The sequence below is a fragment of the Paenibacillus sp. FSL W7-1088 genome (assembly GCF_037969855.1).
Classification (GTDB): Bacteria; Bacillota; Bacilli; order Paenibacillales; family Paenibacillaceae; genus Paenibacillus.
The window spans coordinates 922741-980411 of record NZ_CP150216.1; the positions used below are offsets into that span (position 1 = coordinate 922741).

The 57671-nt window shown below is 46.4% G+C and carries 50 protein-coding genes (2 of these 50 only partly in view); 39 read left to right on the forward strand and 11 right to left on the reverse strand.

Going from position 1 to position 57671, the window contains the following annotated elements; translation table 11 throughout:
• On the forward strand, nucleotides 1-489 hold the end of the coding sequence (locus MKY42_RS04235) for a cobalamin-independent methionine synthase II family protein (RefSeq protein ID WP_339848846.1). It extends 678 nt beyond the left edge of the window; only the last 489 of its 1167 coding nucleotides appear in the window; the start codon falls outside the window, past its left edge; its stop codon occupies nucleotides 487-489.
• Nucleotides 490-683: 194 nt separating this feature from the next.
• Here the strand turns inward: MKY42_RS04235 and MKY42_RS04240 are convergent, their stop codons facing one another.
• Nucleotides 684-1256 carry a GNAT family protein gene (locus MKY42_RS04240; protein WP_339848849.1) on the reverse strand — a complete coding sequence of 191 codons (573 nt, stop codon included), beginning with the start codon at nucleotides 1254-1256 and terminating at the stop codon, nucleotides 684-686.
• Between the two features lie 75 nt (nucleotides 1257-1331).
• Complete coding sequence (locus tag MKY42_RS04245) at nucleotides 1332-2060, reverse strand: TVP38/TMEM64 family protein (protein WP_339848852.1); 729 nt, start codon at nucleotides 2058-2060, stop codon at nucleotides 1332-1334.
• Nucleotides 2061-2219: 159 nt separating this feature from the next.
• Between MKY42_RS04245 and MKY42_RS04250 the strand changes: the two genes are divergently transcribed.
• The 5 genes from MKY42_RS04250 (at nucleotide 2220) to MKY42_RS04270 (ending at nucleotide 6748) form a co-directional block, all read left to right on the forward strand.
• The gene (locus tag MKY42_RS04250; RefSeq protein WP_090904840.1) at nucleotides 2220-2912 is read left to right on the forward strand and encodes a response regulator transcription factor; all 693 of its coding nucleotides are present in this window, start codon (nucleotides 2220-2222) and stop codon (nucleotides 2910-2912) included.
• Entirely contained in the window at nucleotides 2905-4248 is a 1344-nt protein-coding gene (locus MKY42_RS04255) for a HAMP domain-containing sensor histidine kinase (RefSeq protein ID WP_339848856.1), read from the forward strand. Before MKY42_RS04250 ends, MKY42_RS04255 begins: the two co-directional genes overlap by 8 nt.
• Before the next feature lie 172 nt (nucleotides 4249-4420).
• Nucleotides 4421-4981 carry a DUF4256 domain-containing protein gene (locus MKY42_RS04260; RefSeq protein WP_339852705.1) on the forward strand — a complete coding sequence of 187 codons (561 nt, stop codon included), beginning with the start codon at nucleotides 4421-4423 and terminating at the stop codon, nucleotides 4979-4981.
• Between the two features lie 225 nt (nucleotides 4982-5206).
• Complete coding sequence (locus MKY42_RS04265) at nucleotides 5207-6121, forward strand: AraC family transcriptional regulator (protein WP_090904838.1); 915 nt, start codon at nucleotides 5207-5209, stop codon at nucleotides 6119-6121.
• A gap of 12 nt (nucleotides 6122-6133) precedes the next feature.
• Nucleotides 6134-6748 (forward strand): GNAT family protein, encoded by a 615-nt coding sequence (locus MKY42_RS04270; protein WP_090904837.1) that lies wholly within the window; start codon nucleotides 6134-6136, stop codon nucleotides 6746-6748.
• 84 nt (nucleotides 6749-6832) lie between these two features.
• On the opposite strand, the gene MKY42_RS04275 is transcribed toward MKY42_RS04270, so the two are convergent.
• Nucleotides 6833-8359 carry a carboxylesterase family protein gene (locus tag MKY42_RS04275; RefSeq protein WP_256222523.1) on the reverse strand — a complete coding sequence of 509 codons (1527 nt, stop codon included), beginning with the start codon at nucleotides 8357-8359 and terminating at the stop codon, nucleotides 6833-6835.
• 208 nt (nucleotides 8360-8567) lie between these two features.
• Here MKY42_RS04275 and MKY42_RS04280 point away from each other — a divergent pair, with 208 nt between their 5' ends.
• The gene (locus tag MKY42_RS04280) at nucleotides 8568-9419 is read left to right on the forward strand and encodes an AraC family transcriptional regulator (RefSeq protein WP_179261600.1); all 852 of its coding nucleotides are present in this window, start codon (nucleotides 8568-8570) and stop codon (nucleotides 9417-9419) included.
• A 164-nt stretch (nucleotides 9420-9583) separates the two neighbouring features.
• Here MKY42_RS04280 and MKY42_RS04285 read toward each other — a convergent pair whose 3' ends face one another.
• Nucleotides 9584-10747 carry a glycoside hydrolase family 27 protein gene (locus MKY42_RS04285; RefSeq protein WP_339848861.1) on the reverse strand — a complete coding sequence of 388 codons (1164 nt, stop codon included), beginning with the start codon at nucleotides 10745-10747 and terminating at the stop codon, nucleotides 9584-9586.
• Nucleotides 10748-11069: 322 nt separating this feature from the next.
• Between MKY42_RS04285 and MKY42_RS04290 the strand changes: the two genes are divergently transcribed.
• Both MKY42_RS04290 and MKY42_RS04295 read left to right on the forward strand, forming a co-directional pair.
• Complete coding sequence (locus MKY42_RS04290) at nucleotides 11070-11879, forward strand: AAA family ATPase (protein ID WP_339848864.1); 810 nt, start codon at nucleotides 11070-11072, stop codon at nucleotides 11877-11879.
• A 36-nt stretch (nucleotides 11880-11915) separates the two neighbouring features.
• Nucleotides 11916-12623, forward strand: a complete 708-nt coding sequence (locus tag MKY42_RS04295) for a DNA alkylation repair protein (protein WP_339848867.1) — start codon at nucleotides 11916-11918, stop codon at nucleotides 12621-12623.
• Nucleotides 12624-13163: 540 nt separating this feature from the next.
• Here MKY42_RS04295 and MKY42_RS04300 read toward each other — a convergent pair.
• Nucleotides 13164-13739 (reverse strand): TetR/AcrR family transcriptional regulator, encoded by a 576-nt coding sequence (locus MKY42_RS04300; RefSeq protein ID WP_090904830.1) that lies wholly within the window; start codon nucleotides 13737-13739, stop codon nucleotides 13164-13166.
• Between the two features lie 200 nt (nucleotides 13740-13939).
• Between MKY42_RS04300 and lpdA the strand changes: the two genes are divergently transcribed.
• The 4 genes from lpdA to MKY42_RS04320 all read left to right on the forward strand — a co-directional run bounded on the left by lpdA (nucleotide 13940) and on the right by MKY42_RS04320 (nucleotide 18507).
• Nucleotides 13940-15325: a dihydrolipoyl dehydrogenase gene (gene lpdA, locus MKY42_RS04305; protein WP_339848869.1), complete on the forward strand. Its 1386-nt coding sequence runs from the start codon at nucleotides 13940-13942 to the stop codon at nucleotides 15323-15325.
• 49 nt (nucleotides 15326-15374) lie between these two features.
• The gene (locus tag MKY42_RS04310; protein WP_339848872.1) at nucleotides 15375-16007 is read left to right on the forward strand and encodes an HlyD family efflux transporter periplasmic adaptor subunit; all 633 of its coding nucleotides are present in this window, start codon (nucleotides 15375-15377) and stop codon (nucleotides 16005-16007) included.
• Entirely contained in the window at nucleotides 15991-17163 is a 1173-nt protein-coding gene (locus MKY42_RS04315) for an ABC transporter permease (protein ID WP_339848876.1), read from the forward strand. Before MKY42_RS04310 ends, MKY42_RS04315 begins: the two co-directional genes overlap by 17 nt.
• 171 nt (nucleotides 17164-17334) lie before the next feature.
• On the forward strand, nucleotides 17335-18507 hold the full coding sequence (locus tag MKY42_RS04320) for a DUF4317 domain-containing protein (RefSeq protein ID WP_090904826.1): 1173 nt from the start codon (nucleotides 17335-17337) through the stop codon (nucleotides 18505-18507).
• Between the two features lie 130 nt (nucleotides 18508-18637).
• Here MKY42_RS04320 and MKY42_RS04325 read toward each other — a convergent pair whose 3' ends face one another.
• A complete protein-coding gene (locus tag MKY42_RS04325) occupies nucleotides 18638-19582 on the reverse strand; it encodes an AraC family transcriptional regulator (RefSeq protein WP_090904825.1) in 945 nt (314 codons plus the stop codon).
• 172 nt (nucleotides 19583-19754) lie between these two features.
• Here MKY42_RS04325 and MKY42_RS04330 point away from each other — a divergent pair, with 172 nt between their 5' ends.
• Both MKY42_RS04330 and gnpA read left to right on the forward strand, forming a co-directional pair.
• A complete protein-coding gene (locus tag MKY42_RS04330) occupies nucleotides 19755-20774 on the forward strand; it encodes a glycoside hydrolase family 88 protein (protein ID WP_339848882.1) in 1020 nt (339 codons plus the stop codon).
• Between the two features lie 13 nt (nucleotides 20775-20787).
• Entirely contained in the window at nucleotides 20788-22962 is a 2175-nt protein-coding gene (gene gnpA, locus MKY42_RS04335; protein ID WP_339848886.1) for a 1,3-beta-galactosyl-N-acetylhexosamine phosphorylase, read from the forward strand.
• A gap of 158 nt (nucleotides 22963-23120) precedes the next feature.
• On the opposite strand, the gene MKY42_RS04340 is transcribed toward gnpA, so the two are convergent.
• Nucleotides 23121-24461, reverse strand: a complete 1341-nt coding sequence (locus MKY42_RS04340; RefSeq protein WP_179261583.1) for a lytic polysaccharide monooxygenase — start codon at nucleotides 24459-24461, stop codon at nucleotides 23121-23123.
• A 574-nt stretch (nucleotides 24462-25035) separates the two neighbouring features.
• Here MKY42_RS04340 and MKY42_RS04345 point away from each other — a divergent pair.
• Nucleotides 25036-26028: a phosphotransferase gene (locus MKY42_RS04345; RefSeq protein ID WP_339848892.1), complete on the forward strand. Its 993-nt coding sequence runs from the start codon at nucleotides 25036-25038 to the stop codon at nucleotides 26026-26028.
• 95 nt (nucleotides 26029-26123) lie between these two features.
• Here MKY42_RS04345 and MKY42_RS04350 read toward each other — a convergent pair whose 3' ends face one another.
• The gene (locus MKY42_RS04350; protein ID WP_339848895.1) at nucleotides 26124-27113 is read right to left on the reverse strand and encodes a DUF4003 family protein; all 990 of its coding nucleotides are present in this window, start codon (nucleotides 27111-27113) and stop codon (nucleotides 26124-26126) included.
• 35 nt (nucleotides 27114-27148) lie between these two features.
• Entirely contained in the window at nucleotides 27149-27514 is a 366-nt protein-coding gene (locus MKY42_RS04355) for a DUF6713 family protein (RefSeq protein WP_090904819.1), read from the reverse strand.
• 189 nt (nucleotides 27515-27703) lie between these two features.
• Between MKY42_RS04355 and MKY42_RS04360 the strand changes: the two genes are divergently transcribed.
• The 20 genes from MKY42_RS04360 to MKY42_RS04455 all read left to right on the forward strand — a co-directional run bounded on the left by MKY42_RS04360 (nucleotide 27704) and on the right by MKY42_RS04455 (nucleotide 52631).
• Nucleotides 27704-29656: a serine hydrolase domain-containing protein gene (locus tag MKY42_RS04360; RefSeq protein WP_339848899.1), complete on the forward strand. Its 1953-nt coding sequence runs from the start codon at nucleotides 27704-27706 to the stop codon at nucleotides 29654-29656.
• Nucleotides 29657-29710: 54 nt separating this feature from the next.
• Nucleotides 29711-30385 (forward strand): response regulator transcription factor, encoded by a 675-nt coding sequence (locus MKY42_RS04365; RefSeq protein ID WP_179261577.1) that lies wholly within the window; start codon nucleotides 29711-29713, stop codon nucleotides 30383-30385.
• The gene (locus MKY42_RS04370) at nucleotides 30382-31734 is read left to right on the forward strand and encodes a HAMP domain-containing sensor histidine kinase (RefSeq protein ID WP_090904816.1); all 1353 of its coding nucleotides are present in this window, start codon (nucleotides 30382-30384) and stop codon (nucleotides 31732-31734) included. The genes MKY42_RS04365 and MKY42_RS04370 overlap by 4 nt, the downstream gene beginning before the upstream one ends.
• Nucleotides 31735-31902: 168 nt before the next feature.
• Entirely contained in the window at nucleotides 31903-32754 is an 852-nt protein-coding gene (locus MKY42_RS04375; protein ID WP_110001703.1) for an AraC family transcriptional regulator, read from the forward strand.
• A 174-nt stretch (nucleotides 32755-32928) separates the two neighbouring features.
• The gene (locus MKY42_RS04380) at nucleotides 32929-33795 is read left to right on the forward strand and encodes a hypothetical protein (RefSeq protein ID WP_339848906.1); all 867 of its coding nucleotides are present in this window, start codon (nucleotides 32929-32931) and stop codon (nucleotides 33793-33795) included.
• 45 nt (nucleotides 33796-33840) lie between these two features.
• Complete coding sequence (locus MKY42_RS04385; protein WP_339848909.1) at nucleotides 33841-35208, forward strand: ABC transporter substrate-binding protein; 1368 nt, start codon at nucleotides 33841-33843, stop codon at nucleotides 35206-35208.
• Nucleotides 35209-35337: 129 nt separating this feature from the next.
• Entirely contained in the window at nucleotides 35338-36228 is an 891-nt protein-coding gene (locus tag MKY42_RS04390) for a sugar ABC transporter permease (RefSeq protein WP_339848912.1), read from the forward strand.
• Nucleotides 36229-36356: 128 nt separating this feature from the next.
• Nucleotides 36357-37166 (forward strand): carbohydrate ABC transporter permease, encoded by an 810-nt coding sequence (locus MKY42_RS04395; RefSeq protein ID WP_256222522.1) that lies wholly within the window; start codon nucleotides 36357-36359, stop codon nucleotides 37164-37166.
• 14 nt (nucleotides 37167-37180) lie between these two features.
• Nucleotides 37181-38035 (forward strand): metallophosphoesterase, encoded by an 855-nt coding sequence (locus MKY42_RS04400; protein ID WP_339848915.1) that lies wholly within the window; start codon nucleotides 37181-37183, stop codon nucleotides 38033-38035.
• Complete coding sequence (locus tag MKY42_RS04405) at nucleotides 38032-39240, forward strand: Gfo/Idh/MocA family oxidoreductase (RefSeq protein ID WP_090904809.1); 1209 nt, start codon at nucleotides 38032-38034, stop codon at nucleotides 39238-39240. The genes MKY42_RS04400 and MKY42_RS04405 overlap by 4 nt, the downstream gene beginning before the upstream one ends.
• Nucleotides 39237-39758, forward strand: a complete 522-nt coding sequence (locus tag MKY42_RS04410) for a GNAT family N-acetyltransferase (protein WP_339848918.1) — start codon at nucleotides 39237-39239, stop codon at nucleotides 39756-39758. The genes MKY42_RS04405 and MKY42_RS04410 overlap by 4 nt, the downstream gene beginning before the upstream one ends.
• 276 nt (nucleotides 39759-40034) lie before the next feature.
• Nucleotides 40035-41837 carry a sensor histidine kinase gene (locus tag MKY42_RS04415; protein WP_339848921.1) on the forward strand — a complete coding sequence of 601 codons (1803 nt, stop codon included), beginning with the start codon at nucleotides 40035-40037 and terminating at the stop codon, nucleotides 41835-41837.
• A gap of 11 nt (nucleotides 41838-41848) precedes the next feature.
• On the forward strand, nucleotides 41849-43453 hold the full coding sequence (locus MKY42_RS04420; protein WP_090904806.1) for a response regulator: 1605 nt from the start codon (nucleotides 41849-41851) through the stop codon (nucleotides 43451-43453).
• Nucleotides 43454-43610: 157 nt separating this feature from the next.
• Nucleotides 43611-45284 carry an extracellular solute-binding protein gene (locus MKY42_RS04425; protein WP_257031574.1) on the forward strand — a complete coding sequence of 558 codons (1674 nt, stop codon included), beginning with the start codon at nucleotides 43611-43613 and terminating at the stop codon, nucleotides 45282-45284.
• 137 nt (nucleotides 45285-45421) lie between these two features.
• A complete protein-coding gene (locus MKY42_RS04430) occupies nucleotides 45422-46396 on the forward strand; it encodes an ABC transporter permease subunit (protein ID WP_218152291.1) in 975 nt (324 codons plus the stop codon).
• 15 nt (nucleotides 46397-46411) lie between these two features.
• On the forward strand, nucleotides 46412-47311 hold the full coding sequence (locus tag MKY42_RS04435) for a carbohydrate ABC transporter permease (RefSeq protein ID WP_339848929.1): 900 nt from the start codon (nucleotides 46412-46414) through the stop codon (nucleotides 47309-47311).
• 124 nt (nucleotides 47312-47435) lie between these two features.
• A complete protein-coding gene (locus MKY42_RS04440; protein ID WP_179261567.1) occupies nucleotides 47436-47765 on the forward strand; it encodes a metalloregulator ArsR/SmtB family transcription factor in 330 nt (109 codons plus the stop codon).
• A gap of 168 nt (nucleotides 47766-47933) precedes the next feature.
• Nucleotides 47934-49685 (forward strand): sulfate permease, encoded by a 1752-nt coding sequence (sulP, locus tag MKY42_RS04445; RefSeq protein WP_339852710.1) that lies wholly within the window; start codon nucleotides 47934-47936, stop codon nucleotides 49683-49685.
• A 127-nt stretch (nucleotides 49686-49812) separates the two neighbouring features.
• Nucleotides 49813-51192 (forward strand): amino acid permease, encoded by a 1380-nt coding sequence (locus tag MKY42_RS04450; RefSeq protein ID WP_179261565.1) that lies wholly within the window; start codon nucleotides 49813-49815, stop codon nucleotides 51190-51192.
• Nucleotides 51193-51728: 536 nt separating this feature from the next.
• Complete coding sequence (locus tag MKY42_RS04455; protein WP_024631293.1) at nucleotides 51729-52631, forward strand: SDR family oxidoreductase; 903 nt, start codon at nucleotides 51729-51731, stop codon at nucleotides 52629-52631.
• 123 nt (nucleotides 52632-52754) lie between these two features.
• Here the strand turns inward: MKY42_RS04455 and MKY42_RS04460 are convergent, their stop codons facing one another.
• Nucleotides 52755-55268: a transglutaminase domain-containing protein gene (locus tag MKY42_RS04460; RefSeq protein WP_339848943.1), complete on the reverse strand. Its 2514-nt coding sequence runs from the start codon at nucleotides 55266-55268 to the stop codon at nucleotides 52755-52757.
• A 320-nt stretch (nucleotides 55269-55588) separates the two neighbouring features.
• Here MKY42_RS04460 and MKY42_RS04465 point away from each other — a divergent pair, with 320 nt between their 5' ends.
• Nucleotides 55589-56008 (forward strand): ester cyclase, encoded by a 420-nt coding sequence (locus tag MKY42_RS04465; RefSeq protein ID WP_090904798.1) that lies wholly within the window; start codon nucleotides 55589-55591, stop codon nucleotides 56006-56008.
• Between the two features lie 69 nt (nucleotides 56009-56077).
• On the forward strand, nucleotides 56078-56515 hold the full coding sequence (locus MKY42_RS04470; RefSeq protein WP_090904797.1) for a phospholipase domain-containing protein: 438 nt from the start codon (nucleotides 56078-56080) through the stop codon (nucleotides 56513-56515).
• A gap of 44 nt (nucleotides 56516-56559) precedes the next feature.
• Here the strand turns inward: MKY42_RS04470 and MKY42_RS04475 are convergent, their stop codons facing one another.
• Nucleotides 56560-57318: a GNAT family N-acetyltransferase gene (locus MKY42_RS04475; protein WP_339848948.1), complete on the reverse strand. Its 759-nt coding sequence runs from the start codon at nucleotides 57316-57318 to the stop codon at nucleotides 56560-56562.
• A 162-nt stretch (nucleotides 57319-57480) separates the two neighbouring features.
• Here MKY42_RS04475 and MKY42_RS04480 point away from each other — a divergent pair, with 162 nt between their 5' ends.
• A protein-coding gene (locus MKY42_RS04480; RefSeq protein WP_339848950.1) for a SprT family zinc-dependent metalloprotease crosses the window boundary here: on the forward strand, nucleotides 57481-57671 show its beginning. The gene runs 472 nt beyond the window's last position; the window shows 191 of its 663 coding nt (coding positions 1-191); it begins with the start codon at nucleotides 57481-57483; its stop codon lies beyond the right edge, outside the window.

The following is a 57671-nucleotide window of genomic DNA, read 5'->3' on the forward strand; positions in this document are numbered from 1 at the left end:
GTACAGGGTCTCGCCACCGAATTCATTGATATTAATAATACAGTGATTGACTTTGGTCATAGCCTGGGCTTGAAAATGTGGACACACAACTGCCGCGGCAACTATGATTCCCGCAACATGGGCGGCGGATCTTACGCGAAAATCGCTAACCTGTTCCTGAAGCAATTGAAATATGATCGTTTCTTCCTGGAATGGGACGATGATCGTGCGGGTTCTATCGAAGCCTTGGAGGTTTTCAAAGACAGACCGGAAACGGAAATCGTATTAGGGCTGTTGTCATCGAAGACCAATACACTTGATGATGAAGAGCGCGTAATCCGTTTGCTTGACGAAGCCTCCAAAATTATCGATAAGGATCGTCTGCTGCTTTCGCACCAATGCGGCTTTGCATCCTGCGATGGCGGTAACGAACTAAGCGAAGCTGAGCAATGGGCCAAAATCGTTCAAGGTCAGAAAATTGCCAAGCAATACTGGGGCAGCACCGTCTAGAATTCAGGTTGAATGTGTTGTGACCGTATAAACGCATTGCCTATTCAAGAGTGTTCTGTACGATAATAAAACGGCGACTTTTCCTCTGGAATCCGTCCAGGGAGAAGCCGCCGTATTTGTTTGGTGTTGGAACGTACGTATGGATATGTTCTCATTGCTATAATTTTTTTGAACTAATGATGAGGCTTGATTCATTATTTCTGCTGTTCACGCTGTGCCAGCCATTCCTTTTTTAACAAAGCATATTGATACGTATTCTCGTATTTCGGTGTGCCGTCCTCATTTTTGACAAATGAAATGAACTCCAAACAAAGACCTTCCCGGCGCATGCCCAGCTTCTCACACAGCTTCTGGGAACGGAAGTTGTCATCCTCGACATAGGCGTACAGTCTTCTTATTCCCTGTTCCATAAAGAGATGCTCGATGAAAGCACTGGCGCTTTCACTCGCGTACCCTTTCCCTTCAAATCTTCCATTAAAATTCCAACCAATACTATACGTATCGGAATTCGAATCCTTATCCGAATCCCGATCTTCCCTCATGCCAAACAGCTCACCGATCAGTTCGTTACTGTCTTTCAGGCAGACCGCGATGTAGGAATCGTCACTGCTTCTTTTTGCAACCTCAGCCGCCGCGTCTTCCAACGTTGAAATCCGATGATCCATAAAGCAGTTCACTCTTGGATTTGCTGTGTATTCCAACAGTCCTGCTGCGTCCGTTGCGTTGAAATTTCGCAGGATTAATCGATTGGTTTCAAGGGTTTGCATGAGATATACCTCCGGTTTTCATATCAATAGATTGGCTTTGTTCATGTTGAATCTCTTTTTATTCTACCAGGTTCACTATTCTTTACTATAGGAGGGGATAGCCTTGGGTCTAGCTTTGGTTCTGTCAGACCGGGAGAACAATCCCACCAATTTCTCCCTATACATATAGCCGATTACGAACCCGATCACTGCGATAACAGAAATAATAATGGCAAGCGTGTATTGTTGCATATGAATTGTGGACCCTACAGCGGCAGATGCGATGATCCACGGCAGACGACCGACGATAAGGATCGTGAAGAATCTAACCGAACGAATCGATGTAAGAGCGGCGACAAATACAAGCATGTCTTTGGGCAAGCCGGGAATCACGAAAAAGATAAATAAAAAAGCAGAAAACTTCTTCTCATCATGAATGAAGGACATCCACTTATTATTTTTCTTTTGCAGCAGCCGTGAAATATAAGCGCGACCGATAAAACGCGTGAAATAAAAGGCGATCGCTGAGCCTAATATCAAACCTACAGTGGTATACAATGAACCAATGGCTGTACCGTAAATATATCCGCCTGCGACTTGTACAACTTCTCCTGGAATAGGTGCAACCACGATCTGAAGAATCTGGAATAAAATAAACATAACCGGGCCCCAATGACCTGTTGAATGAATATACGCTCTGAAGTTGTCCATGGACGACATGGTTTTAATAATGGCAGGAGAATAATAGACCAGTAGACCAATGGACATTATGATTAACAGACCCAACAATATGTTAATCATTACTTTTTTTGAAGGTTGTGGCATAGCTGACGACCCCTTTGTGTAATGACCTCTACATATTTAAAGTATAAATCGAAATTATTAAGAGATACCTACATAACTTCTGAAGAATTCTGAAGTCGATTGGATTTGCTGGTAGTCGCTAATAGCGCATATTATACTGAAATTAGACGGAGGGATCAGATGAGCAAGAAAATCCTAATTGCTGATGATAACAGTGAAATTCGTGAAATTGTAAGGATTTTGTTGGAGAGCGAGAATTATGAAGTGATTGAAGCGATAGATGGTCAAGATGCGATTGATAAAGTGAACGAAGAGACGGATCTCATTATTTTGGATATGATGATGCCCAATAAATCGGGACTGAAGGCGTGTCTGGAGATTCGTGAAAAAACAAGTGCACCGATCCTGTTTCTTACGGCGAAAACGCAGGATTCGGACAAACAATTGGCCTTTTCCTCAGGCAGTGATGACTTTTTGTCCAAACCCTTCTCCTATACAGAACTCGTTTCGAGGGTGAAGGCTTTACTGCGGAGGTATTATGTTTATCGGGGCAAGGAGAAGACAGAAGAAGCGGACCAAATTATCATTAAGGATCTTAAGGTCCATCAGGATGCAAAAAACGTATTTATTGGCGAGAAGGAAATCTCGTTGACGGATATTGAATATCAGATTCTACTGTTGCTGGCTAAGAAACGACGAAAGGTATTTTCCGCGGAAAATATCTATGAGAGTGTATGGAAACAACCCTACTTTTATACGTGTAATAACACGGTGATGGTTCATATTCGTAATTTGAGAAGTAAGCTGGAAGATGATCCGCAGAACCCTAAATATGTGAAGACCGTTTGGGGGAAGGGGTACAAAATTGAATAGATTGCTCATCGGTAAAAAACTGAAGCTCAAACTGGTTCTTGCCATAGTTATTTCTTTGATGTTCTCCATCTGTGTGTTCATTGTGTTACAAGTTGTTGGCGAGACTGTATTGGATAGTTATTTAAGCAAATCCACTTTTGTAGAGAATCGGCAGCGAGATGCACTGAATCGATTCGAAACATTCGTGAGTAACCAGAACGTGTCAACCCGTGATCATGAGCAATTGTCTGCTTGGATAAGTCATGAGCGCTACTTAAATCTGTATATTTTTGCAAAAGACCAATTGATATTTTCCTCCAACACGGAGATTGATCCTGCCATTAATGAAGAGCTGTTAACTCAATTCGTGCCATCGAAAATACCGGTTACCACCATTCATTTCGCTGATCAGGATGCCCAAATCTATCTGGTTGGTTTCTATGAATATCAATACTACAACCTCATTCTGATTCTTGGTGTGTTCTTCGCGCTCATTATATTCATTATTTCCTTCCTGCTGATGATTAACAAAAAGACCTCGTATATTGGTTTGCTGGAACGTGAGATCAAAATACTGGAAGGTGGAAATCTGGATTACAGCATCACGGTGTCGGGGAAGGATGAACTGTCTTCGCTTGCCTTAAGTATTGATGAGATGAGAAAATCATTTGTGGAGCGACTCAGCAGCGAGGAGAGAGTGAGAATGGCCAACCGCGAGTTGATCACAGCGATATCTCATGACTTGCGTACTCCGCTTACGATTCTGCTGGGATATATGGACATCATAGAGCTTAACAAGTTTAAGACACAGGATGATCTGTTGCAGTATATCCATAACAGCCGAGAGAAAGCATATCAGATCAAAGCGCTGTCGGACAAACTGTTTGAGTATTTCACGGTATCCTCTGCTGCGGAAGAAGAGGAAGTGGAATTTGAAATGTATGAGGGCAGAGCGCTTATAGATCAACTCATTGATGAGCAGTTGGTGGTCTTGGATCATGTCGATGTCCAGGTTCAGCCGGATGCTGATCATCCTAAATTTTTGCTGGAGATCAATCTGGTGGCTATACGGCGTGTATTTGACAATATATTTTCCAATATTAAGAAATACGCGGATACCTCATATCCTGTTCTTATCAAGGTAGCTTTGCAGCAACAAACGGTCTTGATTGAAGTAGTGAATAAGATTAAACCTGTAGATAAAAAGAAAGACAGCAACGAGATCGGACTGATGAGTTGTCAGAAAATCATAGAGCAGCATAGCGGCACGCTGAGGATATCCCAGGAAGGAGGTACCTTTTCACTGCAAATCGTGCTGCCCGTCATCCAAACAGAGAAGACTCACGTTAAGACGTAATGAAAATGAACCAACCACCGTTGGACAAGGAACGAGTGTTCATGAAGCTGGACTCGAAGGGATACTCTGACAGGATGAAGCGGATAGCGCTTCTGTGACATCTGACTTTGTAACATTCCACCATGCATGCAACAACCTATTGAAGGGAGAAATATAGATGACAACAAGCCCAATGGATGAGAGGGAGTTATCGCCAGAACAACACGAGGGACTGCTCACCACCTTGAAAGCCCGTTTTGAAAAAAACATGAACCGTCATCCAGGTATGGAATGGGCCAGCCTGGAAGCCAAATTTGAGGCTCAACCTGAAAAACTGTGGTCACTCCATGAAATGGAGAGGACTGGCGGCGAACCGGATGTTGTGCATTATGACAGCAAGGCAGACGAATATACTTTTGTGGATTGTTCAGCGGAAAGTCCCAAGGGACGGAGAAGTATCTGTTATGACCGTGAAGCGCTGGAGTCAAGGAAAGAGCATAAACCACAGAATAGTGCGGTTGGAATGGCAGAGGACATGGGCATTGAGCTTTTAACAGAAGAGCAGTACCGGGAGCTGCAGAAGCTGGGAAACTATGATTTGAAATCGTCGAGTTGGGTGACAACACCCGCTAATATTAGAAAACGGGGCGGGGCCATTTTTTGCGATCGTCGCTATGATACGGTGTTTGTCTACCACAATGGAGCAGAATCTTACTATGGTGCAAGAGGATTTCGCGGATCGTTAAAGGTCTAAATTATTAAGCCCACTAAACCTAAATAATATCACCTATGTTTTAAGCTCAAGTGGTATGGCGACTTGAGCTTTTTTGTTTTGGGCATGGATACGTATACGAATAAAGCAGTAGTACTCTATAGAAATTTTATACAATCGAAGTACCTGTAAGGTATCCTGTTCGGATATACTGAGTGTATAATTTTGGTAGTTCATAATACATAGACTAATTGAGGGGTTCAACACATGAATAGTGAATATAAAGATAGAATGGATAGAGTGATCCAATATATTAGGCAAAATAGTCATCAAAAGCTCAACCTCGATATGTTGGCTGACGTTTCAGGTTTTTCAAAATATCATTTCACAAGAATATTCACATCGTTGGAAGGTGTGTCTCCAATAGCATTTGTAAATCGAGAGCGTTTACAGAAGTCTGTATATCTTTTGGGTGAAAACAATAGAACCATATTAGAGATATCTAATTATTGCGGCTTTGAATCGGTATCCGCCTTCAATGCTCTCTTTAAGAAGCACTATGGTAAGACCCCAAGTGAAGTTCGAAATAACATCAGAAAACATAGCAATTATCCCTTACATTTTAGCAAGAAGCAAGAAGAGTTATCTCCGTTGGATGATTACAATGGAAATGGAAGAAATCATCTTTTAAGGAGGGCTTGGGGGAAAATGATAACCATCAAGGAACTTCCAGATTATGAAGTGGCGTATGTCAGACATGTGGGGAGTTATTTGCATACTCATGTGGCATGGGAGAAGTTGGGGCGCTGGGCAAGCGAGCAAGGAATTACTCCGACTGATCATTATTATATTGGGGTGTCTTTGGATGATGGAAATTTCGTCGAAGAATGGGCTTGCCGATACGATGCTTGTGTAACATTGCCCCCTGGATTTGAGAAGTTTCAACATCAGGGGCAAGTAGAATTTAGAACGCTATCTGGTGGAATGTACGCTGTATATCCATTCTACGACACCATTGATCAATTCGTTCTCGCCTATGAAAATGTATTTGGCTTATGGTTGCCGAATAGTGAGTATGATGCCGATGACAGACCAAGCCTTGAGTACTGCATGAATGATCCGGCGAAGGATGAGCAAGGGAAATGCAAAATCGATTTATGTATTCCGATCAAGAAGATATAGGGATGTGACAGAATGAATTTGGATGCAGTTTATGATCAACTTCCGATCCTAAAATCAGATGAACTGGTGTTGAAAAAGATTGAAGATCAGCATGTTAACGAAGTTTATGAAATCTATGATAATGTCAATGTGTTTGAATACTGCGGTATCATACCCAAACACAATAAAGAGACTGTGAAGAAGATGATTGGGCATTTCGAGAGAGATTATCATAAGAGATCAAGGGTGAAGTGGGGGATATTTGCCAGTAATGAACCCGATCGGTTGCTTGGCATTATTGAAGCCGTCGATTTCAACCTGAAAGTGAATATGGTGACGATTGGTTACTTTTTAGCAGAATCTCAATGGGGGAAGGGAATTGCGACCCAAGCGGTAGGGATGTTGCTCGAATTTTTGTTTATGAAGGTTAACGTTAATAGGATTCAGGCAGAAGTGATGCCTGCAAATGAACATTCGAAAAAGGTGTTATTAAAAAACGGTTTCATCCATGAGGGAACGCTTAGACAAGCTACCTTATGGTCAGGTAAAGGAATTGTCGACTTGGAAATTTACGGTATGCTAAGAAAAGACTATGCAATCACATCATCAATACTCAATGGTGGGGAAGACGCGCAAACAGGCGAATGAAAAAATGGCTCAACCATCACACTGTAAAAAGAGCCATGCGTCAGCATGGCCCATACATATATTATGAAAGGACAGGCTCATTTCTTAAACAGCATGTACATTCTGCTTCTTGAAATATTGATCCATTAGAAACGCGAGCATCGGTTCAGGATCTGCCTTCTGTAATTGAGACTGATCCCCGAATTCCATGAGATACGGCTGAGCAGTGGTGCAAGGAATCCAATGAGGCATCAGATTTCCGGTGGTATCTGGGCCGTTCGGGTCACCGGTAGCAATAAAATTGGACAAATAATTGCACATCTGGCGGGCCAGATCATAATGTTTACCCACGAAAGGGCGCCAGCATTTGGCGAGTGTTTCGAAGAAAAACCACAGATCGACAGAGTGGAAGGTACCAGGCTGGTCCCAGCCGGGAATCTCGGCGTCGAAGTTGTAATAGTAGAGCGGCGTTTCAGATGGATGACCGCTATTCGCACGGATGGCGAGCAAGATGGCATGCTGGATCATGCGGACAGAAGCTTGTTGCAGGGCATGCTCGAATTGACCGGTATCGGCCTCGCATAGCTGCAAAAAGACAGGAGCATCCTCGCCGAAAAGCTCTACAGCCATCTGCTTCAGTTCATCCAGATTGTCTGCAGCGGGACGGGTCCAAAATTCGGAAGAGGTATGCCCCAGCATCACGGGGATCGGCTCGCGTTCCTGCTGAATAAAGCGGGTAAATGGATCACCTGCGCAGAATTGATCGTCGATGACGGTTCCCCAAAAGCCTTTGTATTCCAGGGCTTTGTCACGCAGATATTCGGCATCCAGTTGTCTGGCCTCAGCCAGAGAGGATACGCCAAGGAAGCGGAAAAATTCAACGCCTTCCTGCTCTGCATCCCGCAGTGTGGTGCGGACCGCAGGCACGCGGACCTTCGGGTACAGCTCGGTAGCGATGCCGCTCATGATGACGGCTCGCTGGAACAAGCCTTTATTTTGTGGAGAGGTCATCTGGCTGAGCACACTGCCTCCGCCTGCCGACTGCCCACCAATCGTGATCTGGTCAGGATCACCGCCAAAGGCGGCAATGTTGCGTTTGACCCACTGGGTACCTGCTTGCTGATCGAGATGTCCGAAGTTGGCCGGTGCATGTGGAGATTCGGCACTGATCTCGGGGTGACACAGGAAGCCGAAGGCATTCAGGCGATAGTTAATTGTGACGACGACAATGCCTCTGCGGGCAATTCGCTCGCCATCAAATTCCATTTCGGCAGTGTTCCCGACCTGAAGGCCTCCCCCAAAATACCAGACAAAGACAGGCAGTTTCTCATCTGTTCGTTTGGCGGGTGTCCAGACGTTCAGATACAGACAATCCTCGTCCATAGGCAGATCCGGATCAACGGCCCATTCGCGGGTATAGATGTTGTTATCGTCTATGACCGTTTTGGCTTGCATGGAGGTGGGGGCAAAGTCAAAAGCTTTCAGAGTGCCATTCCAGTTGGTCTGCGGCTGTGGAGCGCGCCAGCGATTCTCACCTACAGGAGGTGCGGCAAAAGGGATTCCCTTAAAGCTGGTAATACGCGGGTCCGCTGCGGGCAGTCCTTGCACTTGTCCGTGTTCTACCGTTACCATTCTAAGCAACACAACATTCTCCTCTCTGGATTTAGCGTATATCAATCATGCCGATCAAAGACGTGTGGATGCGCTTACAATTATGTGGGGCGCATTGCCCTCTATTTCCATAATAAGCAACTTGCAGCGATGTTTCCAGTACCAAACGATAGTAAATAGGTACACCGAACGCCAGAACAGGGCGTCTTCAGAAATGGGGGAATCAAGGTTGAATCCGATTTGGCAAGAGAGCAGCAGAGCAAGTCATTTGTATTTTATCAGCGGCGGTCACAAGCCAGCTAACCTTCACCAATGGGGGCCAGGAGTACGTGACGTGTATGCGCTGCACTATATTATTCGCGGCCAAGGGACGCTTGAGACGGGCGGCGACGTTTTTCGGCTGGGTGCGGGGGAAAGCTTCATCATTTTCCCGCAAAAAGAGATCTACTATTACCCGGACGCGTACGATCCGTGGGAGTATGTCTGGGTGGAGTTCAGCGGAGCTGACGCCGGGCGTTTGCTGGAACTGACACAGCTTTCAGAGGTACAACCCGTGCTGACGAAGGCGCCGGAGACGCTGCAGCCCTTTTTTCATCTGGCGTGGAACGCGGGCGTATCGCACTGCGAAATGCTGCGGGCGGATGCTCGTTTACGTCTGCTGCTCTCCTATTACATGGAATATTATCCGAAGGAGCCGCAGGTGGACACCAAGGATTATGTCTGGCTGGCCAGAAAGTACATTGAGCAGAATTATTGGAAGCCAGCCTTGACCGTCACGGAAATCGTAAAGGCAGTCAATCTGGAGCGCAGCTATTTGTTTCGACGGTTTAAGGGAGCTACCGGCAAGTCTGTGTTGGAGTATATTACATCGTGCCGAATCCGGCGTGCCTGTGAACTGCTGAAGACGTCGGGCTTGCCCATTCAATCGGTGGCTTACTCGGTAGGCTACAATGATCCGTTATATTTCTCCAAAGTATTCAAGAAAGCAACATCACTTACGCCATCAGCGTACTTGATGCTGCATGCGGAACCAACAGAGCTTCAGCGGAACAGAGCGCAGTTGCCGGATTCCCGAAAATAACGAATCAGCCTCTCAATAGGCTCTCGCCCGCAATTCAGCTTCTTGCCAAGGCAGTCGATGCACGAAAATTGCTGGGCAGAGCGGGATACCAGCTTCAGGTAGATAGCCACATCGTCCGCCGCAAGAGGAACCTGACAGGACTGGCACAGGCGGTTGCTGACCATCTACTTCACCAGCTTGGCCCAGACAATGAGGCAATCATGTGCTGCAACAACGGGAGCGAAGCGTTCGCGGAACACGCCCAGTTCCTTATGCTCCCAGCAGTCGTACATTGACAAGGCATAACCGGCAGCGTAAGGCAGACCCATATCCCAAAATTGCAAAGACAATTCCCGCTGGCTATCACTCAGATTGAAGAAACCGATGGCCAGATCGCCGTCTGTCAGCACTTTCACGAGCATAAATACATCGTCTGTGTGAAACCATTGTGGCTCCGGTTTAATACGGTAAGCTCCGCGTGCCTCCATATCCTGATTGATGGCGATCAGGTCGGGGTTCAGCAGAATATCCTTCGTGACTTGGTTAGCCTTACGCACGTCACATCCAATCATCAATGGTGAACCCATCATGGACCAAAGCGAGAAGTGAGTTTTATACTCAATGTCGTTGCATCCGCCGATACTGCCAATATAATCATTGTTGCTTCCACCGTACATACCCACAATCAGCATATCCATGTCGTTATGGCAGAAAGAGCCGGTGTAGCTTTGCTTCCCGAGTTGGGACAGGGCAAGCTCTTTTACTGAATCCCAATTGTCGCGGATATCGCCGGTAGAGCGGTACATATGAGCCCCCGATTCCCGAATCCAATCGTATACATCGTCGGCTCCCCAGTTGCAGGCGGAGAACAGGATATCGCGTCCGCAGTTTTTGAGCGCGAGGCTCATCCGCTTGTACAGCAGCTCGCCTGAGATATGGCGCGGCTTGAAGCAGTAATCATACTTCAAATAATCAACGCCCCATTCGGCAAAAAGGGCAGCATCCTGGAATTCATGCTCAAAGCTGCCTGGATACCCGGCACAAGTATGCGTGCCAACGCATGAATACATACCGAACTTCAGTCCTTTGCCATGAATATAGTCGGCGAGCGCTCTCATTCCGCTTGGGAATTTCTCGGGATCTGCTACGAGATTGCCGCTTGCGTCCCGTTCTTTCAGGCTCCAGCAATCATCGATTACGATGTACTCGTAGCCGGCGGCCAGATAACCTTCCGATACGAACACATCAGCGACATCCCGAATTAATTGTTCGTTAATATCCCACGTAAAGGTATTCCACGAATTCCAGCCCAGGGCGGGGGCAAATCCTAACATTTGGTTGCTGCTCATATTTCGCATCCTTCCTCTTCTCAGTATCGTTAGTAGAACTAAACTGAATTTAAACGATGAACACCCTTTCCAGCCATAGCTAGACGTTGCTTGGACATGGACATATGATGCTCTACTGGTGGAAGCAGCTTTCCCGATCAGACAAGTGGCAGATATTTAGAATGTTGTCGGAATAAGCATAAGAAAGGAGAAATGTCCGCCTGCGAAGAAGTTATATTCTTTTAGGTGTCTTGTGCGAATTCTTTCTGAGCTATCCATTTGTTGGCCCAGGATGTGTACGGTCATCCGTCCTCTAACAGAATGAGGGATAAGGAGTGAGCAGATGATTTATTTAAGCAATTTCAAACTGTCTTCGGAAATTTCCAGCAATCCCAATATATATCCTGATCATGTATTCAAGCATATGTCAGGGGAAGCCCTTTTTTTTGATCGAGTTACGGTGCTCTATGGCAGCAACGGTTCTGGCAAATCCACCTTGCTGAACGTAATCGCCAACAAGTTGGGAATCTCGGGTTCTGAACGAATGACAACTTATGGACATAACGCCTATGTGCAGCGTTTTCTGGATATGAGCCATTATGAGCTTGGGCGTGATGAACAGGAGCGTGTCATCCGGCAACTGCCGGAAGGGAGCCTATACATCAAGTCAGAGGACATTTTGTATGAAATTAAGAAAATTCAGCAAGCAAATGCGCTCCGCGAAGGACTGTTGTATGAACAGATTCAGCAAGGAATGAGCAAAGCCGAGACAGAAGAGTTAGAGTATTCCTATGCTTTTAAGAAAAAACTGGATAACATTCAGTTTTCTCAGGAAAAATACTCTAATGGGGAAACTTCCATGCAGTTTTTCGAAGAGTACCTGCTTCCGGGCCAATTATATTTATTGGATGAACCAGAAACGTCGCTTTCTCCTGCTAACCAAATCAGGCTGGCAGAGCAAATCAATGAGTTGGCGCGTTATTTTGATAGTCAATTTATTATTTCGACGCACTCGCCCTTTGTTTTGGGGACGCTTCATGCTAAAATTTACAATCTTGACGGAACGATTTTGCAAACGGCAGAATGGTTCGAACTGGACAATGTGCGATTTTTCCACCAGTTTTTCGACAAACATAAGCGTCTGTTTGATTAGGCATAAAAATTTAATAGGGTTAAGGGGTGTTGAGAATTGAATCTGGATGAAGTAATGCAGGAGCTGGAGGCACTGGGCAAAGAACGAACAAAGAAAATATATATGTCCAATGGCGCACATGAACCGCTTTTTGGGGTGGCAACCGGAGCGATGAAACCCATGGCGAAGAAAATTAAAAAGGATCAACCTTTGGCTGAGCAGCTTTACGCTACAGGGAACTATGATGCCATGTACTTTGCTGGCGTGATTGCCGATCCCCAAGCGATGACGGAAGCTGATTTTGACCGTTGGATCGACGCCGCTTATTTTTACATGATCTCTGATTTTATCGTTGCCGTCACGTTGGCAGAGACGGATATTGCTCAAGAAGTTTCGGATAAGTGGATCGCGAGCGGAGATGAACTGAAAATGTCAGCAGGATGGAGCTGCTACTGTTGGTTGCTTGGTAGCCGACCGGATAGCGAATTCTCCGAAAATAAAATGATGGAGATGCTCGAACGGGTGAAAAAGACGATTCACGAATCTCCGGAACGAACGAAATATTCGATGAACAACTTCCTGTACACCATCGCGACATCCTATCAACCGCTGCACGATCAGGCATTGGAGACAGCTAAGGCCGTGGGACCAGTTGAAGTCGACAAGGACAAACCTAAGAGCAAGTTCCTGCAAGCTTCCGAAAATATTCAAAAGGCAGTGGAAAAAGGGCGAACGGGGTTCAAGCGTAAATATGTAAGATGCTGATGCTTTCGTCTATCGTCAGTTTTGGCATAGGGAACGTCCGAATCTGTGAATTGAAATCCACAATCACCATGTTATAATAAGGACAGAAACAGCTTATAATGCAAAGAGAGCCGTGCGCTAACACGACTCTCTGATGCAATAGCCGCTTTTAAGGGCGGTGGGCTTAACAAGCAGGGTACCGACTAAATAGACCGCATCCCTTAGCCAGAGGGCGGTCTATTTGTCTTTATTGGACAGCAGCGCTACAAGCAGCAAACCGAAGGTAAGCATTAGCATAATTGCTTCAAATACTGTCACAAGGCATCACCTCCCTCCCGGGAGATTAGCCGACCGCCCATATAAGCCTTTCCATTGCTCTGTGAGTATACAATATTTTTCTTGGAGCTAATAGATGACAATAATTCGTTTTTATAAAAGTCTTGGCGTGATCATTACCCAGTACAGTGAATGTGAAAATAGCGTTACGGTGGCTAGTATGAAGAATTATTTAGTTGAAAACAAATAAGAGAAAACACGCCATTTATAGGCGTGTTTTTATGTTTACCCCTGCATACTTCTAAGCATTTCTTTGGCTTGCAGCCTGCCCGCCGCGAGGAAGCTGTCGCTTAGTTCAGGATCACTAACAGACCGCGCAAGAACAAGCGAGCCAACCATGGTACTGAACAGTGCACGACCTTTGGACACATCCATATCTGCCAGATTGGAGATAAAAGCAATCATCCGCTCCAGTTCATGAGTGAACACCTGCCGAACCTCTTCGGAGGAGCGGGAGATTTCGCCAGAAAGTGCAGGAAAAATGCAGCTCATTTCTGTTTTGTCGCGGTGATAGGGACTGAGATAATAATCGATGACTGTATTGATTTTGGGATTCTGCTCTTCCTGATCAGCGACTTTCTGAAGAAGTGCGATGGTATCACTGATGGCATATTCACAGGCTTCGGCCACCAACTGTTCCTTGTTGTCAAAGTGTGAGTAGAACCCTCCATGAGTCAATCCGGCTCCCTTCATAATGAACGGTACACTGACGTCCTGAATACCATTGGTTCGAAAAGCCCGAGCCGCACTCTCAACAATTTTACCTCGTACTTTTATTTTATGGCCTTTGGGATAGGGCATTATCATTCACTCCATAATTTTATGATTCTGCTTTTTAAAATATTATAGTCATCATAATAAAGCCTGTCAATTTGGCGACTGAATATCTGTTGCTTTACAAAAGGGTTAATTACGGTTGTTGACGGCCTTAAAATATGATGGTTATAATATATTATGATCATCATATTTTAAATTGACTTCAAAACGGGAGGTATCAGGATATGAGTAAACTTGAGTCTGTAGATACGTTAGTTATTGGATCAGGTCCGGGAGGATATGTGGCGGCGCTTCGTTCTTCGCAACTGGGAATGAAGACGGCAATCGTCGAACGTCACCAGCTCGGCGGGGTCTGCACGCATGTGGGTTGCATACCATCCAAAGCATTAATTGCGGAATCACATCGGCATGATTTGTTCAGACGGTTCAATCAAGCTGACGCGGCAGCGACTTTTAAGATTGCACAGGATTTCAAGCAGGGGGTTGTGAATAAACAGGCAGGTGGCGTCCACTATTTGTTAAAGACTGCGAATGTGACCATTCTCGAAGGAGAGGCCAGTCTGGTGGATGAGCACACAGCGATGATCCAGCAAGCTGGACAGGAGCAAAGCATTTCTTTTAAAAACCTCATACTGGCAACGGGGTCTCGTCCGATTGAGCTGCCAGCATTTCCAGTTGGAGGTCGTATCTTGTCTTCCACAGAAGCACTGTCTTTGGGGGAGGTTCCGAGGAGTCTGATTGTGATCGGCGGAGGTTATATTGGGGTGGAGCTTGGACAGATGTATGCGAAGTTCGGAACCAAGGTAACGATTCTGGAGGGAGGCGCACAAGTATTGCCCGGATTCGAGGCGGAACTTGCAGCCCCGGTAGTTAAACAATTAAAGGCGGACGGCATCCACATCGTAACCGGAGCGATTGCCGAAAAGGTGGAGCACAATGCGGATTCCATTACACTGCATTATTCAAAAAATCAGGAGCAGCAACAAGTTACAGCAGAATATGTATTGGTCACAATCGGCAGGAAACCCAATACAGACGGCCAGTTAGGACTGGAACGCATAGGTTTGCCCGTAACGAACAAAGGACTGGTTGAGACGGATGAACAGTGCAGAACGGTTATCCCTCACATTTATGCCATTGGAGATATAACAGCAGGTCCGGCACTCGCTCACAAAGCATCTTACGAAGCGAAAGTAGCAGCAGAGGCCATTGCGGGTCTCACCTCCAAAGTGGATTACAAGGTGATTCCGCTTGTTGTCTTTTCTAATCCAGAGCTATCCAGTGTTGGAGTAAGTGAGACGGAAGCCAAAGCACAGGCCATTCCGGTGGTTATCGGAAAATCTTCTTTTGGGATCAACGGAAGAGCATTGGCGTTAAGGGAAACCGAAGGTTTTGTGAAAATAGTGGTTGACCCGACTTCAGGAATTGTCATTGGCGCGCAAATCGTTGGCGTGGAGGCATCCACACTGATATCGGAGCTCGCACTTGCAATTGAAATGGGCGCAACCGTAGAGGATCTGGCCATGACGATTCACCCTCATCCCACTTTGGGAGAAGTGATCATGGAGGCAGCCGAGAACGCGGTCACCAAAATGAAAAAGCAAAAATAGTCAGCAAATTTAACCATACACGAGGATTGGGAACGGGAGAGATAAAAGAATGAAGATAAAAGCAGGTTTGTATATCGGAATTGCGATGGTGCTCATTGTTGGAGGTTCACTTCTGGCTGTTAAAGGGAAGGATGCTGTAAGTCAGGCTGAGAGCAGGAAACAAGGCATACTTGAGGCAGAACAAACGACTTTATTTTATCAGAATAGTCCTGGGGCAATTGTAGAGGCAGGTGCTTCTGCAGGTGACTCCGTGAAAGAGGGAGAGGTGCTTTTCAAAGTGAAATCAGCTGGGGAAGGAGAAGTGGATGTACTCGCGCCGTATGATGGTTTGGTTGACCGAGTTACTGTAAAGCAGGGAGATCAAGTGCAAGCAGGAGTGCCGCTGGCGGTTCTGCAAAAGAATAATTACTATACGGACCTCTACATCCAGGAAAGTGAAGTTCAAAAGCTTGAAGTGAATCAAAGCATTGATGTTCATTTTCCGTATTTGGATCAGCCAACACAGTTGAGTGGGGTTGTTACTTCCATCTCATCTGCCCCACAATTCGCGAGCTTGCGCATGTCACGGGAAAAAGGGCAAGCTGATCTAAGTATGTTTCTGGTCCGAATATCGATGGATTCGAATGCTGATCTGCTTCCCGGGATGACGGCAGAGGTGAAACTTGATGAAATCACTGATTGACGAGTGGAAGTATGTCGTAGGAAGTAAGTATATACGGCTAATTTTTATTGGGCCAATGATTGCAGCCTTATTTTTCGGCTTAATGTTCTCGCAGAATCAACTCAGTAAATCACCAGTTGTGGTCATTGATGAGGATCATAGCGAATATTCACGGCAGTTGATCTCCAAAATAAATGCCTCACCATATATGAGCGTCAAAAGTGTGTATGCGAGCCGAATGAGTCCGGAAACATTGCTTGCCAATGAGCAGGCTGTTGCGGTCATTATGCTCCCCAATCATTTGGGAATGCGTCAACAACAAGGGAAATCGACGAATATCGGCATCTTGATGGATAACACCATGCCCTCGGGGCTAACCGGAATCCGGACCGCAATTCAGGAGATCATCCAGACAGAAAATATGACCCTTTCCATAACACGTCTGATCCAGAAAGGGATGGATGCCGAAACAGCTAAAGGAATCGTGTCACCGTTATCCCTTCAGCAGCGTATGCTGTTTAATCCAACCTCCAGTTATGTCGGTTTTATGGTGCTAGGATTTGTGAATATCGTCGTATTGATGATTACGACAAGCGCAGCGGGCTCGATTGCACCTCGGCTTCGTCAGGAAGGAAAACTGTTTGCAAACGGAAAGTCACCTTTCCAGCTATGGATTCGGTCTGTACCTTACGCAGTGTTAAGTTCACTTTCGCTGCTCTTATCCTATGGATTGTTAAAGCAGGTGGGAGGAATGCGATTTGAAGCGGAGCCTTATCTTTTTATTATCCCACTGGTTATTTATTCCTTCGCCTTGTCACTCATGGGTATGTTGATTGGATACACAGCCAAAGACATATCCAAAGTCAGCCTACGAACCAGCTTTGTATTGTATCCCTCCTTTCTGGCTACGGGAATTCAACTAACGCCGCTGGCATTTCCAGTACTATTCCAAATTTTCGCATGGGCTTTACCGATGAACTGGCTTAACCGCCTGATTCGCGGGATGGCTTTTCGGGACGGAGCGATTACAGCCTACAGTCAGGAGTTGGGGGCATTGCTTATTATTATTGGCGTTGTGTCCTTGTTCATGGGGTTACTGTTTTTGCGTGAAGGGAAGAAAGTGTCTCCCAGCCGTGAACCCCTATTGAATGGAGATATGTTGCCAATCAGCAGTTAAATGAAAAGATAAGCAGTAAAACGAGAACAGACGCACAGGAATTATTCCTGATGCGTCTTTCTTTTTTTATTACTGCAGATGACATATAACGATAAAGGTCCTTCTAGCGAAGGTTTTTTATATCGTTTATACTTGTAAGGCCAATTTACTTGAGGAGTTGTCTAACGAATCATGAATAAAAAAGAAGTCGCGCATATACGTAAACAGTTTAAGATGGATCATGATTTACTGAATATTTACGATATTCTCAACGTGTATATTACGAAAGAAACGAACGAGATCTATCATTGGGAGCGCCATCCGTTTGAGCTGGTGGACAGAGAGAAACAGGAACTGTACATGGGCAATTTCAAAAAATTGCTGACGGGTGAGCTGGATCAGAAATTGTTTGAGTTGAAGTTCCAGGAGCAAGCAGAAGAGCCGGCTCAGGTGATGCTGCACCAAGCACTGGTAACAGGAGATCCGGAGGAATGGCAGGACCTGATGCTCCTGCTGGTGGAAAGAATGTTGGCGGATGCCAAGTATGAACGGGATATGGTGGTCACGTTCGTTCGTGGACAGTATTATCTGCCGACTAAGGCTAGAAACGAAGCTACGGAAGAGAGCGAGAAAAACGAAGTGTTCGCACATCCATTCATTCTGTGCAGTGTGAATTCGACGGAGAAGCAGCGGAAAACGCTCTTGTTTGACTACGTGGAGAGAGAATTTAAGTACAATGTGATTGTAGATCCGGTTGTCAAATTAAGCACACCGGAGCAGGGTTTCCTGTACCCCAGCGTGACGGACAACTATTCCGATGTGAATCGTGTTCTATATTGCACAGGGAAATCCAATTTCCCGGATCCGCATTTTGTCGAAAATGTATTGAATGGAGAAAGGTCTGTGACAGCACTGGAAGAACGGGCGATCTTCGAAGATATCGTGAAAGAAGTGGCCGGTGAACAGCTCGACTCAGCCACAATTGCACATGTGTACGAGGAGATCAACCGGGTCATCGAAATTAACGAAGAGTCACATGAGGAAGAACCTCCGAAGCTCGATTATAAAGATCTGGAACGTGTGCTGACTGCAAGCGGTGTAGAGGACCTGACGTCGGAGAAAGTGGAACGTGCTTTTGAAACCATCGTCGACAACAAGAATTATGAAATGAAAGCAACCAGTGTGATGCCGAAGTTTACGTCCAAGTCCATTAAGATTGAAACCAAAGTTGCTACGATTTCGGTTAGCCCCCAAGACTTGAGATATGTGAAACAAGTGAATTTTCAAGGCAGACGGTGTATCATGATTGAAGTGGACGAAGATGTCGTGATTGAAGGGTTCACGCTTACGACAGAGGTACTGTAGACTCGTTTATCAATCCCTTTATTCGTGTTGAATTAATGAATAATAATCCAAGGAACGTAAGAAGACGCTCGAGACTCGCTCCCGAAGCGTCTTTAATTTGCCTATAGACTCTATCGCAGATATCCCTTCCCTACACCCACCCCGTAAACTCCAAAATGGAGGCTTTGGCAGATTGCACTTCGGACTGTGCGCCTTTGCGCCATTCTTTCGGCGATTTCCCCATAAGTTTGGAGAAGCAGCGATTGAAGCTGGAAATGGACTGAAAACCGACTTGTTCGGAGATTGAAAGAATGGAAGCGTCCGTGCTTTTTAATTGTTTGCAGGCTTCTTCAATTCGGGTGCTGTTTAGGAAATCCAGGGGTGCGGTTCCCATGATGTCATGGAATTTTCTTCGAAAATGAGTGGTGCTTAGGTGGCACAAATCAGCGAGAAAATCGATGGTGATGGGCGACATATAGTTTTTGGTGATATACTCCAGAACCGGAGAAATAACAAGATCACCTTTTAGATTATGCTGCGTTTCTTGGTCTGCCAAGGGTTCATGCCGGGAATGGGTTCGCAGGAGTTCGATATAAAGGGATAGCAATAAGCCATAGGCACTTTCCTGATATAAAGGATTTTTCTGCTTTAATTCCTCTACAACGGATGTCGCAAGGGTATAAATCTTCGGATGTTCCTTCCTGTTTAGAATGCAGTTCAATCCCTTAATGGTCCTCAAATTGGGCTCGAAATTACTGTAGGCACTGCTCTTAAACGATTGTTGAAAGAGGTCCTCGGGCGAGAAAAAGAGATAAGACCATAAGCTGGCTTCATTGGGTGAACTATACGTTGTATGAGGAAGATATCTGGGGATAAAGGTCACGTCACCGGCTTTAAAAGGTACCGATTCACCTTTGATCTCCATCATGCCGCTATCCGAATGGCAAATACCAATCTCCAGATGGTTGTGGAAATGAAGATGTTCACTTTTGATATCGGAGATTTTCCAACGTTCACCGCTTAACAGCAGAATTGGAAAATGGATCGGCAAGCTATAGTGGCGGTATTCAATAATGGGCTGCTTTTTTCTGGGCACATTCGATAACTCCCATTCATAAATGATTGAAATTGCGCAGTTTTGTTGCGAATATGCTTAGATTGACACTATTTTACTGCGTACAATGGAATAAGTAAAGCGTTTTCAAACTATGGACGGGCAGCTCTCAAGCACATTTGGGGGCGTGTGCGCTACGAGAGGGGAACCACCGATGCTTCAAGTGAAATATGACAGGGATGACATTTTAAACGTTATGGATAACGTTACGAAAAAAACACTGGCGATGGATTTGACGTGGGATTGGCCTTGCGGTGTGGCGTATTATGGTGTATCCAGAGCTTATCAAACGACAGGAAATCAAGAGTATTTGGACAGGCTTGTCCAATGGGCGGATGAATATATCGAACTAGGCTTGCCGGACTGGACCGTAAATACATGTGCCATGGGCCATATGCTGATTACTTTATATGAAGAAACAGGGAACCAAAAATACTGGGATATTGTAATGAGCAAGGTGGATTATCTACAAAATCATGCGCTTCGATTCGGAGATAACGTGCTTCAGCATACAGTATCCATTGCCAATGATTTTCCCGAGCAGGCATGGGCGGATACCTTGTTTATGGCGGCATTTTTCCTGCTCCGTGTAGGAAGCAAATTAAAGGATCAGGACATGATCCAGGATGCTCTGAATCAATATTACTGGCATATCAAATACCTGCAAGATCCGAGCAGCGGCCTCTGGTACCACGGCTACAATAACGTTAACAAGGACCACATGTCCGGATTATATTGGGGAAGAGCGAACGCTTGGGGCGCTTACACCATGTCGCAAGTAAAACCACAGTTGAAGGACTGGTATCTATATCCACAGTGCATGGACGTGGAGTGCTCACTGCGGGATCAACTGGCAGCTCTGAAGCTCGTGCAGACAGAGAATGGCTTGTGGCGGACAGTTCTGGATGACGAGCAGTCGTATGAAGAAGTGTCGGCTTCCGCTGGTATTGCAGCAGCCATGATCAATAACGGTAATCCGCTGCATACCAAATACGTTCAAAAGGCATTGGAAGGTATCCTAAACAACATTAGCGAAGACGGGCGTGTACTAGGTGTATCGGGTGGTACAGCGGTGATGAAGGATCGGGAAGGATATCGCAATATTCCAAAAGACTGGATTCAGGGCTGGGGTCAGGGCCTGGCGCTCGCTTTCCTGTCCGACATGTTGAAATAGGGAGGGAACCAAGTTGTCCAAACCAATCAAAGGCTCCTTTACACTACCCGGCGAATCCGGTTATGAGGCACTGACTTTGGAACTTGCCGAACGGTGGGGTGCCGATGTCATTCGTGACAGTGATGGCACACAATTATCCGATGAGATTATTAATGCGGGATATGGCATTTATTCGACTATCTGTATTATCCGGGATCATAATGAGTGGGCATCCCAAAATCGAGATAAGCTCCAGCAATGTTTTCTTATTACGAATCCGAAGGTAGCTGTACAAGATTATGTATCGTTCTATCTGATGGAGGATTTTTTTGCTGAGCAATTCAAGGTGAATGATTCCAAAGAAGCGTTTAAGTATTGGCAGGTCTTTGACCGGACAACCGGGGAGGAAGTGCCAAGAGGACAGTGGAATTATGAGAGGGAATCCGGCCATGTGGTCATTACCGGCATCGTTCCTTGGCATAAATACACGGTAAGCTTCATGGCCTATCGGATCTGGGAAGAGATTTCGATGTACAATCACACCACGAACCATTGGGACAAGGAGCATTTGATGCAAATTGATCCGATTTACTCTGAAACACAGACATATCTGCTGGATTGGATGGAGGATTGGTGTCAGCAGCATCAGGAAACAACGGTGGTTCGTTTCACCTCATTGTTTTATAATTTCGCCTGGATCTGGGGCAGTGATGAGCGTAATCGCCATCTCTTCTCGGACTGGGGTTCATATGATTTCACGGTAAGTTCGAGAGCGTTGGATCTGTTTGCTCAAAAATATGGGTATTCACTCTCGGCTGAGGATTTTGTGAATGGCGGCAAATATCGGGTCACTCATATGCCTGCGGACCAGCGCAAGCTGGACTGGATGGCATTTATCAATGATTTTGTCATCGAATTTGGGAAGAAGTTAATTGATATCGTGCATAATCACGGCAAGCTGGCGTATGTCTTCTATGATGACAGCTGGGTTGGCATGGAGCCTTACAATGACCGTTTTCAGGAGTTTGGATTCGACGGGATGATTAAATGTGTGTTCTCCGGTTATGAGGCGAGGATGTGTTCGGGTGTTAACGTGGATACCCATGAGATTCGTCTGCATCCCTACTTGTTTCCGGTGGGTTTAGGCGGACTTCCTACCTTTAAGGAGGGAGGAGACCCCACGCTGGATGCCAAAAAGTATTGGATCAATATCAGACGCGCTTTGCTCAGAGAGCCGATTGACCGGATTGGATTGGGTGGATATCTGCATCTGGTTGAACCTTACCCGGACTTTTGCGATTATATCGAGAAGATTGCGGACGAGTTCAGGGAAATAAAAGAGCTGCATCATGAAGGCAAGCCCTATCAGATTAAGACGAGGGTAGCGGTTCTGCATAGCTGGGGCAAATTAAGATCGTGGACATTGTCCGGTCATTTCCATGAAACGGTTATGCATGACTTGATTCATGTTAATGAAGCCTTTTCAGGCTTACCGGTTGAAGTGCAGTTCATTGATTTTGAAGATATCCGTCAGGGCGTACTGCAGCATATAGATGTCGTGATCAATGCCGGCTCTGCCGGTTCAGCTTGGAGCGGCGGAGAACATTGGAATGACCACCAATGTGTGGACCTGCTGACCAAATGGGTGTATGAGGGCGGTGCCTTTATTGGCATCGACCAGCCATCGGCGGTAGAAGGGTACGACAGCTTTTTCAGAATGGCACATGTTCTTGGGGTGGATGAGGATACTGGCGCTAGGGTGGTTCATGGGAAATGGACATATGAGACTCGTGATGAGCATGGTTTGTTGCCAGAAGGGGCAAGAATAACGCCGAAACGAAACATATATCTTACCGATGGAACAGCTGCTGTGGTGGATGAAACGGATGGTATGATCACATTGTCTGCACATGATTTTGGTAAAGGAAAAGGAATCTACCTGCCTTCATTCGAATTCAGTTGGGAGAATACCAGATTGCTGCTGAATCTGATTCGCTTTGCAGGTCATGAATTCCATGATTCGAAGTACATCACGGGTAACTTATTTACAGAGTGTACTTATTATCCGGAGAGTAAAATATTGGTCGTCATTAACAATAGTGATCAAGTTCAAACGACGACGATTGATACCGAGTATGGGAAACTTACTGTGGAATTAGATCCGTATGACACCAAGATCACCCATATTGGCTTGATAAAATCGGTATAGAAACATAAAAAGCAAGCAATAAGACGTTCGGGACTAATACCTGTAGCGTCTTATTCTGCATGCTGTAATTCACAGCCGATCCCTTAAATATGGACCGGCTATGGTAGTAATCAGAATCTAAATGATGTTCTTTATAACTAATTCTCCAGTCAATCCACTTATTGCAGCTGCCAGAGGGTTGGTGTTGCCGAAGGGATCCAATCCACTTGAGACGTGTGTGTAAGGAGGCATTTGTACGTCAGGTTATTGTAGCTCACGATTGTGCCTACTGTGTATTGCGTATTGGCTGCCCATGCAGGTGCAGTAGCAGCTGCGGCTGTTTTACCGCTGACTGTGCTAGCCGCAGATTGGTTGCCTGCTGCATCAACAGCATAAACCGAGAAGTTGTAGGTTGTGTTCGCTTCAAGATTGGTTACCGTATAAGACGTTGCCGTCCCGGATGTTGTTGTAACCAAAGTAGAGCCGTTATAAATTTTGTACCCTGTCACTCCTACATTATCCGTGGATGCCGTCCACATCAGTTGAATGCTGGAGGCGGTTGGTGTTCCCATCACATGCAGCCCGCCTGGAGATGTGGGTGCGGTAGTGTCGTTTGCAGGAGGTGCAGTTGTGGTAACGCTTACACTATTACTGGCTGCAGATTCATTGCCTGCTGCGTCGACTGCTTTGACCGTAAAGGTATAAGCCGTGCTTGCTGTAAGCCCTGTTACGGTATAGCTTGTAGTTGTGCCGGATACATTGCCTATTAAGGTAGTCCCGTTGTAAATTTTATATCCCGTTACGCCTACATTATCTGACGAAGCCTTCCACGATAAGGATGTACTGGTCGCAGCAGTTGCAGTTGCTACAAGTGAAGTTGGAGGTGTCGGTGCCACATGATCAACCGGGTTCGTCCCGGAGAAGTTTACGTCGATGACGTTATAGAAGGCGTTGGGAGTATCCGCAACCTCCCAGACTGCTAGAATGACATGATAACCGCTGCGTTCGGGAACGTTGCATGAGTTGGTGTAGCTAAATGGTGGTTGGCTTCCATTATAGGGAACTGAACAGAACGGTGTCAGGTCAAACGAATCACGGGATAGAGGTGCATTCGGATTCCAGTTCGTTTTCGTAATATAATATTTCCAGCTTGCCGTTGAATGGTTCGCTGTCAGCTTCCAAGTAAACGTATTACTGCCACTAGACATATTCACTTTTGACCAACGTGTAGCGGATTGCTCATCGAGCTTAGGGAAGACGCCATTAGCGCTTGCAATATGGCCATCCGTAGGTCCTGCAGCAGGGAAGCCCTTAGGCGCTTCAAGGCTTTGGGGTTCATAGACGATACTGCCGCAATCTTGATTGACTCCCGAAGCACACAGTGCAGCTCGGCTCGCTGGCCCTTCTACGTAACCATGGGACAACGCCTTTGGACTGTTGAACAGCATGCTTACCGTTGTAAGCACCAGCAGACAGCAAATCAATACTAGCTTGGAAGACGGTACAATGAATCTGAACATTCGATAGCCTCCTGTATCATTTTTTTATATAAACTCAAGGAAGAGCTTATATCGTAATTAAGGAAGTGCTATACCATATATGGATATTGTTTAACAAAGAAATCGATATACGGGAATTTCTAAAGTTATTGTAAAGGACGCACATTTGCCGAACAAGGATAAATTTGATAGATCATCCAGTTATTCAAGAGTTAGGCAGGTACACAAAAAGGCCTTTGTCGGAGAGATCATCTCTCCACAAAAGCCTGAACAGGGTAAAGAACAACGTGATTCATTTTAGAATAAACAAAGGTATTATGGTCAATGCCCTGGTCGGTAAGCCGTTTGTCGAGCTTCATGTTTGGTAAATAAACCTTCATGGGTTCCGATGAAGTATACTTAAGATCAAGGCTCGAAAGTGATTAGTGCGCATAAAAGAGGCGAAATAAATTCTGCTAAACATTCGCCCGATTAAATATATATTCTGGAAAATAAATTAAAAATATACTATGTTATAGATTAATAGATGAAAGGATCATTTATTTGTAACTATTGCGGCTTAGTGATAATTATATCAAACAGAAGGAGCATACATATGTTCAATCAACTGACTGCTTTACGTTCAGTGCTCAATCCTAAATATCTGGAGCTTGTATTGAGTGATCAATACGACATCGGATCGTGGGAAGAATGTTTATTTTGGCTGAGAGGGTTAAATGATACTTACCGGGTAACTACATCTACTGGCATGTATATTCTGCGAGTCTACCGTACTGAAATTACGGAGGCTGATGTTCAGTACGAACTCTCCCTGTTATCTCAATTAAAGGGCATTCTAGGTTCATCTGTACATACCGATATTGGAGAATACATCGAGAAGAAAGATCATACTGGATATACGGTGTTGGAGGCCGCGGAAGGCAAGCGGGTTGCTGTAATGTTTCGGTATATTGAGGGTATTGAGAACAACCTTGAAGATGAACAGTCTTGTTACGCTTTTGGTCAGTCTGCGGCTGAGCTGCATAAAGCGATGGACCAAGTCGTATTGGAGCAGCCGCGATATGAGTTGGATACGAAGTTTCTCATTGACGAGCCTCTGGAACGAATCATCAACTACATCGGTGAAAAAAATGAAGCATCATCATTCCTATATACGTTTGCTAAAGAGTTAAAAGAACGCATAGTTTCCGTTTTCAGACAAGGTTTGGACTTTGGATTATGCCATGGCGATATGCATGGGAACAATAACGCTTTTCAACAGGGGAATCAGTTCATCCATTATGACTTTGAGTGGGCGGCTAATGGTTGGCGTGCCTACGATCTGGCGCAGGTGAAGGCTCGAAAGAGACAGTCTGGTGAGCAAAAAGAAGCGTTATGGAATGCGCTCATGGCAGGATATCGTTCCGTTAGAAGCTTCTCTACCCAAGATGAACAGACCGTTGATCTCTTTATTGTTGCTCGCCGATTCTGGGTGATGGGTCTGGATGTTGCTTTTATTGAGAGTGATATGGGTGCGCTGGATTATGGTTCGGATTGGCTGGATAGTTTTGTGGAAGAGTTTCGTGACACAGGAATTGTTCAGTATTGATGACTTACAGCAATGATGTACTCCAATAAAGAAGGCCTTCTGGATGTTTCCAGAGGGCCTGTTTTATTTTATAAGATGCATTTAATAACCTTTACTTAGTTCGATGAAGTCGAAGCTACGACGGCAGCCGATGTTGCAGCAGCGGCCATGGCGGCCTGCTGGGCAATGATAATGTTGGTGATGCTAGTGGAGACCGTCGTGGTCAGGACGCCGTTTCGAAGATCCTCCACATATTGCACGGCCACCAGCGAGGACGAGAGCAGCAGCAACTCCTGTTTGTTGATTGACCAGGCACCAAAGCCCTTCTGTGTACGCAACCACTCATACGTTTCCTCAACTTGTTCTACCAGCGTATCTCTGTCAGCGGGCAGTAGAGAGAGGATCCCCAGAGCCGGCAGGGTGTACATTTTGTCTAATCGTATTCCCCGTCTGCGGAATGCCTCATTTAACGCTATCACATGAGTGCCCGCCTCCGGATTATCATCGCCTAGGACCAGCACCTGTGTTAATGCCTGCACACTATTGCCTGGTGAGAACTCAGGTTTTAATTCTGCATAGAGCTGCTCCATACGGGTCACACCGGATTCCACGTCGAGATCGGAAAGGGCCAGCATGGCAGCGAAAATATAGTCGTCCTGTCCGGTAAGAAAGCGGTGTTGGGCTTTCATGTGATCATAAAATGCTTTGGCTCGTTCGACCATATGCTCGAATTGGTCAGGCGCCGCGTGAGCTGCAATCTGATAGGCGGCAATAACCAGAAAATCGGACGTACGAAATTTTATTTTTTTCATCAGATCATAGATAAGGAGGGTGTCATCCAGTTTCTTTTCCTGATCTGTTGTAAGCGAGAGCAAGGTGGCAACGCTGATCGCCGAATTTCCCCTGAAGGCCGAGAAGAGATTGGTATTTTGCTTAATCAATTCATGACTATTACGGATGGCCTCCCCATCGGCTTGTTTATTTTCCGCTGCATAGAGTAGGGCTGCCAGACGGTGCATCATCACATTTTGCCACTTGAATGATTTCTTGATGATCTGAGTGTTGGTGACGAATAATTCGACTCGTGCAGCATGTTGCTCTTGCATAAGCAGACCTCCCGAATGATTGGACTTTTCTGAAATTACAATAATAAAGCTAACAAATGGATGGCACCAATAATCCCCATGGGGTAAATGAATGATCTGGAAAATGAATTCTTAAATTCATTACGAGGGTGTTTTTCGAAAAATAGGTGTAGTACCGCATGAATGATGAAAAATATATCGAGCACCCAGAACGTAATCGTTTGATATGAGCTGAAAAGCAGTGCGAGTATGACGGTGTAGAGTGGTAGGTGAACACATGTGAAGTATTTATAGGCTTTTTCATCTTCCATATCTTTCAGCACGATAAACAATTTCCACTCAGATCGTCTAATGGCGTCCATTTCGTGCAGTAGAAATAAAGATAAATTAAACAAAAATAAGACTAGTAAAAAGTCAGGCATACCCCTTCTCCCTTTCTAAACAACCTTCCCCTATGTTACTAAACCCAATTCTATTTGGCAAAATATGAAAAAAATATTCACGCTCCGTTCATACGTTCCTGATATGCTCTCGAAAGAAAGCCGAGGAACAGCGATCAAACAAAATATGCGGAGTGGTGGAGGTTGGTTATGTCATCATCGATAAGGAAAATGGTTTGCAAAATGATGTTACTGGTATTGTTGGGTACTACGCTAGGGGCAACTTGGTTAGGGATTAAAGCTCCCTTATCAGCAGAGGCTTATTCCTCCGGATTGGGTTCTGGTACACAAGAGAAGAGAGTCGCTGTTAATCTGGATGACAAAGACCAGCTAGCAGCTTTCATTGATGGGATTATGGATGTGCAAATGGGTTCTTTACAGATTCCGGGCGCAGTCATTTCAATTGTGAAGGATGGAAAGGTTCTGCTCTCCAAAGGGTACGGACATTCGAACATCAAAGAAAATAAACCCGTTGATCCCGAGACCAGCCTGTTTCGGATTGCGTCGACCACAAAGCTGTTTACATGGACCGCTGTGATGCAGCTGGTTGAGGCGGGAAAGCTTGATCTGGACAATGACGTGAACACCTATCTGAAAACGGTGAAAATACCACCAACCTATGCGGAACCAATTACGCTACGTCATCTCTTGACCCATACGGCAGGCTTTGAAGAAGGTGGTGTGGGATATCAGATTACCACTGATCTAGAGAAGCTCCCCGTCTCCATTGAAGAAACAATGGCAAACCATATGCCAGCGAGGGTCATGCCGCCAGGCGCGATGCTGGCCTATTCCAACTATGGGGCCTCACTCGCGGGACTTATCGTCGAAGAAGTTAGTGGCATTGCTTATAATGATTATATACAGAACAATATATTTGATCCGCTGAGCATGAAGTATGCTACGGTGGAGGAGCCTGTTCCGGCATCGTTGAAGCCTTATGCCGTACTTGGATATGCCCGAGCCAATGGCGAGTATGTAACCAAGCCCCCTACGTTTGAAGGTGGCTTCCGACCAGCAGGATCAGGCAGTGTCTCGGCGAATGATATGGCTCATTTCATGATTGCCCATCTACAGGACGGGCGATATGAGGATAAGCAAATTCTCAAGCCGGAAACCGCCAGGCTCATGCATTCCCCGGCATTCCAGTTTGACGAACGTTTACCCGCCATGGACTTGGGCTTTTATGAGCTGAATATGAATGGACTGCGTGTGATCTCTCATGGAGGTGCCGACGAGCTGTTTAATACAGCGCTCTATCTTGTACCAGACCAACAAGTCGGCATATTTGTTTCCTATAGTGGAGGTGACGGTGGAACGGCAGCAGGAGGATTGGTGCAAGCCTTCTTTGATCGTTACTATCCTGCCCATATGACGAAGCAGCCTGCTGCAACCTCTATTGAACTGGGGGAGCCTCTGGAGAAATATGCAGGTTCCTATCAATTTACACGTCGTAATCACACGAAGATCGATACGTTTTTCAGTTTTCTGACTCAGATCAATATTGAAGTTTCAGATAATCGGTTGTCAATTGGAAGTGGTGCAGATCAGCAAGTATACACTCCGATTGGAGTGAATCTATTCCAAGAAGTCGGCGGGAAGCATCAGATGGGATTCCGTACGGATACAGAGGGCAAGGTCACGTATCTGTTTCTGGATATGCTCAACCCCATGCCACTGGAGCCAACCCCGTTAATCAATCAATCGAAGTTTTGGCTTCCGCTGCTCGGTATAACTGCCGTTCTGTTCATTACCGTACTACTGGGAGCTGTTTATCGCAGACGCCAAATCAAAGCGATGCCAAGGGCGCAGAAATGGGCAGTCCAGCTGACGGTAGTTACGTCCGTGTGGTCATTGATGACCTTGGGAGCCACACTTTTGGTGATGAACATCGATCTGATCGATCGACTCAGTCATATTCCACTATCTCTACGTCTTTATCTGTTCATGCCTCTGATTCTTGTGGGATGGAGTGTGGCAATCGTAACGATGAACGTTCTGGCATGGAAAAACAAATATTGGACGTTACCTAAGCGTGTGTACTATACGTTCGTAACTCTAGCAGCAGTAACCTTATGTTTATTTTTTCATCATTGGAATCTGTTGGGCTGGCATTTTGGATGAACCCTTCACCCAGGTGGAAGAGGATAAGAAATCTATTGGAGGCATGCATTTCATATGACCCAAATCCTTGTCGTGGACGACGATGTGCATATTCGTGAGCTGATAACCTTGTTTTTGCGGAATGAGGGATTTGAGATCGTGGTGGCTAAAGACGGTGCAGAAGCATTGGATATTGTTGAGAAATCCCCAATTGATCTGGTTATTCTCGATATTATGATGCCAAAATTGGATGGATGGGAGCTATGCCGGGAGATTCGGCGCATGAATCTGAATATGCCGCTCTTGATGGTTACGGTCAAAGGGGAATCGGCTCAGAAAGTAAAGGGATTCCAGCTTGGAACAGATGATTATCTGACGAAGCCCTTTGACCCGCTGGAGCTTGTGATGAGAGTGAAAGCATTGCTGAAACGGTATCTGATTGTCTCTTCCCAAACGATTCAATTGGGGGGCATTACACTGAACCGCCGCAGCTTTCAAGTGATTCGAGGGGAGGAGACGCTCAATCTGCCTTTAAAGGAGTTCGAATTGCTGTTCATGCTGGCGAATCAGCCTGGGCAGATTTTTACCCGGGAACAGTTAATTACGAAAATCTGGGGGAGCGACTATGAAGGGGATGACCGGACGGTTGACGTTCACATTAAGCGATTAAGGGAAAAATTCGCTGGTGATGCACACCATTTTCAGATTGAAACGGCCCGAAGTCTGGGTTACCGGTTAGTGATCACATGATCAAGACCTTATACGTTCGCATCATTTTCACATTTCTGGTTGTCATTATCTTCAGTCTGCTGTCGTCTTTCCTCATAGGGCTCTTTCTGTTCAAAAAAGAAGTAAACCATATTGGTCAGAATGACATGATTGCAGCAGGTGAGGAAATGATACGTCTCTATGAACAAACACACCCGGAGGACCGGGAGGCATTCATTAAAAGTATGGTGAAGATATCCACCTATCCCATTCACCTATATGACGTTTCCGGCAACGTAACATACTATGATCTGGACAATACGGAGACCGTTCAAATTGCACCAGAGGTGGTTCAAATGGTATTGCAGGGTCAGGTCTATCGTTCTCCGGCTGAGGTGGATCAGACGTTTATCGGTCTTCCTTTCCCATTTGAAGGGGAGCCTCAAGCCGTGTTTATGCAATTTTCCCCGCAGAACGAAAATATCATTAATCGGATGGTCTTCCTGATATTATTACTCGCACTGTTTATCGGAAGCCTATGTATTTTTATTGCTGCAAGGTACTTGGTGAGACCGATTCAGGTATTGACTCGTGCAACCAAGCAGCTGGCAAAGGGTGATTTTGACGTGGAAATCCAAACGAAACGTGTGGACGAAATGGGAGCTTTGACACACAGTTTTAATGAGATGGCGAGTGAGCTCAAACAGTTGGAACAGATGAGACAGGATTTTGTTTCCAATGTATCTCATGAGATTCAAACCCCGCTGACCTCTATTTCCGGATTTGCCATGGCGATGAAAAATAGTAGTCTAGTAGCTGAGGCTGATCGTAATTATTATCTGGATATCATTATAACGGAGAGTGGGCGGCTATCCAGACTTAGCGATAATCTGCTGGAGCTTGCATCTCTGGACTCCGATCATCATCCGTTCGAGGCGGCTACCTATAATCTTGATGAGCAAATCCGGCAAATTATCGTTACTTGCGAGCCGCAGTGGTCCACCAAAAATATTCAGGTTCATCTGGAGTTGGCAGAACCGATTCAAGTTACAGCAGATCGGGATCAGCTCAATCAGGTTTGGATGAATCTGCTGGGGAACAGCATCAAGTTTACGCCAGCAGGTGGGCATATTCATATACGGACGCATCAGGTAGAGAACAAAATTCTCATCACGATAACGGATACGGGCATTGGAATAGCGCCAGAGCAGCTGGATTATGTGTTTGATCGGTTTTATAAAACAGATCTGTCGCGAAATCGCAGCATCAGCGGTAACGGTCTGGGCCTTGCGATCGTCAAAAAAATTGTAATGATCCATCACGGAACGGTTGAAATTCAAAGCCAGGAGGGTGAGGGTACGACGGTGCTGGTTCATCTGCCTTTAGCATAGTCACTTCAAACGCGCCACGGTTGGCGTGTTTTTTTATTTTTGCTGAAGCTTTAGATCAAACAACAAAGCAGTCAGCTGGCTCCACCTTCGAAAAAGAGAAACTCTTTTACCCACAGTTTATACATCCCGCATAGTAGATTGCTAACGTGATGAAAAGGGGTGATAAGGATGAGAACAACCGAAAGAGCATATCCTGCTGACAACCAGCCTGTACTCACGAGCCATACCCTTGGATGGGATCATCTGCAGGTGTCCCGGTGGCCGAGTCCTCAGCATGCTGCCGGGGGGCTTACCGGAACGAAGCATCAGATTGCCATACATTGTTCGGCTTACTATGAGAACTATTACACCATTCATATCCTGCCTGCCGGAGAACCCGTTCTCTGTTCCTGGGGAAAGGCCTCCCTGTATTTCCTGCAGATCGAAATCCCGCCTTCCTATCTGGAGCACATCGCACGTGAATCGGGACTGCTAAAGGAAGGGTATATTCAGTTGGAAATGAAGTATTATGTCAAGGACCCCAAGCTGCTGCAATTAGGACTCTGGTTGCTTGAAGAGCTGCAGAATGGCGGCAGACAAGGAAAGATATATAGTGATTCACTCTCCAATATGCTCATCCTGCATCTCCTGAACCATTATTCTCAGGTATGCACGAACAGCACTCCCTCCAGAATGACGGCCAATCAGGAAATTTATCAGTCCATAGAATATATGAAGGAAAATTTGGAGGCGGAGCTCTCCATTCAGGAGCTGGCAGACAAGGCTGCCCTGAGCCTGTCCCATTATATTCGGCTGTTCAAACAGCAGACGGGGCATACACCGCATCATTATCTGATTCGCCTGCGGATTGAACATTCCAAGCTGCTGATCAGCAAGGGAGAGTACGGGCTGAAGGAAATTGCCGACCGTGCCGGTTTCTCTGATCAGGGTCACTTCACAAGAATGTTCAAGCGGATTGCTGGAACGACGCCCAAACAGTATATGAACGAGGTTTCTTCGAACCGGATCATTCTAAAATGATTGTTTTGTTCAATAAAAACCGCATTTTGTCCAACAGACGTCCTTATCCTGAAAGCTACAATTAGTTTAAGCCGATCGGGAAGTGAATCCCGCTGGCTAAAATGGAGGTCACTGCTTCTATAATGGACGAGCCATTATTTGGAGCAGACCCACAATTCAGGAGGCGTTAATATCATGAAACTGAGAAGAGTGTCAGGCTGGGTCTGTGCGGGAGTGTTAATTGCAGGTTCTCTTACATCAGGAGCATGGGCGGTGCCCGTATCGGCCGAAGCTGCGGAAAATGCGGTATATGCTGCACAGGTGGCTGAATCCTGGCATGAGGTGTCCAAGCAAACCTTTTGGCTGACGGATGCCTTTGAGCGTGGACAAGGCGTCACAACAGATGGAAACTCATGGATTTTCAACTCCCAGCTTGGTTTATTAAAGACGGCACTGGACGGTAAGACGGTTCAGAAACGAAATGCGGTAGCGATCCCGGCTGAGATAGCAGTGCAGGGCGGTGACCACATTGGTGACATTTCCTATTACAACGGGTTGATTTATGCTCCTATTGAAGACAGCAAGAAATACGAGCATCCCTACATTGCCGTCTATAATGCCTCCACACTTCAATATACCGGAACCTCCTATGCGCTTCCGCTGAACCTTCATCCCGGTGGTGTGCCATGGGTAGCCGTAGATGCCGATCGCGGTCAGGTCTATACGGCCCAGTGGAACAATGCCCCGGTGCTGAATGTGTTTCGACTCAGTGACATGTCCTTAATCAAAACCGTACCGCTTAGTCAAACGATTGATCGCATTCAAGGCGCAGAGATGTATAATGGTGCGCTTTATGCTTCCTCCGATAATAATTCCAAGAAATCCGTCTACCGGATTGATCCGGATACCGGAGCTGTCACGCTGGCCTTTGACCGGAACCTCGGAAGTAGTAATGAAGCACAAGGCATCACTGTACTTCCAACAGCCGAAGGTGCTGTCCTGCATATCCTTGATGTAGACTCCAACCGTGTAAGCATGAATTTCAGACATTATGCATTTTAAACAGAGCCAATTGGAACGCTCGGCACATATGAGGGGAGAAAACAAATGCTGAAGCAGGGGAAAATGGCGCTGATTGCGCTGGGGTTAACGTTAATGCTGGTCGGGTGCAGTCAGGGAGGGGGGAATGCAGCTGATACCAAGGCGGGTACAGGTACAACGGCTTCAACAGCTAATCCAAACACCGCTTTGGATCAGACTCCCAAGGAGCCGGTTGAAATTTCATTCTATTACCCGGTGAACGTAGGCGGGCCGCTTACAAAGGTTATTGACGGGATGAGTGCATCTTTTATGGAGAAATTCCCGGATATTAAGGTTAAACCGGTCTATACCGGAAACTACGGAGATAATACGATCAAAATTCAGGCAGGTGTACAGGCCAAGCAGCCGCCGGATGTGGCTGTTATGATGTCGACTGAGCTGTACAGCATGATGGACACCGACGCCATAATTCCTCTGGATGATTTTATCGCCAAGGATGCGGACTATAACAAGGATGATTTCTATCCGGCATTTGTGGAGGATACCCAAGCGGATGGACATACGTACAGTGTACCGTTCCAGCGAAGCACAATTATTTTGTATTACAACAAAGAGATGTTCAAAGCTGCTGGTCTGGACCCGAACAAGCCGCCAACAAACTGGGATGAGCTGGTGGAATATGCCGGGAAGCTGAATCGTGATGGACATACAGGGATGGAGATTCCGGGGAATGATGATTCCTACTGGATGTTCCAGATGCTAGCCCGCCAAAATGCGAGCGATCCCAAGCAAAGCATTATGGGGGACGACGGCAGAAAGGCCAATTTTAATACGCCGGAGAACGTCGAAGCTCTGCAATTCTGGCTTGATTTGTCCCGTAAGTACAAGGTAATGCCGGAAGGGGTTATTGATTGGGCGGCTACGCCAACCGATTTTATTGAAGGCAAAACGGCTATGATGATGCACACCAGCGGCAACTTGACGAACGTAAAAACCAACGCCAAATTCGACTTTGGTGTAGCCTTCGCACCAGCCAATAAGCAATACGGATCGCCTACGGGCGGGGGAAACCTGTACATTTTCAAAGATACCACACCGGAGAAACAGGCGGCGGCTTGGGAATTCGCCAAGTATATGACTGCTCCGGAACAGGCCGCACTGTTCAGTTCTTCATCCGGTTATGTCGGGGTTCGCAAATCCGCCTACGATACGGAAGCCATGAAGGCGTACACCAATGAATTTCCGCAGGCACTCGTGGCCCGCGACCAGCTGCAGTATGCATTCAGGGAGTTATCCACGCATAATCACGGCAAGGTGTCCTCCGCACTGACCAACCAGATTCAATCCGCGCTGGCTGGCAAAATCGATGCCGCCGGTGCACTGAAGGCCGCACAAGAAGAAGCGGATCGTGTGCTCGCTCCTTTTAACAAATAAAACTGCTGAATTAGAACCTTCCTCAGTTATGATCCTGGCGGGAAGCCAAGACAGTGCTTCCCGCCGATATTTCTTTCCCCGTAGTTGCAGGGATGCAAGGCGCAGATTGTACAAGGAGGAGAATCGGGCATGAATACCCGCTGGAACGAAAAGCTTAGGCGGAACGGGTTTGGGTGGGGACTTGTGTTACCATCCCTTCTGTTTCTTGGCATGTTCACCTATTATCCGATGCTTAAATCGGCATGGCTCAGTCTGTTTGAGCAGAATTTGGCCGTACGCACGCCCGTATTCGTAGGAATGGACAACTATAAGGCATTGCTGCATGATCCTGTTTTTATTGAAGTGTTCCGAAATAACATCTGGTTTGCCGTCGGTACGGTTCCCGTCTCGATGGCGCTGGCCTTTGTAATGGCGTTGTTCGCAGATAAAGCGATCCGGGGCAAAGGTCTGGTCCGTATTGCTTTTTTCTACCCGAATATGATTCCAATGATCGCCGCTGCGAGCATTTGGCTGTTTCTTTATATGCCTCAGTTTGGTTTGTTTGCCCGGTTTGCTTCCTGGTTCACAGGAAGCGAGGTTAATCTGCTTGGCAATCCGGATACGGTGCTTGGCTCGCTGATTGTGATGACTGTCTGGAAGGAAGCCGGATATTTCATGATCTTTTATCTGGCTGGCTTGCAGCAAATTCCGAAAGATCTTTACGAGTCGGCCTCGGTAGACGGGATCGGCGTGTGGACGCAGCAGCTGCGGATCACCATACCATTGACGATGCCCACAACGCTGTTTGTCACCGTCGTCGCGATTACGAATGCCTTCAAATGGGTGGATCATCTGTGGATGATGACCAAGGGAGGGCCGGATCATGCCAGCAGCCTGCTTCTATATTATCTCTATGAGACAACTTTTAGTTTCAATGACCAGGGGATGGCGGCGGCTATGACCGTGGTGATGATCGTTCTGCTTCTTGTAATATCCTGCTTCCAGTTTGCGGGATGGGAACGCAAAATTCATTACCAGTAGAAGGTGGAAGGTGAAAGGGGATAGGAATCATGAAAAATGCTGCCGAGCTGTCCTTGTCCGCTACATTGCGGCCAGAAAAGGCCAAGCAGTCGCTGAACGGGAAGTTTCGATCCGCAAGGCGCCGCCGGATGGCCGGACAAGCGTTGTGGCATGCAATTATGCTGTTGTTTGCTGCCGCTTGGCTGATTCCGCTATTGTGGATGCTGCGCAATGCCTTTCTTCCAAAGGATGCATCCATTGGTGCAGGTTGGTCCTGGAATTTTACGCTGGATAATTTCAGTCGGGTGTGGCAGGGGGCACCATTCGGACAATACATGTGGAATACGCTACTTGTAACCTCAGGAATATTTGCAGTTCAGATTGTTACATTAACCCTGGCCGCATATGCGTTTGCCCGCGTTGCTTTTGTTGGGCGCCATATTGTCTTTATGCTCTTTCTCGTCCAGATTATGGTCCCATCGGATGTACTCATTTTCTCTAACTACCAAATCATTAACGAGTTGGGACTGCTGGATACAAAGATCGGTATTATGCTGCCTTATTTTGCTTCTGCGTTTGGCGTGTTCCTCTTAAGGCAGGCCTTTAAACAGCTTCCTTACGAACTGGATGAGGCTGCGCGTGTAGAGGGCTGTTCTTCGCTCGGCATTTTGCTGCGTATTTATATACCGCTGTCGAAGCCCGTCTATCTTTCTTTTGCGATCGTTTCCATCAGCTTTCATTGGAATGATTTTCTTTGGCCCCTTATTGTGACGAATTCCCCGGAAAATCGTCTGCTCACTGTAGGGCTAGCGATGTTTGCCAAATCAACCGAAGCAGGTGCACAGTGGACGGATGTCAGCGCAGCAACCCTGATTGTAACGGCGCCGATGCTGATTGGCTTTATGTTGTTCCAACGGCAGTTTATCAGCAGCTTTATGCATTCGGGCATCAAAGGATAAGGGAGATTATGATAATGAGACTGATTGTAATGGGCGATTTGCACTATTCTAGCGAGCTGATAGAGGCGGATGATCCGATGATTGAGGCCAGGGAGGCTTTCTATACCGGTTATCTGTCGGAGTTTTTGGCATTCTCCGCTGACTACCATCTGTCTATTGGTGACTTGACACATGCCGGTGAACCCTCGGAGTTCGATTTTATTATGAGTAAGGTTAAAAGTGAGCTATTGCAAGGTGAATTTTTATATGCGCTGGGTAATCATGACACGCATACCTGTTCCAAGGGCGATCTTCAGGCAATGACGGGGCAACATCGCTATCTGGCGATTGAAGAAGAGGAGGCGGTGCTGCTGGTACTGGACACTGCGCGTGAGAATCCCGACCATTGGGGCGGTATGATCGATGAAGAGCAGCTGAACTGGCTGCGGGGACAGATGAACAGGTACGGACAGAAGCCGCTGCTCGTGTTCGCCCATCATCCGGTATACGCTACAACGGCCAGATCCACGGAGCCGATGATGTCTCTTGATGCTGCACTCGATATCTGGTCGATACTGAATGAACATCAGGGACCGGGCATTTTCTTTAACGGACATAACCATGTTCAGTCTGTCTTCCAACGTGATCATTGGCATTTTGTACAATTGGCGGCTGTACCGGATATCCCAGCGGTGCTGCTCATAAACCTTCAGGAGCAGCAGTTGAGCATCAATACTATTTTGCTGCAGGGGACACCGTATCAGGAGCTGGCGAACATTTTTGTCAAAGGCATGTATGATTATGAACCGCATCCAGATGCCAAAGGCGATGGTCATTCCACAGAACTGATTGTGTCACTATCCTCTCCGAAGAAAGGGATGACGCGATGACCCGCAAGCGAGTAAGGCTGGCTATAGTGGGAGGTAACCGGGGGGCAAGCTTTCTGAATGCCTTGCATTCTCTGGCTGACCGAATTGATCTGACGGCTACTTGTGATTTGAATGAACTGGTTCTGGAGCAGTGGAAAGGGATTTTCCCGGGGATCAGGACGTATAGCGACTATTCGGAAATGCTGCAGGACGCTTCCATTGATGCCGTCTTTGTAATTAGCCCCATGCATATGCATGCTCGACATTCCATTGATGCACTGAACGCAGGCAAACATGTGTTAAGTGAGGTGATTGCTGTGCAGTCGCTTGAGGAAGCCTGGGAATTGGTCGAGACGGTGGAGCGCACAGGTTTGAAATATATGATGTCAGAAAACTATTGCTTCTCCAGGTCCAATCTTACGGTTAATTATATGGCGCAGCAAGGTTTATTCGGGGAGATTACCCATGTTGAGGGTGGCTATATTCATGATTTACGCCATCTGATTCATCATCCGGACGGCTCACTTACGTGGCGAGGACAGCTCCACCAGAATTATAACGGCGTCAACTATCCGACGCATTCGATTGGGCCAGCCGCGCAGTGGATCGGGCTGAATCAACCGGGAGGAGATCGGCTTAAAAGCATCTCGGCGCAAGTCTCCAAACCGAGGGCGCTGCAGAATTATTTCAGCGAGCAGTTTGGCAAGGATCATCCGGCTGCCCGTGAAGGCTACTGGAGTCAAGGGGATTCAGCCGTCGCCGCGCTGGTGACCGAGAATGGCGTTCTGATTACGCTGCGTATCGACTGGGTCTCCGTCCGGCCGCATAATAAAACTCATTATATGCTGCAGGGAACCAAGGGAGCTTACTTGTCCGCGCGTCATCCCTATGAGGAAGATCTCGTATGGCTGCAGAACCGCTCTCCGGTAAACGGAGAGGATGGCTCGGATGTATGGGAGAAAATGTCCTGTTATCAGCCCGAATATGATCATCCCAAATGGAAGCAGTGGGGGCACTTAGCGGCGGGAACGAAGCATGGCGGGGGTGATTTTCTGGTGCTGGAGGAATTCATCTCGGCGATTCAGGAAAACCGCAGCCCGCTGGTTGATGTGTATGATGCCGTGACCTGGAGCGCGGTCTTTTTCCTCTCGATGCAATCCGTGAAGCAGGGCGGGAACACGGTTCCATTTCCAGACTTTAGAGTAAAGGCAGGCTTTACAGGATGAGGGATGAACGCTCCAAGCTGGTCATGAAAAAGGATAATTTGGCAGATCTGCCGCAGCTGAACATACCGGAAGGTTACAGCTTGAGATCGTTTCAATCCGGTGATGTAACGGAGTGGGAGCATGTGATCCGAATTTCTTTTGCCAGGGAGATTGCCTTCGGCGACAAGATCGGATTTCAGCCACCGTTTTTGCCGGAGAAGATTCTGTTTCTCTGTTATCAGGGACTTGCTGTTGCCACTGCTGTAGCATGGGAGAAAGAGGACAGGGATATCAACTGTGGATATCTGCATATGGTGGGTGCTCTGCCGGGGCACTCCGGGAAAGGGCTTGGGTATACCATTGCACTGGCTGCCTTGCACCGAATGAGAGATGAGGGGAAGCAAGCGGCCCTGCTTGAGACGGATGACTTCAGGCTTCCTGCAATTGCAATCTATCTCCGATTGGGATTTGTTCCTTTATTCATGGAGGATGGGCACAGCAGCCGCTGGGAAAAGGTATTCAACCAACTGATGAGTTAACGCATCCTCATGACCGTTTTTACTCAGGGGAGCCAATGTAAATGAGAAGCGAACGCTCGGCCGATTGTTGCGCCGAGTGTTTATTTTTGCTTCAATTCCTTCATGACCAAACTTTTTCTGGCACGTGGGCAAGGAATGCATGATGTTGTTCAACCCCAGGTGCTATGATCTTCCGGAGCACGACGGATAGGCGGCATCATTTGTACCAACTCCGATTCAAAAAACGATATAATAACGTTGATGCGATGTAATTGTTAGAGGAGATAATGATAAGAGATGAGCCAAAAGCAGTTCTGTAAGCGCAAACAATTTTTAGATGATTGGAGTCTCAAAACGAAGCTGTACATATTGTTCATTTTTTGTGTGCTAGTTCCGGTACTGGCAACCAATACGGTCTTTTATCAAAGCATCAAAGGCAACATCGAGGAAAAGGAAAACAACCGTTTCAATGAAATGCAGCAAAGGATCAGGTTCAACCTGCGGAACAGCATCGACAACAGCCTGTATGTGTCCAATTTTCTGTATACGGATGCAACACTGAACCGATTTATGGAGTCCGGATACCGCGATGACGAAGACTATTATCTTGCTTACTATGACATGCTTAGCAACAATAATCTGGTCAGATACTATTACAGTTATCAGCAGGTGAATCAAGTAACGTTTTATGTCGGCAACGATACCTTTGTGAATGGCGGAAACTTCATTAAGCTGGATGATGCGGTTCGAGCAAGTGAGTGGTACCAAGCGTTGATGAATACGAGCGACCATATCATGATCTATTCGTATTTCGACAAGCAGCAGGCGGAGATGTCACAAAGTCAGGGAGGACGCAAAGTAAGCATCATTCGGAGGCTGGATTACTTTGGGGAGCAGCAGGTGGAGAAGGTTTTGAAGGTCGATCTGGATTATGCCTTCATCAACAAGTCGCTCAAGAACGAGGGAACGAACGGAAATGTATATGTGGTATCGGATGACAAGGTCATTTTCTCGAACGATTCAAAAATGAACCAGACGCGCCAGCCATTTCACCTGTTGGCGAACAGTCCAATTTCGTCTGTTCAATCCACGGAATTGATTCCCGTGGTATCAGAGAACTGGCAGATTATCGTCAGCGCCGCCAAATTGGACTTTTTGTCCGAGGTCATGGATTCCAGGCTCAATGTGACCGTCCTGATGATCCTCAATCTGCTGATGCCGACCCTGCTGATCTGGATGATATCCAGATCGCTGGTAACGAGGATTGACCGGATTTCGAAGCATCTGGATCAAGTGAAGCATGAGCAATTTGAGGTCATTTCAGGACCTGTGGGCAAGGACGAGATTGGTAGCCTGACCCACAGCTACAATATGATGGTGATCAAGATCAGGAACCTGATCGAGATTGTATTTAAGGGTCAGGTGGAGCGGCAAGCCCTTGAACTCTCCAGGAAGCAAGCGGAACTGAAGGCCCTTCAAAGCCAGGTGAATCCGCATTTCATGTTCAATACGCTGGAAACGATCCGTATGCGGAGCTTGATCAAGGATGAGCTTGAAACCTCGGATATTATTCATAAGCTGGCATTGCTGCTGCGCCAGACGATTAATTGGGGGGATGACCTGATTACCATTGCAGAGGAAATCAAGTTCGTGGAGAGTTATTTGAACATTCAGCAATATCGCTTTGGTGACAAGCTGCAATTCGCAATCAGGGTCACAGATCCTTCTATTCCAGACCTGATGATCCCCAAGCTGACCGTGCTCACCTTTGTCGAGAATGCTTGCATCCATGGCATCGAGAGCACGTCGAGTGACGGGATCGTGGAGGTTTTGTTCGAAATTCGAAGCGAGCAGCTCTCCATAACCATTCGGGACACCGGAGTCGGCATCGATCCTGACAAGCTGGCGCTGCTTCGAGCGATGATGCGTGATCCAAACATCGATCGGATGAGCGAGCTTAGCAGCATCGGCATGATGAATGCCTATATTCGGCTGCGGATGTATTTCGATGATTGCGTGCAGATGGACATCTTCAGCGAAAAGGGCAAGGGGACAACGGTTGCCATCCATATTCCCCTTTTGCAAGCATCTCAGGGATAAGGAGCGAGGATATGATCAACGTGCTGATTGTGGATGATGAGCCATTTATTCGCCAGGGACTTCAGTTACTTATCGATTGGGAGTCATGCGGATATCAGATTTGCGGTCAGGCATCAAACGGTTTGCAGGCGCTGGAGTGCATTCGGGCCGTGCACCCTGACCTGGTCATCGCCGACATCAAGATGCCGGAGATGGACGGCATGGAGCTTGCGAGAACCTTGTACGAACAGTATGGCGGCGAGATCAAGCTGATCCTGCTAAGCGGATTCTACGAGTTCGAGTATGCCAAGCAGGCGATTAAATACCAGGTGAATGACTATATTCTCAAGCCCATCGTGAAGACGGAACTGGTTCAAGTGCTTGAGGAATTCAGAATCTCATTCGATGCGCGGACAGAAGAGAAGCGACACCAGCAAGAAAAGGACCGGATCATCTTGGCTCAGCATATGCAGTCCATCTTGCTTGGGTCAGCCGATAAAGAATCTGTTGCAAATGTGCAGTCCAGCTATCAGAGTGCCAACTTCCTGCGCTGCATGCTGATCGAGGCGACAGGGGAGACCGCAGGGAGAGCAGAATGCGAAACGGATTGGTGCTCCCGGGTTGAAGCATCGGTTGGCGAGCCCTTCAAGGGACAAGTGCTGAAGCCGTTCACGGGGGAAAAGAATGCGGTTTTGCTCATTCTCACGGATCTGATGCTGAAGGAGGAGGCTATCGCGTTGGAGGAATATATCGGCCGATTACATGGCGAGCTGAATCAGGGTCAGGAGTCGGCAGTTGCCTTCTATATCGGAAAAGAAGTACAGAGGGTGGAGGAACTGTATGAGTCCTACCAATCCTGCGGCAAAATGAAGAGCTTGCGTTTTTTTACCACGAGTGGCCCCATGTATTACTTCGAGCATATGAATACTGAAATATTTACGAAACAGCCAGGACAACGAGAGAAACAATTGTTTGATGGCCTGATCAAGTCGATTGAGCAACAGCAAATGGATGAGCTTCGCAGTCATGCAGAGGCGATCTTTCAATTTTTTCTCAATGAACGAATCGAGCCGGGCATCGTCCGCATTCAGTTGCATTATTTGGCGTACAATCTGTTGGAACTTGTAAAAGGTGAGACGGGTCCCCCGGATTCCGGGTTGATGCAGTCAGCGTTCCTCCAGATGAATTACGCGATGCTGTCTATGGAGGCTAACATTGAAAATTTATGGGAGTTCTCGCGACTGTGCGCAGAGAAGCTGAAGGAGCAGCAGAAATGGAACGCAATGGGTGTATTGGCCAGAATCGAGGCATTCATTCATGAACATTACAGGGAGAACATCAGCCTGAAATTGCTGGGAGAGCAATTTTACATGAACAGTGCGTATTTGGGTCAGATTTTCAAAAAGCATTATGCTCTGTCCTTCAATGATTATTTGAATCAATTGCGTGTGGAGGAAGCCGCCCGGCTGCTGCGCAGAACCGATCAAAGGGTATATGAAATTGCAACAGCTGTCGGATATCGCGATTCCGATTACTTTATTAACCGGTTCGAGAAACTCATGGATGAGACGCCTGCGCAATATCGCAAAAGAGCCCAGGCAGCGTACGCTGCCGATTCTACATCCTGCACTCCTTGATGGAGGGGCAGGATTTTTATTGCCATTGAACTGGAATTATTGGGATTTCGCCTATAATTTCTCCCGTTGAGGGGGACAGGGGAACATGGTAATTTTAACATAGCCTTTGGAAAGCGCTTTCCACAAAGCTTCTGTCCAAATAATCGATGGAGGGGTCATGATGAAAAAGGATGTTAGAAAAAAAATCAGGCATTGCGTTTTGCTGGCTTTAATACTGGTTGTTGCACTTGCCGGATGTACGCCAGGATCATCCTCGTCTGGTGAGAAGACAGCGGATGGCAAGGATTTGAAGCAATTTTCCGCATTTTTTGCCGTGCCGGGGAAAATTGCACCAGACGATAATCGGGTGCTGAAAGCGATTGAAGAAAAAACGGGTGTCCGCGTGACCATGGATTGGCTCACCGGCCAAACGGCCAAGGAACGGATTGGCGTGCTGATTGCAGGCGGCGAATATCCCGACTTTATCGATGGAAGTGATGGTACTCAGCAATTGGTATCGGCAGGGGCGCTGGTCCCGCTTGAGGATTACATCGATAAATATCCGAACATCAAAAATTATCTAGGCGAAGATTGGAAAAAAATGAAAAACACAACGGATGGACATATCTACTTCATCCCTCAGTTTGGCAATGTACAAGGCGAGTCCATGAAGGTAACTCATGACGGAGAAGCATTCTGGATTCAGAAGGCTGTGCTGGAATGGGATAATTATCCGACAATCAAAACACTTGATCAATACTTTGACTTGATTGAACGGTATAAAGCAGCTCATCCGACAGTTGACGGTCAGCCGACGATTGGATTTGAAATTATCTCGTATGACTGGCGATATTTTGCACTGGAAAACCCTCCGCTCTTCCTGGCTGGTTACCCCAATGAAGGGGCAGCTATCATAGACAAAGAAACGCTGACGGCCAAAAACTACAATACGATTCCTGAAGCGAAGGCGTATTTCAAAAAGATCAATGAAGTGTACCATAAAGGTTTGGTCGATAACGAGACCTTTACGGCAAACTTTGATCAATATATTTCCAAACTTTCAACCGGACGTGTGCTGGGCATGGTGGACCAGGGGTGGCAGTTCCTTGACGCCGAGGCGTCGCTCGTGAAGCAAAAATTGTACGACAAAACATATGTGCCATTGTCCATCACGCTTTCCGAGGATGTAAAGGGGCGCTATCAGCACAAGCCAATCCTTAACGTGAATGGCGGCTTGGCCATTACAACGAGTTGCAAGGATGTAGAGGGAGCGCTTCAGTATATTAATGATTTGCTGGACCCTGAGATGGAAGTATTGAGAACATGGGGACAGGAAGGCGTGGATTACCAGGTCGATGAAAAAGGCGTATTCTCCCGGAATGAAGAGCAGCGTTCCAATTCCAAAGATCCAGACTGGGTGCTGGCGAACACGGGAAGTCCCCTGGTATATTTTCCGCATCATGAAGGCATGACTGCTGACGGAAAAAACGCACTCGACCCTAAGGAGCAACCGGAGGAATATCTGGCCACACTGAATGACATCGACAAAAAAGTGTTGAAGGCTTACGGATATACGAAGTTTACGGATTTCCTGGAGCCTGCGGAGGACAACGAACCATGGTTCCCGATCTATACCTATAACTTTGAACCCAACAAACCTGAGACGATTGCTAGACAGAAAATGGACGACGTAAAACGAAAATGGCTGCCTAAAGTGATCATGACGTCACCAGCCGAGTTTGACCAGGCCTGGGAAGAGTATCAGGCCACTCTCAAGGAGAGTGCGGATATCAAAGCATATGAAGATGCATTAACGGAGGAAGTCCGCAGACGCGTGGAGCTGTGGGGGTAAGGATCTGCTGTGCAGCAAGGCTATGGGGAATCCTGTAGCCTTTTCTTACACGATAAAATCGGAGATTGGATTGGAATGGACCGATTCATCCACACGAGGTTGATATAGATAAACTCGTAAGCAAGGAGAGAAAAAGAATGGCCAAAAATGAGTTGCAGCACCGGATAAAGGCAAGCCATTTTCCATCAGGAAAAAGCTGGATCGGGTATAACCTGTCACGAATGAAAAGTCAGCGTCAATTATTGTGGATGTCATTTCCATTTATTGCGTTTATCGCTATTTTTGCGTATGGACCGTTATGGGGCTGGTTGATGGCGTTTCAGAATTACAGACCCGGCCTTGGTTTTTTTCAGCAGGAATGGGTAGGCATGGAGCATTTTAAAACCCTGTTCACGGACCCTACATTTGTACGTGTCATCCGAAATACGCTGGCGATGAGCTTAATCAGTCTGTTTCTGGGCTTTGTTGGCTCGATTGGCCTGGCGCTTCTGTTGAACGAATTGCGGATGGTGCTGTTCAAACGTGTCGTGCAAACGGTTTCCTATCTTCCACATTTTCTATCATGGATCATCGTTACAGGCATCGTTGCCAACGTATTATCCACTGAGACGGGAATCGTCAATGTGCTGCTGACGAAGCTTCACATCATCAGCGCTCCAATTAATTTCTTCGCCGAGCCGAAATATTTCTGGGGCATTGTGGGCTTGTCCAGCATGTGGAAAGAAATTGGCTGGGGTACCATCATTTATCTGGCTGCCATGACTTCAATTAATCCGAGCTTGTACGAGGCGGCTTCGATTGACGGGGCAGGCCGGTTTCGCAAAATGTTCAATGTCACTCTTCCAGGCATTAAACCAACGATTATTATCCTGCTCATTATCAATGTCGGCAACGTGCTGAACGCGGGTTTCGAGATTCAATATTTGCTGGGGAACGGATTGGTGCAGGACGTGTCCGAGACCATCGACATTTTCGTATTGAAGTACGGAATTAACCTGGGCAACTATTCTCTTGCAACTGCCGCAGGCATATTCAAGAGCGTAGTCAGCCTGGTGCTCATATTTATGGCCAACGGGCTTGCCAAGGCTCTTGGCGAAGAGCGTTTGATTTGATAAGGAGGTATAGCTGTGAAGCGATTTAGCAGAAGACGAAGCTTTGGCGATTATTTATTTTCATTCACAAACGGTTTTTTTATGTTGTTCGTTATGGTTGTTACATTATATCCTTTTTTAAACACGATTGCCGTATCCTTCAATAATGGGCTTGATACGATCCGCGGAGGAATATATCTGTGGCCAAGGGAATGGACACTTCAGAACTACGTATCCGTATTCCAGAATCCCCATCTCACGCAAGCGGCATTTATTTCGGTCGCTAGAACGGTAGTTGGGACGATGGTGCAGTTGTTCTGTACCGCGATGCTGGCCTACGTGTTGAGCCGCAAGGAGTACATGTTTAACAAATTGGTCACCACGCTGTTTGTGGTGACGATGTATTTCAGCGGCGGATTGATTCCGGGATACATGCTGATCAAGCAACTGGGGCTGTTGAATAACTTCTGGGTATATATTATCCCTGGATTAATCGGTGTCTTCAACATGATCGTGGTCCGCACCTACATTCAGGGACTTTCAGAAGGACTGCTCGAATCGGCGAAGATAGACGGTGCCGGCGATTTTAAAATCTTTATGCGCATCGTGCTTCCGCTATCCAAACCGGTGTTGGCCACCATCGCGCTGTTTATCGCCGTGGGACAGTGGAACTCCTGGTTTGATTCCATGCTGTACACAGCGGGCAACCGGAATTTGACCACCTTGCAGTATGAGCTGATGAAATTGCTGTCCTCTGCGACTTCACAGGGTGGAACTGTCAATGTGGACCAGTACAAAAATGTAACAAACATGGTCACTCCCGTATCGATTCGGGCAGCAATTACGGTTGTGACGGCCATGCCCATCGTTTTACTATATCCGTTCTTGCAAAAATATTTTGTGACTGGACTCACCATTGGAGGGGTGAAAGAATAAAAAAAGCAATTCAGGGTGAGGATGGCCGGTTGTGAATGAAGGCCGCGGAAAACCTGCTTCCTTTCAATATGTTATATGTTATGATATTTGCATCTTCAAAAGTTTGATTGAAGGGGCATAGCGTATGAATCAGAGCATACAACAGTTTAAAGCGGATTTTTTCAAAGCCTTGGCGCACCCGATGAGAATTCAGATTCTGGAGCTGCTGAGCGAAGGAGCGAAGAACGTCAATGAACTGCAAAGCATTCTGGGATCAGAAGGCTCCGCCGTCTCGCAGCAGCTGGCTGTATTGCGCAGTAAAAACGTTGTCCAGGGAACAAAAGAAGGGACGACAGTCACTTATTCGCTGCGTGACCCATTGATTAAAGACCTGTTGGCCGTTGCCAAACAGATTTTTGACAATCATCTGGTTGACGCCATTTCCATGCTGGAAGACATTCGAAAAGATACTTAAACACATTAAACAAGGGGAACCGGAAGCAAGTTTCAGGTAACTTCTTGTTTTTTGCGTTTTAGGAGGGTCACTGCTGTGAGCATTACGATTGACAGGGAGCACAGACGGGAGTAGTCTTTTTATTATATTCAAATATTCAAATATATGAAGAAAAGAAGGTCAGGACAGATGAAATGGATGGGAAGATTTGCAGGATACAATGCTGCCGCATTTCGCAAGGATCTGGTATCGGGGCTGATTGTTGGCATTATTGCGATCCCGCTCGGGATGGCGTTTGCGATAGCTTCCGGGGTCAAGCCCGAGTATGGTCTGTACACGACAATTATGGCGGGCATTCTCATTTCCTTGCTGGGTGGGTCCAAATTCCAGATTGGCGGGCCGACAGGGGCATTTATTCCGATCCTTTTCGCTATTGTCATGCAGTATGGATACGAAAATCTGCTGATCGCCGGAATAATGGCCGGATTAATGCTTGTACTTATGGGCGTTTTCAAGCTTGGGGCGTTAATCAAATTTATTCCAAGACCCGTGACCATTGGATTTACGGCGGGAATTGCTGTGATTATTTTTAGTGGGCAAATTGCGAATTTTCTGGGGCTGAGCGGCATCGAGAAGCACGAGGATTTCTGGTCCAATATGAAAGAAATCGGGATGCACTTCTCGACAATTAATATATACAGTTTGTTGACGGCTGGAATCTGTCTGGCTGTTCTTCTGTTTGTGCCCAAGTTTGCACCCAAGGTGCCTGCATCACTGGCCGGGTTGATTCTATCGACGCTAGTTGCAGCGTTCTTTTTTGAAGGGCAGGTTGCTACGATCGGATCGTCATTTGGCGCTATTCCGGGAGCGTTGCCCCAGTTTCATATTCCGGAGATTACATGGGCGCGTGTGGTGAACTTGCTGCAGCCCGCTTTTGTTATCGCCATGCTGGGCGGCATCGAATCGCTGTTGTCTGCTGTGGTTGCGGATGGCATGACCGGGACCCGTCATAACAGCAATCGGGAGCTGATTGGGCAGGGAATCGCGAATATGGTGACACCGCTATTCGGCGGCATTCCAGCAACAGGGGCCATTGCGCGTACGGCAACGAATATAAAATCCGGTGCAGTATCGCCATTTTCTGGCGTTATTCACGGCGTTGTTGTGTTGCTGGTGCTTGTTCTCTTCGCACCATATGCGTCCCACATCCCTCTTGCCAGTATGGCCCCGGTGCTGATGCTGGTTGCCTGGAATATGAGTGAGCGGAGATCGTTCATACATGTAATGAAAACCAAAACGAGTGATTCACTCGTACTACTCATTACCTTTTTGCTCACCGTTTTTACGAGTCTAACCACCGCTGTGGAGGTGGGATTGATCCTTGCGGTCCTTCTATTCGTGAAGCGCATGAGCGAGATGCTGAAGGTTGCCAAAGTGCTGCCTGACCCCGATCACAAGCATGAGAAGGTTATGGCGCATATGGTTCATGAAGGGCATGATTGTCCGCAGATCAGTATGTATACGATTGAAGGCCCTTTGTTTTTTGGAGCGGCAGATCTGTTTGAGAAATCGGTGATGGATTCAATTCATCAAAGACCAGGTATTCTGCTGCTGCGTATGGGGAAGGTTCCTTTTATGGATACAACAGGTGAAGCCAACCTTGCCAGTTTAGTAAAGCATTTTGAGCGATATGGTGGCATGATACTGTTTTCAGGCGTTCAGGCACAGCCCTTGGAGATGATGAGGAAAACGGGTTTAATGGAGTGCATTCATCCGGATCACATGTTTGAGCATACCGGTGAAGCCATCAATTATGCATTACAGCATCTAAATCACCAGAAATGCCTAGGCTGCAAGCATTTTGCTTTTCGTGAATGTGCTGTGTTGTCTCAGGAGGATGCTGTTGCTGGACGGAAAAGTTTACTGGAGCCTACTTCATAGGTGTCCATGATTGATATAGTGTATCCGCTTCCTTACATTCCTTGTTGTATTTCTGCGGCACATCTCGTACAATTTGGTGAAGTAATTCTGCATTGCGTTAATGTGAATGTGAAAAGGGGAGAATCGTTTGGAATCGAAGCAACTATCCAGAGGGCTAAAGCCCCGCCATGTAGAGCTGATTGCACTCGGAGGTACGATCGGGGTCGGATTGTTCATGGGATCGGCAAGTACGATCAAATGGGCAGGTCCTTCAGTGCTGCTGGCCTATTTGCTGGCCGGGATCATTATCTTTTTTGTCATGCGCATTATGGGGGAAATGTTGATTCAGGAGCCTGTTACCGGTTCATTTGCCACATTTGCTCATAAGTATATCAGTCCACTCGCCGGGTTCCTGACTGCCTGGAGTTACTGGTTCCTCTGGGTCACGGTTGGTATGGCGGAAGTCACCGCGATTGGGATTTATGTAGGTTACTGGTTCCCGGATATTCCACAATGGCTGCCTGCCTTGGCTGGTGTGCTCATTATTGCGGCTGCGAATCTGGCAGCGGTAAAGTACTATGGCGAATTTGAATTCTGGTTTGCGCTGATCAAGGTGACGGCGATTGTCTTCATGATCGTGATTGGAACCGGACTAATTTTCTTCGGCTGGGGGAACGGAGGAGAGCCCATTGGGCTATCGAATCTGGTGAGCCATGGCGGATTTTTCCCTGGAGGCATCAAAGGTTTCCTTTTTGCCCTGTGTATCGTAACGGCAGCCTATCAAGGTGTCGAAATGGTAGGGATTACGGCAGGTGAAGCGGAAAATCCGAAGATCACGCTGCGTAAAGCGATCAAAAACATCGTGTGGCGCATTCTTATTTTTTACGTTGGGGCCATCTTTGTCATCGTGACATTGTACCCTTGGAATGAAGTGGGAGAGACGGGAAGTCCGTTTGTACTGACGTTTGCCAAAGTCGGGATTGTCGCTGCTGCGGGAATTATCAACTTTGTCGTGCTTACCGCGGCGATGTCGGGATGTAACAGTGGGATCTATAGTGCAGGACGTATGCTTTACACGCTTGCGGAGAATGGACAGGCACCGGCCTTTTTCAAAAAGCTGTCCAAAGGCGGGGTTCCCCGCAACAGTATTATCATCACAATTTCCTTGCTGCTGGTGGGTGTGGTACTCAACTACCTGATGCCGGACTCCAAACTGTTCCTGTACATCTATAGCGCAAGTGTTCTTCCGGGGATGGTTCCATGGTTCGCGCTGGCCTTCAGCCAGTTCAGGTTCAGAAAGCGTTGGGGCAATGAAATGGGAGACCACAATTTTAAATCCAAATGGTTCCCCATCAGCAACTATATCATCATCGTATATCTGACGCTCGTCATTATTGGTATGGCATTTAACCCGGATACGCGGTTACCCCTGATTGTCGGGGCTACATTTATGGCGATCGTTGTGATCGGATATTTCGTATTTGGCATAGGAAAAAGACAGCGGGTAGATGCAAGCGAGGATCACTAGCCTTATGTTATAAAATCGTTGATGTTAATATCGTAATATCATACGTGCATTCCTTGAATACATGGGAGAACCTTCGGGAGATCCAGTGTCATGCAGGGAGTGCATTTTTTTGTTTTTCAAAATTCTTGCTTGAATCTCATGTAAATGATGGTTTTATGATTGAAAATAGAAGAGCTGCTATCAGAGCCAGTTTAAATTCCGCCCATCTCGGTTACAAAGGAAAGAGTGCAACTTTTATGAAAACAATATACAAAATAAATTTTAAATTTACACAGTCTATTTAAATTGAACTTATTTTCTACACAATAACGTAGAGGGCAGAGAAAGCCTGGAGAAGTGAAGCTAAAAGCTTTCTAAAAGAAAGCTGCTTCGAAAGCATATGCTTCGCCTTTATCCCCGGATTTCCCCTTAATTAGGGATAGAAAAAAATCTGGGGATAACAGCGATCGGAAGGTTGCTCCTGACCGCGTAGTGGCCAGTGTAGAATCATTTCGTTCTATTTATAGGGTGTAAATTAATCCGAGGAGGAATTGAACATGGCTAATCAAGACCAGCACACCATGCAAGATCCGACGACACAATATCCGAAGGCTACATCAGATTGGAAGCAGCAGCAGGAGGAGCCGGGACTTCAGCGTGAAATGACTCCTGTACCTGATGCAGGTGAAAAAAGCTATAAAGGCAGCGGGCGTCTGACCGGACGTAAAGCTGTTGTAACCGGAGCAGACAGCGGTATTGGTCGGGCAGCAGCCATCGCTTTTGCCCGTGAAGGCGCGGATGTTGTCCTGGCTTACCTTCCTGAGGAAGAAGCCGATGCGAAGGAAGTGGTCAAACTGATCGAAGAAGCAGGCCGCAAGGCTGTTGCGATTCCAGGCGACCTCAAGGATGAGAAATACTGCGAAGAACTCATTGAATCTGCTGTAAAAGAGCTCGGTGGGATCGATATCCTCGCCAACGTGGCAGGTAAACAGCAGTTTGTTGAGCAGATCGCCGATCTGACTACAGAACAATTTGATGCGACATTCAAAACCAATGTCTATTCGATGTTCTGGCTCTGTAAAGCAGCGGTGAAACACATGAAACCAGGCAGCTCCATCATTAACACGTCTTCTATTCAGGCCTATAAGCCATCTCCAATCCTGCTGGATTATGCGACAACAAAGGCAGCAATCAACACCTTCAGCAAAGCGCTGGCTCAGCAAGTCGGCAGCAAAGGCATCCGCGTAAACGTCGTCGCACCAGGTCCAGTATGGACACCGCTTCAGGTCGTTGGTGGACAGCCCGTAGAGAAGCTTGCTGATTTCGGCTCCAATACTCCGCTGGGTCGTGCAGGGCAACCTGCTGAAATGGCACCAGCGTTTGTGTTCCTGGCGAGCCAGGAATCCAGCTATGTGAGCGGTGAGACACTGAACGCCAATGGCGGTACAGTTAGTCCGTAATTTTGGATAAAAAGGCCTATGAATCTTAGGTCAGTGATCATTGGCAAGAGAAGCAAAGAACTCCATTCCCGATGAAGGTGAATGGAGTTCTTTGTTGTTATGGAATTTTTCCTGATTATTGCATTACTTCTGATCCGGGTTAGGCTCCAGAATGGCGTAGCTGCCAAGCGTGGCCAATTGAGCCGTATTAAGCAGGGCCTCATCTACCGCAGCGAGGGCTTCGCCTGCAGCTGTCATCAGCTCATCAGAGTCCACAGGTGAGGCAAAACGGAGAATTACCCGATTTTCTCCATTCTTCAGTTCACTCTCAGCCTTCGTTTTGTATTCACTAATGGAAGCGACTTCGAGATCGTTCTGTACATAATAATCGTTCGCATCACTTTCACCATTAAACAGGGCGAGTTCGGAGTCAAGCCAGTAATCCTTGTCGGCTATCGTTTTCTGACTTGCAGCCGTCTCATCATTTGCATTGTACAGGAAGTAAGGAATACCGGAATTGGTCAGATTGTTGGTGGCATCCACATGGAACCATTCATTCCCGATTTTGACCTTATTCCACGCATGAGGAACACCGCTAGAAGCTCCCGTTACGACGATGCTTTCCAGTCCAGACAGATCGGAGAGCAGTTTGTAGACGGAAGCATAGCTGGCGCATACGCCAACGCCTTTGACCAGGATACCGTAAGTGGTAAACGAATCATTGAACTGTGCATCGACATTTTTAAAGTTGTTCTGTTCCGCATTTTCAAGTGCCGCATCATCATACTTCGCGTTATCGTTCAGATAATCGTAGATGGCTTTCCGTTTCTCATCATCCTTCATGCCATCCTTGATGATGGAAGCAACAACTTCGTTTGCTTTGGCAATAATCTCGCTCTGTTTCTTCTGGATGACATCTACCGACTCATTGTAATGGATTGAAAGGGTAAGTGTACCGTAATTGTATTCAAAACCTTCCACACCCAGAATCAATGGATTCTGGTACATTACTTTCAGGACAACATCGGAGAGCGTTGTGAAATTCTGGGCTTCTGGAAAAGCTTTTAATGAGATCTTGTCATGGGCAGCAACCATGTTTTTAGCCAAAACTTCTTCCAATGCAGAATCTGCATTGATCATTGCATCGCCTGTAGCCGGCTCAGGAACCGTTTCCTGATTGCCTTGTTCTACATTCTGGTGTGTATTGGATTTCTGCTCATCCACCAAGTTGTCTTCTTCAGTTTCAGGTGATTCACTCGTAATTTCATCAGAAGCTTTATCGGAAGTATCATCGGAAGCCTCGTTGGATTCAGAATCAATTTTATCCTCTGACGTTCCAATATTGGTTGTGGACTCCGTAGATGGAGTTTCTTCCAACGTCGGTTCTGTGTCTGCTTCTGTTTCCGTTGCCGGCTCAGTCACAGGTGCATCATGATTGTTGATAATGGTTGGCACATCAGGTGCAGGGACGTATGGTGTGTCATTTTTCGGTTCTACCAGTCCGTTACTGGAATCAGCCACGGTTTGCTGGGCAAGTCTATCCAGGTCATCTTGGGTCACATTCTCCACTCGTACGTAACTTTTCAGAGCTGTTCCTTTAATGTGAAACGGAATATTCGTTTCGTTGAACTCCGAAATCTCTACGTTGGCAGTATCATAGATGATCGTCTCAAGGGCTAAAGAACCATCATTGTACTCAACTGTCGTTTTTTGGGGAAGTACATCTATATTCTTTAATTTCTCCATATACAGTTGTTCTTTCAAAGCTGTCGGTAACTGGGATGCCAGTGGAGCAGTAGGGACCCCTTTGCTAAAATTGGACTCTTTGCCCCCACCGATTGCAGTGACGTAATATTCTCCTCGTATACCATGGTTCTGATGAGTCGTTATCATTTCATTATAAGTCGCAAGCCCGCCTCTTCCGTCCTTCATAAAATCATTAAAGGAAGTCTCAGTCGTTACCGCAATATCTAAAGGTATACTATTGCTGAAAGCATCCTCTTCGCCAGTTAAAGGTTTGTTTGTATCAAAGTCGGTTAGGTCAGAACGTTTATAAATTTTATATTCAGTTGCACCCTCAACCTTGTCCCAGACCAATTTGAACCGTCTATCTTTGTCAATTTCGTATCTTAGATTGGGTACAGGTAACTCTGATTTCACCGTAAATGGAATAATGATTGGATGTTCGAGCAATGTCAGTTTCTCTGCATCTGGATCATAATTCAGACGAATGTAATATATTGGGGCACCACCCCAAGAACTTTGCCCCCTTTTCATCATGGAATCTGAACTTAAAACGCCCCATCCAAGAGGTTTAATAGAAATACTATTATCATGAATATCTGATAACAAAGCTACTTCACTTGCCTTAAGTGCTTTAATATCGGTATGTACTGAAATCATATCACTCAGTGACCAGTTACTTTTTCCTAAATCTGCTTTAAACTTGAACGTAAATTCTTCATCTTGAGCTACGTTATACATCGGCATAATCGCTTTATCCGATTCGGAGCCATACTTCTGCTTCAAACTTAATACGCTAGAGCCTTCTACTATTTCTGTGGGGGTATTCTCGGACGGGCTACTCTCCTTGTCATTGCTCTGGCATCCAGCCAATAACAGGGTGAGCGTAAACATAATCAAAAATAAACGTTTCATGGTACACCACTTTCTCGTTATTCTAAGTTGTTGCAAAGGCTAATTTCAAAAATAATTTCTCAACACCGAAGATTATCATTTCTGGTTAAAAACTATTTTCAAACCTCTTATCAGCAAGACCTCCTATTAATTCCCTAATGTCTTTTGCTAGTCTATGGTCATATAGACTTATTGTCAAGATATGTAATGGTATATTATGACTATATACAATAGAGTGATAATCGTGTATTAGAGTTAGTTAAAATGATCTTTGCGAGAGAGTGAGAATTGTTGAGACTTCTGGTACAATGCATGATAAAACGAAAAATGGAGTGGATCGGATGACGCCAGAACAGATTGTCAGGACCTTTTTTGAAGAAGTGCGCTCGGGTCGCAATCTTGATTATGCCAATACACTGATGGCCGAGCAGGTACTGGCTCACCAGGTAATCTCGGAAGAGGAAGTGACAGTCACAAGAACGCCCTCCGTCTATGCGGATCATGTGAGGGAAATGATGGAGGCGTACGGAGATTTTTCGATGCAGATTCAGGAGTTGCTTGCACAGGGAGATAAAGTATATGTACGCTGGAGACAAGTGGGTACTCATGTTGGAGAAGTGGATGGATATGCGCCGACCAATCTTCCCGTGATTGAAATAGCGAGTGCGGTATATCGAGTGGAGAATGAGAGAATTGCAGAATACTGGATTCAGATTGACAGGCTGGGGATCGAAAAACAATTGGAGCGCAATCAGAGCTGAGAACCAGCTCTTTCACAGGAGAGATTTCTTAAACTGTATAATTCAGATATAACAGGTAGAGGTGACATCATGAAACACATAAAAATGGCAATGGCTGTTCTGGCCGCCACCGCCATTATTACTACAGTAATAACAACAGCATTAATGAATAATGAAACTGTTGTCACTACTTCTACCCCATCCACATTATCAGTAATTAATAATGAGGATCTCGCAGGCACTGCGACTACAAAACAGTTTAATATCCCGGAGGGATTTGAATGTGTGAAAGTGAGCTTTAAAAATACCGGTTCGAAAGCGTTCACGTTCACGATTAACCAAGAATCTACTGCTGGAATCGCAAAAATGTCTTATACTGTCCCAGCAGATGGAAAAGAGCATACGTATTGGAGTGACCAAGCTTGGTCAAGGGGCTTGTTTTATGTGAGCGTGTCTTCTGCACAAGGGATGTCCGGCAGATTGAGTGTGCTTCTGGGTAAGGACTTCAATGAACTGAAAAGTTTATAGATTATAAAACCATTAGCTAGCTAGTGGAGTGATTACAGAAAAGCCTAAGCTTTCTTGACCCTATACCAGTATGAATAGATTTCGGAGAATCCAAGTTTGGCATACAGTTTTAATGCGGGAGCATTATTAGCAACGACTTGCAGGTAACTGGAGGTAGCACCATTCTCTTTTCCCCAATGCAACAGATGAAGGATCATCTGCTCGGCCAATCCCCGATTCCGGAAGTTAGCGTCCGTAATGATGTCATACAATCCAATATAACCTCGTTCCACCACACCGAATCCACAAGCAACGACTTGTCCGTCGATGAACAGCGAGATGAAACCTGTGCGCGTACGGATGTTGTTTAACATTTGTTTCATCGTTCCCCGATGCAGATCACTTACCTGATTCAGTCTGCAAAAGTGATCCAACCACTCTCCGGTTAACTGTTCGTCCATTTTTACAGCAGAGTGCTCAGGCTCCTTAATGGTTTCCAGGCTCCGAGTCTGGACCCGGCTCAGATCTACAACATCATACCCCTTTTCATGCAAAAGCTGGTCGAGATGATCCGGCTGGATAAACGGCGTAATTTTGAATATGGTACTTAATTGATTGGAGGCGTAGATTCGCTCACATTGCTCGATCTTTTCATGCACATCTTGGGTAGAGTAGTGAAGAGGTTGAATGGAGTTGGCGCGCTTCGTAAATCCCTCTGCAAAACGCATTACCCATCCGTCAAAAAGCAAAGTGGATAAGGGCTGCCAATGGTTGAGGGATAGTTCCTCAATGGTTTTGTATTCCGAATTCGATGTAGGGATCATATCTATCCTCCTATCTCATGATTTTATAATAATACATATTAATGAATAAAAATTCAATATGAGATATCTAATGTCGCTGAACATTATGCATAGAGTTACTGAATAGGTTACAATCTGAATGAATAAATTGAAATTGAAATATCGGAAGAAGTGGAGCAGGTTATGCTAACTATTGAAATAAACAATCACATCATTAACTGTCATATCGAATATGGAAAACGAAAGAAAGCTTCCATTACGATGGATTTACCCTATATGGTCACAATCAAGGCTCCCAATGGTACCAGCGAAGACATGATCCGGCAGCTTGTTACGCAGCATGGGGACGTTATTTTGACGAAATCAGCTCTGAT

Bases quoted from the DNA above. Each gene is read 5' to 3' on its own strand.
- MKY42_RS04240 (WP_339848849.1), bottom strand. From the start codon at position 1,256: ATGCAAACCCTTGAAACCAATCGATTAATCCTGCGAAATTTCAACGCA.
- MKY42_RS04245 (WP_339848852.1), bottom strand. From the start codon at position 2,060: ATGCCACAACCTTCAAAAAAAGTAATGATTAACATATTGTTGGGTCTG.
- MKY42_RS04250 (WP_090904840.1), top strand. From the start codon at position 2,220: ATGAGCAAGAAAATCCTAATTGCTGATGATAACAGTGAAATTCGTGAA.
- MKY42_RS04260 (WP_339852705.1), top strand. From the start codon at position 4,421: ATGGATGAGAGGGAGTTATCGCCAGAACAACACGAGGGACTGCTCACC.
- MKY42_RS04265 (WP_090904838.1), top strand. From the start codon at position 5,207: ATGAATAGTGAATATAAAGATAGAATGGATAGAGTGATCCAATATATT.
- MKY42_RS04270 (WP_090904837.1), top strand. From the start codon at position 6,134: ATGAATTTGGATGCAGTTTATGATCAACTTCCGATCCTAAAATCAGAT.
- MKY42_RS04275 (WP_256222523.1), bottom strand. From the start codon at position 8,359: ATGGTAACGGTAGAACACGGACAAGTGCAAGGACTGCCCGCAGCGGAC.
- MKY42_RS04285 (WP_339848861.1), bottom strand. From the start codon at position 10,747: ATGAGCAGCAACCAAATGTTAGGATTTGCCCCCGCCCTGGGCTGGAAT.
- MKY42_RS04290 (WP_339848864.1), top strand. From the start codon at position 11,070: ATGATTTATTTAAGCAATTTCAAACTGTCTTCGGAAATTTCCAGCAAT.
- MKY42_RS04300 (WP_090904830.1), bottom strand. From the start codon at position 13,739: ATGCCCTATCCCAAAGGCCATAAAATAAAAGTACGAGGTAAAATTGTT.
- lpdA (WP_339848869.1), top strand. From the start codon at position 13,940: ATGAGTAAACTTGAGTCTGTAGATACGTTAGTTATTGGATCAGGTCCG.
- MKY42_RS04310 (WP_339848872.1), top strand. From the start codon at position 15,375: ATGAAGATAAAAGCAGGTTTGTATATCGGAATTGCGATGGTGCTCATT.
- MKY42_RS04315 (WP_339848876.1), top strand. From the start codon at position 15,991: ATGAAATCACTGATTGACGAGTGGAAGTATGTCGTAGGAAGTAAGTAT.
- MKY42_RS04320 (WP_090904826.1), top strand. From the start codon at position 17,335: ATGAATAAAAAAGAAGTCGCGCATATACGTAAACAGTTTAAGATGGAT.
- MKY42_RS04330 (WP_339848882.1), top strand. From the start codon at position 19,755: ATGCTTCAAGTGAAATATGACAGGGATGACATTTTAAACGTTATGGAT.
- MKY42_RS04340 (WP_179261583.1), bottom strand. From the start codon at position 24,461: ATGTTCAGATTCATTGTACCGTCTTCCAAGCTAGTATTGATTTGCTGT.
- MKY42_RS04345 (WP_339848892.1), top strand. From the start codon at position 25,036: ATGTTCAATCAACTGACTGCTTTACGTTCAGTGCTCAATCCTAAATAT.
- MKY42_RS04350 (WP_339848895.1), bottom strand. From the start codon at position 27,113: ATGCAAGAGCAACATGCTGCACGAGTCGAATTATTCGTCACCAACACT.
- MKY42_RS04355 (WP_090904819.1), bottom strand. From the start codon at position 27,514: ATGCCTGACTTTTTACTAGTCTTATTTTTGTTTAATTTATCTTTATTT.
- MKY42_RS04360 (WP_339848899.1), top strand. From the start codon at position 27,704: ATGGTTTGCAAAATGATGTTACTGGTATTGTTGGGTACTACGCTAGGG.
- MKY42_RS04365 (WP_179261577.1), top strand. From the start codon at position 29,711: ATGACCCAAATCCTTGTCGTGGACGACGATGTGCATATTCGTGAGCTG.
- MKY42_RS04370 (WP_090904816.1), top strand. From the start codon at position 30,382: ATGATCAAGACCTTATACGTTCGCATCATTTTCACATTTCTGGTTGTC.
- MKY42_RS04375 (WP_110001703.1), top strand. From the start codon at position 31,903: ATGAGAACAACCGAAAGAGCATATCCTGCTGACAACCAGCCTGTACTC.
- MKY42_RS04380 (WP_339848906.1), top strand. From the start codon at position 32,929: ATGAAACTGAGAAGAGTGTCAGGCTGGGTCTGTGCGGGAGTGTTAATT.
- MKY42_RS04385 (WP_339848909.1), top strand. From the start codon at position 33,841: ATGCTGAAGCAGGGGAAAATGGCGCTGATTGCGCTGGGGTTAACGTTA.
- MKY42_RS04390 (WP_339848912.1), top strand. From the start codon at position 35,338: ATGAATACCCGCTGGAACGAAAAGCTTAGGCGGAACGGGTTTGGGTGG.
- MKY42_RS04395 (WP_256222522.1), top strand. From the start codon at position 36,357: ATGGCCGGACAAGCGTTGTGGCATGCAATTATGCTGTTGTTTGCTGCC.
- MKY42_RS04400 (WP_339848915.1), top strand. From the start codon at position 37,181: ATGAGACTGATTGTAATGGGCGATTTGCACTATTCTAGCGAGCTGATA.
- MKY42_RS04405 (WP_090904809.1), top strand. From the start codon at position 38,032: ATGACCCGCAAGCGAGTAAGGCTGGCTATAGTGGGAGGTAACCGGGGG.
- MKY42_RS04410 (WP_339848918.1), top strand. From the start codon at position 39,237: ATGAGGGATGAACGCTCCAAGCTGGTCATGAAAAAGGATAATTTGGCA.
- MKY42_RS04415 (WP_339848921.1), top strand. From the start codon at position 40,035: ATGAGCCAAAAGCAGTTCTGTAAGCGCAAACAATTTTTAGATGATTGG.
- MKY42_RS04420 (WP_090904806.1), top strand. From the start codon at position 41,849: ATGATCAACGTGCTGATTGTGGATGATGAGCCATTTATTCGCCAGGGA.
- MKY42_RS04425 (WP_257031574.1), top strand. From the start codon at position 43,611: ATGATGAAAAAGGATGTTAGAAAAAAAATCAGGCATTGCGTTTTGCTG.
- MKY42_RS04430 (WP_218152291.1), top strand. From the start codon at position 45,422: ATGGCCAAAAATGAGTTGCAGCACCGGATAAAGGCAAGCCATTTTCCA.
- MKY42_RS04440 (WP_179261567.1), top strand. From the start codon at position 47,436: ATGAATCAGAGCATACAACAGTTTAAAGCGGATTTTTTCAAAGCCTTG.
- sulP (WP_339852710.1), top strand. From the start codon at position 47,934: ATGAAATGGATGGGAAGATTTGCAGGATACAATGCTGCCGCATTTCGC.
- MKY42_RS04455 (WP_024631293.1), top strand. From the start codon at position 51,729: ATGGCTAATCAAGACCAGCACACCATGCAAGATCCGACGACACAATAT.
- MKY42_RS04460 (WP_339848943.1), bottom strand. From the start codon at position 55,268: ATGAAACGTTTATTTTTGATTATGTTTACGCTCACCCTGTTATTGGCT.
- MKY42_RS04465 (WP_090904798.1), top strand. From the start codon at position 55,589: ATGACGCCAGAACAGATTGTCAGGACCTTTTTTGAAGAAGTGCGCTCG.
- MKY42_RS04470 (WP_090904797.1), top strand. From the start codon at position 56,078: ATGAAACACATAAAAATGGCAATGGCTGTTCTGGCCGCCACCGCCATT.
- MKY42_RS04475 (WP_339848948.1), bottom strand. From the start codon at position 57,318: ATGATCCCTACATCGAATTCGGAATACAAAACCATTGAGGAACTATCC.